This is a genomic window from Paenibacillus sp. 05T425, from assembly GCF_056396205.1.
The window spans coordinates 57,672-115,342 of sequence record NZ_JBFTLA010000002.1; the positions used below are offsets into that span (position 1 = coordinate 57,672).

Here is a 57,671-nt window from a genome sequence, read left to right on the forward strand (position 1 = left end):
GATTGTGCGCGACCGCGAGGGCGAGCGGCTTCTGGCGCAGCTGAAGCCGGACGCGCATGTCGTCGCGCTTGCCCTTGATGGCGAGCTGTGGTCGAGCGAGGATCTCGCGACGCAGCTCGACAAGTTGGCCACATACGGGCGGAGCCATGTGGCCTTTGTTATTGGCGGGAGCAACGGGCTCGCTCCCGCTGTTCTTCAGCGCGCCCAGCAGAAGCTCAGCTTCGGGCGCATGACGCTGCCGCACCAGCTTATGCGGCTGGTGCTGGTGGAGCAGATTTATCGGGCGGTGAAGATAAATCGGGGGGAACCGTATCACAAATAGGGCGAAATTCAGACAAGAACTTGCAGGGGTTTAATGACCAATGCCTGTCCAGAAAATCATACCGAGATGAGTAAAAGGCACCTGAACGGTGCCTTTCGATTTCGCTCATAGATGTTACCATCCGCACTGCGGCGGGCGAAAATTCAATTATTTGCAACAGGTTCGAATATTATTTTGGATCTTGACGGAGAGATAGGAGATGCCCTTTGCGGCGAGCAAAAATCAGCATAGGGATGGCGATCAACAGACTGATTATTACGGGTATTATCGAAGCTTCAAGACCGAATTTGCCTCCAGTGAGAAGGGCCGGGCCCGTAACTTCGACCGTGAAAAGACCTGGGGAGGTATGGCCTGATACGGGAATGCCTAAGAGTCCCTCTATTGCATTCCAAAAGAAATGGAGGCCTATGATAAACCAAACATTGCGCCGCCAAAGGAAGGCTGCACCCAGCAATACACCAGCTTCAATGGCAATAGAGAGGGCTCCCCAAGCCGTAGCTCCGGGGTTGCCTAGGTGAGCGACCCCAAAGAAGAGGGATGTTAGGGTCAGTGCAAGCAGGCTTCCACCCATTTTTTCAATTGCTTGAAAGGCAAGCCCCCGGAAGATTAATTCTTCTATGAAGGCACCGCCGAGTTGTGTGATGATGATAGGCCAAACGATAGAGCCGATGTTTTCGTTTGCCCACTTGAATGAATACCCATTAAATAGGACGATGAGGGCTGTTGAAACGATGATAAAGATAAGACCGACGACAGCACCGACAATAACTTCCGATATCGCACGCCGTTGGAACAGAAGCTCGGGAACCGGACGCCGCGCCAGATACTTCATCACAAGCCAATAGATAACGATTGCAACGGCACATCMGACAAGTGTCAGTATGACGGACCCTGGTGCTTTTAAATCTTTGGTTAACAAGTTGAATGCCACATTGGCGAGAATGATCCCAATCGCTCCCACGAGCATCCAGATGAGGGGGGATTGAAAGAACGCAACAAACGTAGACCTTCTCTTACCACTAAGCGCTTCATTGTTAGGTGTATTCGTTTTTCTCATTATCAGTGATCGCTCCTTTTCCTCTGACAGGATATCTATTTATGTTCCAATATACGTTAAAAAAGTCATGCGTCAGCAGTGCCGTTTCGTCATATCTTGGTCATATGACTTTAGCCAAATAAAAGCCGACATCCATTACGGTGTCGGCTGTGAGCAGATCTATTGTATGATCTCATTCTTCTTAATGGCGTGTTCTTTAAGGATCTATAATCCCTGTTTCCTTAGCCTTATAGGCAGCTTCTCTTCTTCCTTTCACATTCAATTTCGAATAAATATTCGAGATGTAATTTTTAACCGTACCTTCACTAAGATATAATGCCTTAGCGATATCCTGATTGCGCAAACCTAACGCCAGCTTGTGAAGAACTTCGACTTCGCGGACGCTAAGTCCGAATTCATTGTTTTTCTCAAGCAATCCGGGTTCCAAGGCCCTTGTATCCATAGTCGATGAAATACCACTTTTCAGCATGCTTTTAATCATTTTGTCTGCCATTTCTGGCGAAATGAGTGTGCCTCCTGTGTGAACCACTCGTATGCCGGCTATAAGGTTTTTGGGATGGATGGCTTTGAGTAGGAAGCCTTCAGCTCCATGACTTAATGCTGCCAGAACATATTCAACTTCTTTGTACGAAGTTAGAATAATAATTTTCGTTAACGGGAATCGGGGTTTGATCTTTTCTGTAGCAACAACGCCATCCATAATAGGCATATTTATATCCATGAGGATGATATCCGGTTGGGATCTTTCACAATAGTTGATAGCTTCTTCACCATTCTTAGCCAATCCCACAATCTCGATATCGTCTTCCATCTCTAGTACGATATTTAGACTTTCAAGGATCAATTCCTGATCATCAACGATGAGTACTTTAATTTTTGGCATACAACTTATCTCCTTTCAGTGGTATTTCGCATCTGACTTCAGCACCAGTGATCGCCAAGGCGGAGATTGAAAAGGTACCTCCCAGCATCTCAATCCGATTCTTCATTGTTGTCAGGCCGAACCCATACTCAAGCTTTTCTGGAGATTTTCCATTATTTCGAATGGAAACACACAAAGTTGATAGAGTAAACTGGAGCACCAACTCAATTTCCGATGCATTTCCATGCTTTAGTGCATTCGTAAAAGACTCTTGTATCACCCGAATTATCGATTGCCGCACATCGAAACTAATTGTCCGTTCTGTTCCCTTCAGCGTGAGGCGAATGACCGTTCCGGTATATTCTCGAAAGTTGTTGATGAGTCCCTGTGCTTGGTTTACTAGACTTATATTCTCTTCCTCCCCCATCTTGTGCACGATGTTCCTCATTTCATCCAAGTTTTGTTCCGTCAGTCCTCTTATACTAATCAATTTCTCCTTGGCTAGATTTGGTTTTTTGTCTAGAAGCGCAATAGCAGCATCGAGACTCATAATAAGGGAAATAAAAGAGTGTCCTAACGTGTCATGCATCTCCTTGGACATACGACTTCGTTCCTCCAGCAGAGTCATCCTTTCGATCTCGGCAGCATATTGGGTTAACAATTTATTTTGTTCGTCAATTTCTTTAGCTAATTTATTTTTCTCGTGATAGGCTGTGGCAATGAAATTGACCCAAATTCCGATAAAAGAGAAAAGAAGGTTATCTGAGCTTGAACCGAGCGCCAGGTCCCATGTAACTTTTCCGAATAACATGCTGGTAAAGGGCATTAACAATAGTACCGGCATGCTCCAGGCCGTCTTTCTGGTCAATAAGTAACCGATTGTAAGACTCGGGATAAGATAATCGACACTTCCCAACTGATCCGCCTGCGTGAACGATTTAATATAATAAGATCCTCCTAGCAATAGTTCAAKTAAGATGAACCATTCCTTGTTCTTCCTTAGCTGCGGAAACCAGAATAAAATAGGAATAGTAAAGGCCGCTAAGAGCCAAACGACGTCTACGAGCAATCGGGGTGAAAATTCACTCTCCATTACAATATGTAATAACAGCAAAATATAATTATAGGAGCGGAGCCCAAAGATACCCCAATCCATGAAATAAAAAACTTTTTTCACAGGTATCCGTCCTTTACCCAAGCATAATGAATGATTTCTTCTCAAATATACATTAAGTTTCAGAACCTCGTAATCACTTTCGTTATATTTTGTGACTCGGTGCAGAATGAAACGGACTAGCGTAATGTTGAGCGCTAGTCCGTTTCTGTTTGTTCATTTTTCGCCTTTTTCAACTGTTTTCGCTCAACATGGGCCAACCCCCATTGATGTAAGGTTTCCAACACCGGAGACAGGCTCATGCCGTATTCCGTGATGGAGTACTCCACTTTCGGCGGGATTTGCGGATAAATGACTCGTTTAACCAACTCTTCCTCCTCCAATTCGCGCAGATGGAGCGTAAGCATCCTTTGAGTAATATCGGGCATTAATCTTCTTAGCTCATTGAACCGCAAAGGTTTACCTTGAAGCAAATGATAAAGGATAATCGGCTTCCATTTGCCGACGATCGAATCCAGCGCCGCAACGAATTGACATTGGACAGGGTTCTTATGCATACGTTGGCCTCCGTTACAGTACCTTTTTTAATACTATACCACATTATTGTGCCTACTTACGATAAGTAAGTATATAGTATATGATCAACCTTGAAAGTGTACTTCATTTGATTATAGAAAGGAAGTTTTGATTATTCATGACTACTGTACTGTACATCACCGCGCATCCCCTTGATCCTCAGGAATCTTTTAGCCTCGCGGTAGGCAAAGCATTTATTGAAGCGTATCGTGAGGCAAATCCAACTGATGAAATTGTTCATTTGGATATGTACAAGGAGAATATTCCACAATTTGATGCCGATGTTTTACACGGTTGGGGAAAGCTTCGATCGGGTTCGTCTTTCGATCAACTGTCTGACGCCGAGAAATCAAAAGTAGCTCGTCTTGAGGCGATTGTTGATCAATACGTGGCTGCCGATAAATACGTGTATGTTTCCCCCATGTGGAATTTCTCGATCCCGCCGGTTTTGAAAGCATACACGGATGTGACTTCAATTCCGGGTAAGACGTTCAAATATACCAAAGATGGTCCTTTAGGTCTGTTGTCCGGCAAGAAAGCCTTACACATTCAAACTAGTGGTTCCGTTTATTCGGAAGGTCCTCTTGCTGCATATGAAATGGGATACAGCTATCTTACTAAGATTTTACAGTTCTATGGGATTCAATCTATTGAGGCAATTTTTGTTGAAGGAACGGCATCATTAGAGCAAGCTCCAGCTATTAAAGAAAAAGCAATTGCTCATGCTACAGATTTTGCCAAACGTTTCTAACTGAGGGGCATCGTTCTCGAGCCTAGGCTACAGCCGATTCACGCGGCCAATCTTCGGATCGCATATGAGAAAGTAACCGCAAGAAGAGTGATTGTTAAACTAGCGGTGGAAGGATTCTAAAACTTTTTGATGCCCGTGTTCCTGTTGGGAAACGGGCTTATTTGTGACAACTATAAGGCGCTCAAAAGGGTATCCCTTTAAATTCGCCGTCAGAGTGATACGGATATGTGGTTAGCGATAGTTCTATCCATCGTGTTTATTGCCGTACTATTAGCAGGTGCTGTGGCCGCTTCAAGACGTATGTGGACTAAATCATAATGAATGGAATTGACTCGAGTAATGCGACTTTACGAACAACTTACACAAATAACGGAAATAACTCCAATCCATCTAAACTGCCGGGGGATCTACAAAAGAAATTGGATACATTCATGGCCAAAAAGGATAACTTCAGCGGTGTCGTTCTCGTTGCCAAAGACGGTAACATTGTAATACAAGGATCACTATTATTGATAGGGGGCAGGATGATTATCTATATACTCTCCAAGTCTCCGGCTAAAGCAAAAACGCGCCTGAACCATTATGGTTTTGCGCGTTTTGCCGGGACGAAATACGTTGTCAGGACGGAATGTTCATAGCGGTCTGAATGTTTTTCAGATCGATCTGAATTTGCTCTGGAATATGGTAGGGATGGTATAGGCCCCGCTGCATCATGTAGATTGTTATCTTCTCATGGGAGTCTATGGCTTCGTCGAGCTGTTTCATCAAAATTTGCTTGATTTCGGGGGTGGCACATTCGGTCACGGCCATGGCGTAGTTTCTGACTCCGCTCTTGGCGTTCATAAAAAAATCCATTGCGATCACGTCATCGGTCAGCGTATTAAGCCCTGTCATGTGTTCTAATATTGTGTTCATGTTTTTATCTCCTATTGGGTCACTTTAGACAGCACTCCACCGAGCTCCTGAAGCTGCTGCTGTGATAATTGAACGTCTTGCTGCAAAATTTGCATGAGTTCTGGGTCGGTTACCAGAGCTTGCATGGTTTTGGATTTGGTCATGCAAACCGTCTTGAACGCAGCCATTTCATGAACCTCCAGCATCTCATGCAAAGCGTAATTGGAATTCATTCGGATTGTCCTCCCATGTATCTATCCATATTCAAGGCTTTAAGACGACTTTGATGCAATCGTCCGTTTTCGTATCGAACACTTCATAGCCGCGTTTGGCCTCGCTGAGCGGAATGACGTGCGTAACAATGTCTCCAGGGTCCACTTTCCCCGACGTAACCAACTCGTACATATACGGCATGTAGTGAATGACCGGAGCTTGTCCGGAACGGATATTCACGTTGCGCTGCATGATGTCGCCGAGCGGGAATCCGTTATAGCGTCCGCCGTATACCCCGGTAACTTGGATGGTCCCGCCTTTGCGGACAGCCTGAGACGCAATGATAAATGCGCTCATGGTGCCACCTTGCAGTTTCAAACCGCTGGCTAGAAATTCGAGATCGCTCATCTTGCCGTCCATTCCTACCGCATCGATCACGACATCGGCGCCGCCTTTGGTCATTTCCTTGAGATTGTTGCCGATATTCATATCCTGTTCGAAGTTTACGATTTCCACATTGTTCGTTCGCTTCGCATGCTGTAAGCGGTAATCGACATAGTCGACGGCTATGACCCGCTTTGCTCCTTTAAGCCAGCAGAATTTCTGGGCCAGAAGTCCGACCGGACCGCAGCCGAGCACGATGACCGTATCTCCATTCTTTACGCCGGCGTTATCTACGCTCCAGAATGCCGTCGTCATGGCATCGGCGATCAAGCTTAGCTTTTCGTCCGGTTGTTCGCAGTTTTCGGGAATCTTGAAGTGGGTAAAATTTGCGAACGGGACTCGTAAGTACTCGGCTTGCCCGCCAGGATATCCGCCGGTCGTTCCGGAGTAGCCGAAATATGCGCCCATATCCCCGTGTTCGTTTGAATTGTCACATTGGCTTTCCAGCTGATTTTTGCAAAAAAAGCATTCTCCGCATGCGATGTTAAACGGGATGATCACACGGTCGCCTTTCTTTACCTTTGTCACGTCGGGGCCTACCTCTTCTACGATCCCCATCGGTTCATGCCCGATGACATAATTCTCCTGAAGGTTAGGGATCATCCCGTGAATAAGGTGAAGGTCGGAACCGCAAATAGCGGTACTGGTGATCTTTACGATCATATCGTCCGGTTTCAGAATCTTCGGATCCGGCACCTCTTTGACCACGACATTTTTAATCCCTTGATAAGTTACCGCCTTCATGCTTTATGTCCTCCAATATGTTCATCTGGGATCCGATCAAACATCCCTTTACGTGACGTATCGCCTGGGAACAAATTCATCTGCCCGATCATCACCGTATTTTTCGCCGAAAGCTGGTCGAGTTGGTACTGTTCGTTCAGCTCGTAAGGGTGGAACCATTTTTTGCGAATCATGAGCTCCGTAATTTCGTGGTGCATTGCAATACCCTGCTTAAGATGATTGCGCAGCAATGCTCTTACATCCGGAGAAGCCGTTTCCGTAAGGGCGATGGACAAATTTCGCACACCCTCCTTGGCACGAAGAAGGAAGTCCATTGCAAAAGTCATATCGGCCATTTCCGGCATATTTAATGAATTAATCGGGTCTAAATAATCGGAATTCATTTGCGTTCCCCTTTAATGTGTTATAGGTGTCGGGCTATTCGGAACAGGCGCTTGGAAAGGAGCTCTTGCGTAGATTGCTTGCAGCTCGGCGATCTGTTGTGTGGATTGAATGACGTCTTTCTGCATTAACGCTTTTAGCTCTTGGTCAAAGACCAAGCCTTGCATAAGTTTTGACTTAGCGAGGCAAAGCGTTTTAAAGTTTAATGCTTCATGCAGTTCCATCGATTCGTGCGGCGCTAGCGTTGGCGTATTCATGGAGAAATTATCACCTCCTTTTTTTTCATCAACGTTAGATTTTCCGACGCATCGGATCTTATACTAAAATGGATTGCCGGAAATGTAGGATCCGAATATTCCCATGCAGTCTCAGGAATATAAATAAAATCTCAACCGCATACTTATTTCTGTTTAAATTAATGATCTTGCTCAAGGGAGGAGAACTCGCTTTGCCCAATGAAAACAAAATTGATCTAGCTACCGAAAATGCAAGAAAACCGGCAGGAGGTACACTTAACTCGAGCGGCAATACGCTGGAGCAGCATTCATCTAACGCGGTTTCTGAGGCACAAACGGCTTTAAATCAGGCGATAAGCTCGATAAGTGAATCTAATGCGGCAACAAATTCACAAGCTTTGGAGACGGCCCGGCAGCAGTTGACCCAAGCAGAGGAATTTTTAGATCAAGCGCAAACTTCGGCAAACGCATTACGTCTGCCGGACCAACAATAGGCCTTGGCGCAGGTATGGTCGTCTGTCTATGTCGAGAAATACGCGTCGGATGATGTTTTCCGAATTTACGCCGATACTCTCCGCATGGGCAAATGACCTACGTTGCCGCACGGAGGAACGTATTTGCCATAGACACGGAGAGTCTCCGTCAGAAAGCTTCGGCTTGCGCCGAAGCTTTTTGTTTCTTACGATGTCTCGGACATTTTCAGAAAAACTTCATACGGAAGTGTGATAAGCCGCCACGTAAAATGCGATTGGCGGCTTATTTATCTCCCTAACAAGTTCAAAACCAGCTCCGCCAAGAATCTGTCGAAATTTCGCCGTTAGCCCCGTTACGGCGAACCTTACCACAAGTAGGGCGAATTCATGATGTGACGAGTCGTTAAGACGTCAATTCTTTACTGATCGTTCTCAATATGCTATATTGATAACTGGAGGGAGATATAAATGGCGAGAAGCAAAGAGTTTGAAGAGAACGCGGTATTGGATAAAGCGATGAGACTCTTCTGGGAACAAGGTTACGAGAAGACGTCCATGACCGATCTGGTCGAGCGCATGGGAATCCATCGAAGAAGCTTGTATGACACATTTGGAGACAAACATATGTTGTTTCTAAAAGCGATGGATCGTTTTGGCGAGAAAATCAATGCCGAGCTTGCATCTGGAATTAAACGTTCCAACACTGCGACGGAAGCTCTTCAGTTTATATTTGGCTTCATGATTGATGGACAAGCAGACTCGCCTTCCGGCTGTTTAATGGTGAATTCCGCAGTAGAATTGGCAGTACGCGATGCCGATGTTGATGCCAAGCTGACTAAGGCGTTTACAATAGCAGAGCAGCAGCTCAAGGAAATTATTGTCTGGGGGCAGCGTGACGGCGAATTCAACACGGATTACGATGCCGGAGAATTGGCAGAATACCTGCATAATGTGTGGGTTGGTTTAAGGGCAATGGCAAGAATGTCGGTTGCCAAAGAAAAACTTCACCGTACCGCACATACATCTATGAAACTTTTAGAGAGGTGATGTTTTTTTAGTTATATTAGAACGATCATTCTCAAAAACGTGCCGAAACTAACAAGGAGGAACAATCAATGTCTAATCAAGCGAAGATGAGAGTTATGGTAATTGACAAATACGGGAAATTTCCGCTCAGATCAACTGACATTCCAATTCCCGCAGTAGGCGAGCACGATTTGCTGGTGGAAATCCATGCGGCCAGCGTGAACCCCCTCGATCTTCTTGTGCGAGATGGTAAAATCAATGTCCTGCTGAAATACGATATGCCCCATGTATTAGGATATGATTTTGCGGGTGTTGTTCTTCAAGCGGGAAGGAGGGTTACAAAATTCAAGGTCGGTGATGAAGTATACGGCCGATCAAGCAAGGGCGGAACCTTCGCTGAATATATCTCCGTGAATGAATACGATATTGCCCTAAAGCCTCGCAACCTTACCTTCGAGGAAGCGGCGTCCATTCCATTGGTTGGGCTTACCTCCTATCAAGTATTGCATGAAAAATTGAAATTAAAGGCCGGACAGAAGGTATTGATTCAAGCGGGTTCCGGCGGAGTCGGTACTTTTGCTATCCAACTTGCCAAAGTGATGGGACTTTATGTCGCAACAACGACGAGCGAAGCTGGAGCCAAATTGGTCGAATCGCTTGGAGCTGATCGCATCATCAATTACAAAACAGAACAATTCGATGTGCTGTTACAAGATTATGATGCCGTCTTCGATACCAAAGGCGGAGAGACTTTAGAGAAGGCTTTTAAAATGGTCAAAAAGCAAGGTCAAATCGTATCCGTCGTAGGACCGCCCAATGCGCGCTTCGGAGAAGAGGAGCGGGCCGGCTTCGTCAAAACGAATCTATTTCGATTGGTTGCCCGGAAGATTACTAAATTAGAGAAAAAATATAAGGTCAAGTACAGCTTCCTGTTTATGAAACCAAACGGCAAACAATTAGAGATCCTCACCAAATGGATCGAAAACGATGAAATAAAGCCCGTTATTGATCGAATTTATCCTTTTGAAGACACCCAGAAAGCGATTGAGCACTCCGAATCAGGCAGAGCAAAAGGGAAGATCATCGTAAAAATCAGGTAACCTCCGCTTTAAAACAAACCATGCTAAGGAGCGAATAATTATGAAAATTTCTGAACAAGTTGCCTTTGTTACAGGCGCGAACCGAGGTTTTGGCCGCCATCTGGCTATTGAGCTTGTATCCAGAGGAGCTAAGGTGTATGCCGCGGCTAGAAATCTGGAGTCCATTGACATCCCAGGCGTAATTCCAGTTAAATTGGATATCACTAACCCACAAGAAGTAGCTGAAGCTGCTGCTACCGCGAAAGATGTAACGATTCTGATCAACAATGCAGGCGTATCTACAGGCGCTTCCTTGCTTGACGGCGATCTCGATCACATCCATCTAGAATTCAATACGCACTTTTTCGGCACCCTGTCCATGATTCGTTCTTTCGCACCTATCCTTGCGAATAACGGGGGAGGGTCCATACTGAATATTCTCTCCGCCTTATCTTGGTTAAGCACGGGAAGCATAGGAGCATATTCGGCTGCGAAGGCGGCAGAGTGGGCACTGACGAACGATCTGCGCATCAGTCTGTATCCTCAAAAAATTCGAATAGCCGGCCTGCATGTTGGATACATGGAGACAGATATGACCTCAGGCGTTAATGCTCCTAAGTCAAACCCTGCGGAGATCGCAAAAATCGCTATTGATGGAATCGAATCCGGAAGCTTTGAGATTCTTGCCGATGATTTAAGCCGCATGATCCAAAGCGCGTTGGCCGGCGGTGTAGCTGCGATTTATCCGAATTTGGCATAACACAACACCATGCACATGCGTCTACGGGGCATATTCTGCACGGCCTAAGCACAGGAATTTATGACTTGAATGTCGAAGTTACTCCTAATTACTCATTTTCTGTATTATGGGGGGCTTTCGATGATTGCCGCAACGAAGATACACATCCCTTATGAACGGCATACCTTGCTTGCCCGTGCCGATCTGCTTCGTCTGCTTGACGAGGGCATGGACGCGAAGCTGACGCTCTTATTTGCTCCATCTGGTTATGGGAAAACGACGGCTCTAAGCGAATGGGCTAAACAAAGCGGCAAGCTTGTCGCTTGGGTGTCACTGAGCAAGCAGGACGATGATTGGATCACCTTCTGGAACATGGTCATCGTTTCGATCCAGAATCATGTCGACGCCTTTGGCCTGACCGTGTTGCCTCTGCTGGCGGAGGGGCCTTCTGCATCTTCCGCATCGATGGAGCCGGCGATGACTGCGCTGATCAACGAGTTGAACCAATTGCCGGACGAGCTGGTCGTCATGTTCGACGATTATCATCTGGCGACAATGCCGGCAATCCAGAAGTCGATGAGCTACTTGCTGGAACACCTCCCAAACCATATTCATTTATATATTGCAAGCCGCAACGACCTCCCCTTCCCGACAGCAAGATTATTTGCGAAAGGCGAGATGCGGAGGATTACGATCGAGCAGCTGCGGTTCCGACTAGAAGAAGCCAACGATTTCTTCCGAGAGACGACGGAGTTGCGACTGTCGGCTGAGCAGCTCCATATGCTGTATGACCAAACCGAGGGTTGGATTTGCGGCTTGCGGCTTGCGGCCATTTCACTGAAACGAAGCGGAAATATGACGGAATCCATCCGTCAATTCAGCGGCCATCAGCAGCACATATCCGATTACTTGCTGGAGGAAGTCATTCGCGATCTGCCGGAGGCGATGCGCGATTTTTTGCTGCAAACTTCCGTGTTAAGCCAGATGAATTATGCATTGTGCGAGGCGGTAACCGGTCAAGCGAGAGGTCAGCAGCAGTTGGAACAGCTGGAGCAGCTTCAGCTATTCATCATTCCTCTGGACGATGGGCGCAACTGGTATCGTTATCACCATCTGTTGTCTGATTTCCTGCAGTCGATGCTTGCTCGAAAACAACCCGAGCTATGGGTTCAGTCGAATACGCGTGCTGCGCAATGGCTCGAACATAACGGGTATATTGTAGAAGCGGCGGAACATTTTTTGGTGGGACGGCAATATGAGGATGTCGCTCGCCTAATCGAATTGCATCTGTACGAGCTTCTTGGAGGCAAGAACACCGTCGTTGCTCGTTGGGTGATGCAAGTGCCTGAGCAATATATAGCGAGTAGACCGCTTGTTGAGCTTTTTTATTTGTTCGTGATGGTCGGCGTTCGGCAGTTTCATCACATTCCGGATCGAGCGGAACGGCTTCGTATTCGTTTCGAAGCTTTGAAGGATCAAATGGATGCTGACGTATGGCGTAAGACCATGGGGGACATCTATTATGTCTGCGGTACGGCTGCCTATGTGAAAAAAGATCTTCAGAGCACGGCTGACTATTTTATCCGTGGAGATACGTTTGCGCCCGCACATGAACAAAGCTTGTTTATTCAAGGCGGAAACAATAAGCATTATTCGGTTGAAGAGTTTGAAGACCATCTGAGTTACATTAACGATTACCAGGGTGCGGCACAATTTTTCATAAGAATGATCGAGTATTGGCGGGAACACGTTAACCATCCGTATGCGACGCCGATGTATGCTTCCTATGCCAAGGTATTGTACGAGTGGAATCGGCTGAAGGAAGCGGAGGAATGGCTGAGCCGCGTTATGCATGCASACGGATTCGATCCGGTTCCCCGCAATCGGTATCAGCTCGTTGTGGCTGCTTCTAGAATTCAGCATGCAAAGGGGAACTCACTAGAGGCAGCGGCGCTGCTAGAACAACTGAAGCTGAAGATTGATTCACCCGACTATGAAATCTTCATACGCAAAATCGAAGCGGAGCAGGTGAGCTTGGCGGTGCGTGAAGGCGATATCACGTCTGCTCAGCTATGGTTGAAGCAATGCGGGATGTCGCACTCGGACGAAGCAACGCTGGACCAAGTTTCTGAACAATTGGCGCTTGTTCGCGTGCTGGCTGCATGCGAACAATTCGAATCGGCGTTATCTCTCGCAGAGCGAATCTATCATCTGTTAAAGAAGGAAGACCGTCTGAGGGACCGCATTCACATTCTGATCGTACAAAGCATGACGTACTATCGCGACAACCAGCTGGAGTCGGCGCTTGCGAAGCTGGGTGCGGCTTTGCGTCTGGCCAAACCTCAAGGGTTCATTCGCAGCTTCGTAGAAGAGGGTTCCGCTATGGCAGAGCTGTTGTCTATTTATGTGCAGTCGTATGGAGACAAAGATGCGGGATCGATGGATGCATCAAGTTATGCGAGTCTCTTGCTGCAAGCGTTCCATGTTCATAAAGCACATCCGCGAATGAAAATCCGATGCTTCGGGCGTCTGCGCGTGGAGACAGAGAACGGCACTGCGATCAAATGGCGAACGTCCAAAACCGAGGAATTGATGGCATTTCTCATTCACCATCGCGGCGAGGTGGTGAGCAGAGACCAAATTCTCGATCGTTTGTGGGGAGAGGTAGAGGTAGATCGGGCAGGGGCGCAGTTTAATACAACGACTCACTATTTGCGCAAAGCTTTAAGTCAAATCGGGCTTGAAGGTATCGTTCAGCACGTGGAAGGCGGTTACCGAATCGATATGAGCCAATTGCACTGTGATCTTAATGAGTGGGATCGTATGCTGGCCACGCATGCGCAAATTGACGACCTAAAGCTGCGTGACTATGCCGCTGAGCTCGTTCAATTATACGGAGAGGGCTATATGGCAAGCACTTCGTACGAATGGGCAGAGCCGACGCGAGTTCGCCTGGAAAGCGAGTATGTCGCGAGCTTGCTACGCCTTCATGAACGTGAGGAGAAGAAGGGGCAATATGCTGCGGCTGCGGATCTGCTGAGGAAGGCGCTTGTCCATGATCCGCTGAATGAGTCCATTCATGAACGGCTCATTCGCGTGCTGGTTTTGTCGGATGACCGCATTGCGGCGATCAAGCAATATGAGGCGTTAAGGATGCTGCTGCTGACGGAGTTCGGGATTGAGCCGAAAGAAACGGCCAGGAGATTGCTGGAAACGAATTGAATCGTTTTGCTCCATATAGGGAGTATCCCAAAGTTATGAAAAATAACGGAGGGATACTCCTTTTCACTAGCACTTGTTTAGGATTTGTTTAGACTGGCTGTGATATGGTGTAGCAGAAATCGACAATATTTTTGCCGAAAAGATTAGAAACAGTCAGAATATTTCTGGATTGTGTGAACATCAGAAGGGATGAATCCGATGAAAAAAAGAATTTTGAGTTTCTCGATAGCGGCTCTACTGGGATTAAATGTTGCCTTTGGCTTTCCCGCTAACGCGGCAACCAAGACTTCTGCCGACTTTACCGATCTAAAGGATCTGGATGCGGCAACGAAAGCGAAGTTCGATGCCATGATCAGCGCTGGGATTTTCGATGGCGTCAGCGATACGACGTTCGGGCTCAAAGAGGAGATGAACCGCGCACAGTTCGCAAAGGTTGCGGCATTGATTACGGGCATTGAAGTCAATAAAGATCTGAAGACGTCCAGTTTCAGCGACGTCAAGGCAGATGATGCCAACGGTTATGCGTTGCCTTACATTGAAGCGCTCAAAACGGCCGGCATTACGGCTGGTTATGGCGAAGGCACATACAATCCGGCCGGAAAAGTAACCAAAGAGCAGTTGGCCGCGTTCTTGGTCCGAGTGTTAGGCAAGGACGCGGAAGCAAAAGCGAAGACTGGCGACGATAGTACGGTATCCGACTGGGCGCAGGGTTATGTCGCCGAGGCGTTGCAACTAAAACTATTGCCAAATGGCACAGACGGAACGTTCGGCGGCCAAGCCAACGCAACGCGCGATCTGCTCCTTACAGGCGCATACGAAGCCAAGCAACAGTACGTTGCACCTGGGAAAGTGAGCCTCACGGGAGCGAAAGCGGTCGGAGCAAAGAAGATCAACGTGACCTTCAATAAGCCTGTCGACACACAAAAGGCGAAGCTCACTGTCTCGAAGGGGAGTGCCTCGGTCACGTGGTCGGATGATAAGAAGAGTGCTACCTTGACCTTTGAGGACAGTTTGGTGGCAGGGGAGTATACCGTTACTTTGTCTGGTCTTGATGCTGCGGATGTGGACAAGGTTACCGCAAGTTTGACAGTAGAAGCCGAGACAGTCACCAAGATTGAATTTGCCTCTGCGTCCGACACGCTTGCCAACTCCAAAGCGGTCGCTATTCCGTTTAAGGCTATCAATCAGTATGGCGAAACGGTTCAAGCTCCCAAACTAGATCTATATACTAATGTCACTGCCAAGATTGATCTCGATCGTATGGCAGTCATAGCGGATACCACGGAACCGGGGATCGAGCGGGGTTCGGTTGTACCTATAACTTTAATTGCTACAGACAACCAGGTTACTGTCACTAAAAACTTTAAAGTTGGGGATGCGCAACTTATTACAAAATTGGAATTGAGAGGCTCGCTTCGTGACTTGAACGGTCAAGAAGTAACGCAAGCTGAATGGTCTCGTAATTATCATGTGAACTTCGATGCGTTTGATCAATATGGTTATTTAATATTGCTGCCATCGTCTAACTTGTTGTCTGGGGTTAACGCCGCAGTCGTCCCGAATCTTCCAGCTTCCATTGGAACGATAAATACGGCGCCCACTGGTGAACCAGGCACCTTCTCGGTACCTTTCACAATGCCGAGAAAGGGTAAAGTCGGGGAATACGCCATTAATCTTTACGGAGGCTTTTCGTCTGTCACACTGAAATTCCATGTTGTGACTGAGCCGCCACAACCAACACCGGCACCAACTTCAACACCAAGACCGACACCAACACCAACACCAACACCAACACCAACACCAACACCTCCGGCTTCGGAGCCAGCACCATTGTTGAATATTAGTAACATCTCTTTTGGATCTAATGGGCCAGGCTTCGGAAATATTGCGGGAGTCATTACGTTGCCAGCGGGGGCTACCCAGTTGATGATTAGCACGAGCAGTTCGCCATTTGCGACTCCAACGGTCGGTGAGGTCATGTCCGGATACACGTCTTGTACCATGTCAGGAAACGTGCTACAAGGATATTGTAACTATAGCTATAGCAGTGAAACGTATTATGTTGCATTCGCAGCAACGGATGCTTCTGGTCAAGTGGTAGCATTCGCAACGACGCCGCCAATGAGCGGCACGCTACAGCAACCTGAACCTCAGCCGGAAGATGCAAATGTGACATTTACGCCGGTGCAAGCTGGACCTGTAACGTCACTATCATTAACATTTAATTCACCTGAACTGAGTCAAACAACACTTCAGAATATATCGACTCTTATTAGTTTAGTGGCTGTAGATAGTGGCAGCTCAAGTACAACGCTAACGGTTACTCAAGTTCAATGGAATACATTAATGCCAGGTATGCCGCAGCTCATCATTACACTGAATAATCCATCAACTTTCCTTCAACCCGGTGATACGATAAAGGTTACGTTCGCTCCAGGGGCCTTGATAGATTCGAATAATGTCCCTCTAACGACAACGGTATTCGAGACAACCGTTACCGCATTCTGATTTTAGCTTACATTTGAGCCAAGCTAAAGAAGGTATTGTTGCTCAATTCTATTGAGAGCAATACCTTCTTTGTTGTATAAATGGGTTCTCCTATCTAAAATTTCTCCATTATGATTTGGTGGTTGTAAAATAGGATTCCCCTAGAAGTTCCTTCGCTTGATAACTGCTTGGTGAAAGCTCTCTTTCCATAAAAGCTTTGATTTCCGACTTTTCAATATCATACATAACCTCAATTTCTTTAGAAAATAACAGCTTTTCTTTTTCAAGCAAGTTAGAAAGGGATGGCTGTTTTTTTGGTAGTATTTCTTCCGTATTTAGAATTTGCTTTAAGCCCTCAACATAGGACTCTAACGGACGGCTGCCCGTGATTTTCATTCCTTTATTTTCCTCGTTCATTATAATAATCGTCGGGAAACCTCTAACTCCAAGGCTTCTAGCGAGACTAAAATCTTTATTCAATAATTGTTGGCCGGTCTGTTGTTCGGCATCTTGAACAATAGCTTCTCCATCAAGTCCAAGCTGATTTAAGATGTCTATCATGATGGTTTCATCGGCAATGTTTCGATTAAATGCGAATAGAGCTTCTCGCGATCGTCTTAAGTAATCATAGGCTAATTCATCGTTATAAATTTTTTGAATCACTTTAAATACACGAGAAGGCGGGAAGGAGGATTGAACCGGATTGTCGAGCATCAGAGAACCGTCAATCGGCATGCGCGAATATTCTCCAACCTCTCTCCAGTGGCCGAAGACGTCAGCAGGTCCCGATATACCGTTACGTGGGTCGACAGGCTCATCACTCCATTTTTCCAGCAATCCACCCATAACCGTATGAAAGTTGAAATAATGCCCATATTGCTCTTTAAAACGACGAAGAACAGGCTCAAGCGCCCAGCAGTGAGAGCAAATGGGATCCGTTACATAATAAACTTCAATGGATTTTTGAGGGTGATTAAAATCGATAATCTCCAACTCTTCCTCCCCGGCTGTTCCGCATATACCTGTTTCTAAATCACAAATCATAGGATTATCATTTATCATTCGTTTATCCCCATTTCCCATCATTGCTGCCTCCCTAAAGTGTCATAAACAATCGTTGTTAGTAACATCTCTTTGTTTTACAATCATATTCTAGCTATTAAAAATGTATCGGAACACCAATAGATCATTCCATTTGTCGTTTATGCAACACATGGATACAATTGTTTAAATAGTTGGAGGGACATGATATGACACAATCAAAGACAGATCCCCGAGTTTTACGAACTCGCAAGTTAATTATGGACTCTTTTATTGAACTTTCAGGGAAAAAAGAATTCAAGGATATTACCGTTAAGGATATTACAACAGAGGCTAAGATTAATCGTGCAACGTTCTATTACCACTTTGAAGATATATATGACTTGTTGAACAAGGTATTGTCGGAAGTTTTATTGATTAATTTGAATGCCATAGACTTTGAGAAAAGCGAATTAAATGAAACATCAATTATTGATATCTTTGTGGCCGTAACGGATTTTCAGAAATCGTTATCTAGTCGGTGTCATAGAGGATACGATGAGACCATAGCCCGTATTATTAGGGAACAGCTTGAAATCATTTTCTACGGAATGTTGCAAAAGCAACATTCCGTAGAAGAGGATAAATCTCAGAGAATTACTGCTATCATTTTAAGTTGGGGCGTTTATGGTGCTTCTGTCGAGTGGAGGAGAAATAGTAAGGAATTACTGCCGGAGGAATTTATTAAGCCGGCCATTCCTTTTCTGATGTCTGGGATCAAACACGTATGAGACCTTGAAGCCTGGGGATGAAATGCAGCGATGGCATTCAACTATTCCTCAAAACATCCATCCTCTCCTGCAAACCTTCCAAAACCTTTTTTGGCACCTCCCTAACCTTGATATCTTCACCTAGAAAAAGCATCCAATTTGTTATTTCAGTCAATTCCTCCGCATGATGAACATTTACGAAAGTTTTTAGAATAGCCGTCGTTTGATAAGGATTCGTATAGGAAATGGAAATTTTTAAAGGATGGTACTTTTTAAACTGGGCAATCGCCTTTGGACCAAGTTCGAGGATGAGGTTAATCGTTTCTTCCTGCTTGCTTAGTTGTTCTACAATCTTTTTCTTGCTTATTCTTTTTTTCACGGGGTATGGTTTGACATCGGTGAGGTTGTCGACTGGAATAATCCGCCTCTTTTCATCCACTAGATCGAAGCCTTCAATTTGCCAAGAGTTTTTTTCACGATATAGGCGCATGAGATAGATAGGATAAGATTTTATTTCCCTACCTTCTTCAACGGCAACCACTAAGTAGCAGTCAGTAAGAAGGTTTTGGATGAGTTGTTCCAGCATGGGATGGGGCAGATCCGATAGATCAAGCAGGTCAGGATTGTGGGGGTTGGTACCTTCGAAGAGCAAGATTTGATTTAACAGAACAAGATCATCTTGCTGGTTCTGAGAGATGAGACCGAGCAATTTTTCAGCTAAAGAGTGGCGACTCTTGAGATACGGGAGTTGCAGATTTCGTGTGGCCATGAAGGCGATAAAAAGAGCCTTAATCTCATTGTCGGTAAAGCGGACAGTGGGCAGCACGGAGTTTTTCATCACAAAATATCCCCCGTCCCTCCCGACTTCGGCGACTAGAGGCATTCCCATTGCTTCAATTTCCCTAATATCTCTAATTGCCGTCGAACGGGAGATATTAAACTCATGCATGATTTCCGAGATGGTAAAATGGGCGCGGTTGTTGATGTACCGCATGATGATGTTAATCCGTTCTACTTTTTTCATCGCGACCTCTAAACAGTATCATATTTTGACATGGTTTATCGTTATTATAAACCCATCAAGTAAAAAAACAAATCACTTGGAGGAATGAAAATGAGTACGATCATTGGTAATGAAAAAATGGCGAAGGTTGAATCACGCACTATTGGAAGGACGGCAGCCTATTGGACCGTCACGATCATTCTCGCATTCTCTATTGCATTAAGCGGGATCGGACAATTGATGCGATATGGCGGCAATGTCGATTTAGTGACCGATATTGGTTTCCCGTTATATATCACGAACATTCTCGGAGCTTGGAAATTGCTTGGCGTCATTGCGATCGTCATGCCAGGTTTTCCCCGCCTTAAGGAATGGGCTTATAGCGGTATCTTTTTTCTAATGACGGGTGCGGCCTTATCTCACGCGTTCGCTCATGATTACGGTGATGGTGGATTCCACGTTATTCTTCCGCTTTTCTATGCTGCGCTTGGCATCGCCTCCTGGGCGCTGCGTCCAAAAAGCCGCAAACTTTAATGGGCAGCGATTTTTTCAAAGAATCTAATAAACAGTATCACATTTTGACATGATTTATAGTTATTATAGATTTATCAAGTGAAAAACAAATCGATGAATCAATTCAAAAAAAGGAGTGTTTGATTATGGCAGCGTATACCCTTGAGGAAAAAGACAGTTTTATCGTTCTAGGAATCGGCACGGAGCTGAAGAGCGATTACACGGATTATGCCGGTATGAACAAGGAGAAGGAAAACTTTTGGCAGGCAGTGGAGCAGGATGGAAGGCTTGGCGCTTTGAAGGCCATTGCCACGAATGACTACATTTTTGCCGTGAATGAAGCTGTAAATCACAAGATGATGTATTATGCCGGCGTCATGACAGAAGGATCGGTACCGGAAGAACACAGAGTTATTCAATTCCCGAAGGGTCAATATCTAGTCGTTAAAGGCGAAGGAAATACGGCCGAAGAGATGAGCAATAAGCTTACCGGCATTGCCTTTGGCCAAGCCTTACCGGAAGCCCAGAATTTCGCCTATGTTGGCGGACCCAATGCAACGGTTGAGATGGGACAGCGAGACGGCATCGTATATGGGGAAATGTGGATTCCCGTTGTTAAAAAGTAAACGAGATGTAAAGCTCACAAAAATTTTAGGAGGGATGAGAATGTCCTATATCGTTGACTTTAAAAATGTGTCTACGGTTGGTCTGGAATCTTCACCGGTAGCAGAAGCGCTTGCGGGACTGCGTGCGAATGAAGGCCGTTACTTTATGAACAAATATAAGCATGAATTTACGGTTGTACCAGCCAGCGAGAGCCAGGAGACGCTTGAATACGTACATCGAATTTTGAAAGAAGAACGTGATATCGAGTTTGCGGCTAAACCTTTAGAGACGTCGCAGCTTCAAGTGGAAAATATTAAATGGACCTTCGTCTTTTATGAGGATGGTCTAGCGGTTAACGTCTTGTATACGGTTGATGACCCTAAGAAACGGGCAGTTGGCTTTAAGCTATCCGAGGGGATGGAAGTGCCTAAGGAGTTGGAAGAGAAGAAGTTTAAATTTGCTAGACAGAAGTCCAAGCTGGCTGGGACAATTCGAGGTTCGTTTTTTGTCATCAAAAGAGAATACTGAAGCAAGCAACACTTAGAATGAAGCGACCACTTCTGTGCGTTCGATATAGCCCTTGCTCCATGAGCAGGGGCTTATTGAAATATATGAAAGTATAAGATAGGACTCAGGTTGAACGGATTACTTCAAATGCGTTTTTTTACTAACGGATCAACAAGTAGCATTAACTATTAGAGTCTTGCTGCTTGTTCAAGAGGCGATCGCTTACTTGGGTTAGAAATGTTGACCACCTAGCTTGAAAATCGTGATCGGTCGCATCGCATCCGGTAATGAACTTGGTGATATTGCTGAATATAATGGGATAAATAGTTAAAGAGGTTATTGCCAGCGTCAAAAGTTCAGGTTCGATCTCCGACGGAACAATCCCTTTTTCCTTTTGAACTTTCCAGTACTCGACGTAAGATTGAAGGGCAAGTTCCCCTCCTTTATTCCAAGACGTTGGCTCTGCCCAAGATTMAAGTGCTTCCCAAGCAGCGAACCTAATAAAGTCTGCTCTCGCCTGGCTGTTGACCCTGTAACGATGCTCGGCAATATTAACGGGGTTATCAGGGATTTGCGAAACCCACTCTGGCTCGCTAGTTGCAGAGTTAGCCAGAACGGCTTCAAGCAATTCTGCTTTTCCCTTGAAGTAATGATAGATCAATTGTTTCTTTACCCCAGCGTTTTCCGCGATCGACTCGATCCGCGCCCCCTTAAACCCCTTGGCGAAAAACTCTTTTTGTGCAGCTTCAAGAATATTTTTTTGCGTGCGTTCCGCATTACGTACTTCTCCCATACGGCTGAGCCTCCATACCTGATCTATTAAAGTTAAAGCCATCGTAGTCCATTATTGAAAGGGCGTCAAGTTATAACTTTACAGATATCAAATTATAACTTGACATATGTAAAGTTATAACTTACCATTTGGTCAGTAGTTATTAAAGGGAGGTAATTCATATGACCATATTTTCGATCGTGATTCAAAGCATGTTAATTTTGTACTATGTCTTTTCGGGTTCTGCTAAGATTGCTGGGGCCAAGTACTGGGTTGATATATTCAACAATCTGAGAATTCCACAATGGTTTCGCGTTGTCACGGGAATCGTTCAGTTAGTCGGAGCTGTAGTACTTGTTTGGGGCTATTGGGCTGAAGATGTAATCGCTTGGGGAGCTATTTGGCTTGGAATTACGATGATCGGGGCACTTCTCGCGCACCTAAGGGTCAAAGATTCGATTGGCAAAACAATGCCTCCGGTTGTGTTTCTTCTGTTAATCATTGTTTTAACCATCATGAATGCGGAGAATGGCTGACTGAGTAGTATATCTAACCCGTATCCGATTCTCCGCTGATCGTACCGATCGGGCGTCATTATGTGTATGCTTAAGCCGCCGAGGCAATCCGGCGGTTTTTTTATGAATGATGACCAGCGACTTACGAACAATTTATTCTCTAGGCGTATTCATTCCGCAACAAGGGCGAACAATAGACTTGGAAAATTCACCATGAGATGCGATGGGAATACGAAAGGAATAGGTTGTCTATGTGGAGTCAAATGAGGGATTGGGTCAATAAGCGTTCGCCTGCCCAAGTGATTACTGGGTATTATTTAGGGGCAGTTATCGTATCGATTCTATTGTTCAGTATCCCGGCTGTTCGTAAACCTGGCGTTACCGTTACTTTTTTCGACACCGTCTTTACGGCCGTCAGTATTGTAAGCGACACAGGGCTCGGCGTATTTAATGTTGCGGAAACCTACAGCGTATTCGGATATTTCGTCATTATACTTGTATTGCAATTCGGGGGTATCGGCATTATGGCGATGAGCACGTTTTTTTGGCTCCTGTTTGGTAGGAAAATCGGATTGCGCGAGCGCCGTCTGATCATGGTGGATAATAATCAGTTCGCTATATCGGGATCCCCTAATTCCGTAGGCGGCGGTATCCGGACGACCACTTTCGCTTTGAACATATTGTTTATTTATCACTTTGCAAAAGGAAACCGCTCCATCAGAGTATTTAACCGTGAGCTTCATCCGGACGATATATTGAAGTCGCTAGCGATCTCGTTACTCGCGATTGTCTTATGTTGCTTATCGGTTATCTCGATTTGCATTACCGACAGGCAGCATCCGCTTATTGCTATTGTGCTCGAGGTTTGCTCCGCCTTCGGCACGGTTGGCTTGTCTACGGGGATTACTCCGGACCTTAGCATTATTGCGCAATGTATACTCATGATTCTGATGTTTCTCGGAAGAATCGGCTTAACGACCTGCTTATATTTCATTGGCGGCGGCTTAAACGATGCAAAATTCCACTATCCTGTAGAGAGGGTAATGACGGGTTAAAGAAAAGGCCATCCCCCAAAGGATGGCCTTAAGCTTGTCGTTACAGACTTATGCGGTAGGATGGGGTACGCAGACGTCTCTTATGGCGTTCATTAATAATAACGTTGCCTTCCCCAAAAGGTTTTTATCTTTATAAACGATGCCTACGCCGAGGACGGGGTTCAGGTCGACGAAGGGTCTGATGACCGAGGAGCCCTCGAGCTCCAGACCGCTGTAAATCGGAACAATGCCTACACCAAACTCTGCTTTAACCATTTGTTGAATCACAAAGAAACTTCCAACCTCGATGCACGGGAAAACGTTCTGACCGGTTGGACAAAACGCCCTTTCCCAAAGCTCTCGATAGACACAAGTCGGTTCTTTGACCAGAACGGTTAGCCCCGCGAGGTCGCTCGCTGTGATGCTATCTCGTTCGGCTAGGGGATGATTCACATGTAACATAACACCTAATCGTTCCTCGATCAGAGGCTCAAACTCCAGCATGAGATTGGCGGGCGGAGCCGAGCATATGCCGAAGTCCAGCTCGCCGGCTCGAACCCTGTCCATGATCGATTTGCTGCCGCCCACTTCCATGGTTAAGTCCACTTTCGGACGTGTCTTGCAAAAGTCGGCTATAACGGTCGCCAGCTTCTGGCTTGCGATAGGCTCGATGGCGGCGAAACGAACGGATCCGTCATCACCGGCCGCGATATCGGAGACGGTCTGTCTCATGGATCCGACCGACTTCAGTAAAGCCGAGGCCTCATGATGGAGCCATCGGCCTGCTTCAGTCACGCTCACGCGCTTGCCGTCGCGCACGAATAATGAAACGCCCAGATCAGCCTCGAGGCGCTGAATCTGGAGAGTTACCGTAGAAGGAGCATATTGGAGTTCCTCGGCAGCTTTCTGAAAATGGCCAAGACGCACGCAAGCTTCGAAGGTTTTTAAAGCTCGAAGATCCATTTTCATCACCTTTGGTTTAATAATTATGAATAATTCATTCATATAATTCAATTTTACAAAACATTCCCTCAAATGTACACTTGGGACAACAAGTTATTTGTTGAGAGAATGGAGCAATGGGGATGAGGTCGGCATTCAACTGGATTACTTTGTGGGCATCACTTTTATTTGTCGTCATTCTTGGTTTTTCTCGACTCTCCTATGGCATGTTTTTGCCGGGGATTCAGAGGGAGATCGGAGGAAGCTACAGTCAACTGGGTATATTAGGCACGGTCAACTTTATTGGTTATTTGATCGGAACAATAGGTCTATCGCCTTTGATCTCGCGGTTCCCGCATCGAAAGCATGTCATTAATCGGGTGACTTGTTACCTGCTCGGATTGGCCATGATTGGCTCGGCATTTAGTGATCATTTCGCTCAGCTCGGGCTATGGCGGTTCGTTATTGGCTTATTATCGGCTATCGCCACAGTGTTAGTCCTGTCTATTGCAATGGAAACCGTTCGACCGGAGGAAAGAGGAGTGGCGTCGGGTCTAATATGGCTGGGCGGTTCCGCCGGCATTCTAGCGACGGGCTTATGCGCCCCCTTCACCATAGACCCTTCACACTTGGAGGGCTGGAGGTATGCTTGGATGGCCATGGGCGTGTTTGGCGTCATTGCCGCATTCGGTTTTGAGTTCGTTACAGGGAAGCGGGGATACGCATCAATACGCTCGAGTGCGGAATCGGATCCGCAAGACCAAGAACGCGTGAATGTGTACCGTCTCTTGTTGAATCCGAAGAAGCATTTGTTCTTAATCGGTTCTTATTTCTTCTTTGGCGCTGGATACATCATCTATTTCACGTATTTGATTCCCTACTTGGTGAGCAAAGGCATTCCGTCTCTCTATGCCGGATTGATCTGGTCTGGTATAGGCTTTGCGGGCTTATTTAACGGATGGATCGGAGGGAAGGCCATCGACCGCTGGCCGAGTGGATATACGCTTGCTGCGGGATTAACATTGGGGACGATCGGTGTGATTGGCGTAACCACCAACAATATGGTTTTTACGGCATTGGGCGCTGTTACGATCGGGCTGGTCTCCTTTATTACCCCTCCGCTGATGACGACCGCGCTTCTTCGGCGTCATGTCCCTCAACACGCTTATGCGGCATGCCTCAGCTTAGCCACTGCCTTTTTTGCTTCCGGTCAGATTATGGGTCCCATCGTTGGCGGTGTTGCGGTTGGAAGGTACGGCTTGCAAATCGGCGTCGCATCCAGTGCGATCTTTATGGCGATAGCCGCAGCGCTGGCTGGTGTATATGGATATCGACAACGAAAGCTTAATAGCCAAGGTGTTACTCGGGAGATTAAAGTTGAACAAAGAGGAGAGACGACAAAATGGTGAATTCTAGTCAAAACGGCTCGGCAATAAGGAAATTTTTTTACTCCGATCATATTCGGCTGTCTTATCTAGATTTTGGCGGGGATAGCGAGCGAGTGCTCGTGATGTTGCATGGGTATATGGCTAATGCAAGATCATTCTCGGAGCTGGCTGTGCGCTTTAAAGATTGGCGGGTTATTGCTATGGATCAACGAGGACACGGTTGGAGCGACCATCCTCCTGGGAAGGAATACGCAAGAGAGGATTACGTGGATGACATTCTGAATCTGATTCAGTCAGAGCTTGGAGGGCAGCCGGTCACGATTCTGGGGCACTCCTTGGGCGGGTTGAATGGTTATCAGTTCGCGGCTCGTTATCCGGAATTGGTCAAAGCCGTTATCGTGGAGGATATCGGAGCGGAGATTAATGCCAACTTTTCCTTTGCCGACAAGCTTCCCTTCCGCTGCGCTTCCTTAAAGGAGCTGAGAGAATCGCTTGCAAGCGTAGGGCTCAGGGCGATCGACTATTTCGCCGAAAGCGTGTTGGAGGATGAACACGGTTGGGGATTCCGAACGGATCTGAAGGGACTGCAAGTATCCGTTCCTCAGTCCAACGGGGTGTGGTGGGATGATTGGCTCGGCTCGAGATGCCCAATCATGCTTATTCATGGCGGTAAGAGCTTCATTCTGGATACCGAGCAAGCAAGACGAATGGAAGAGCGAAGACCTGGCACTAAGCTTATCGTGTTCGAACAATGCGGACACGGTGTCCACTCCGAGGATTTGAACGGTTATTATCACGCAGTGAACGATTTTCTAATGGAATTAAAATAAGGGAGGATATGGTCCTTCCAAGGAGGGGGAGGTCACCCTTTGGAGTGACGCCCCTGCTTGGAACAACTACTATTCCACTTCGATGGCTTTTACCGTTTCGCCCTCGATTAATACGGGCTGGTAGTAGGTGGTGGTGGGCAAGTCCTTTTTGCCTTGTAAATTTTTAATGACCCAGTCCGCTGCGTCACGTCCCATTTGTTCTTGGGGGTGCGTTAACGTCGTGAGCTGGATATTTGCGTTTTTGGCGATATAGGAATTGTCTTGGCCAATGATGGATAGCTCGTCCGGAATGGAAATGCCCAGTTTTCTGCAGACATGTACGACTTCCAAGCCTACTTCGTCGTTGTAACACACAAGCGCAGTCAATTCCTCCCGATTGTCGTTCAGATACACTTCCAAGTTAGCGGACAAGTCCGGCTTCGTCTCCGTATCGAAAGAAAGCACATGCTCTTGCTGGAACCGTAATTTGGCTTCTCCAAGAGCTTTAATAAATCCCTTCATTCTAAACTTCCCTTGCAAATCATCCATTTTCGCAATGATGCCGATCTGGGTATGTCCTTTGGCAATCAGCTCCCGGGTTGCGAGATAGCTGGACTGCACGTCATCCAGGCAGAAGAAAGGAACTTCCAATTCTTCATAATAGGCATTGATCATTGTGAAAGGAACCTCTTGTTCCTTAAAAGACAGGTAGTATGCGATATTAGGGTTATATACATTGCTTCTGGTAGGTTCAATAATCAGTCCATCCACGCCGTAGGACAACATCATTTCCAACGCTTTTTTTTCTTGGGTGATATTATTATTCGTACTGGCTAACAGCAAGGAATAGTTATCTTCATTTAATCGGCTTTCAATGCCGCGGATAATGGAGGGAAAGATGTAATCCGAGATATAAGTCGTGATGACGCCGATCGTTTTATTTGTGGCCTTCGCACCGGTTCTAGAACGGTACTGGCTGCTGACGTACGTGCCGGAACCCCTCTCGCTTCGCAGAAAACCCTCGTTTTGCAACTCCAGTAAAGCTTTTCGAACCGTCTGCCGGCTAACGTTATAGCTCTCCTGCAAAGCAAGCTCCGAAGGGATTTTCTCCCCTGCTTTGTACGTTCCAGAGAGGATATCACTTTTGATATCTTCAATAATGAGCTGGTACTTTGGCTTCATCTATTTCACTTCTTTCATTATTGGCTGAAAAAGTTGTACGTACATATTCTAGCATGAATTGCCTAGAATGCAAATATACTGGCCTCAATTGCGATTTTAATGGTACAAGTTCCGTGCTTGATCTTAGGAATCGACGATGATTAGGCGAGTAAAGACGGGACAGTGACTCATGTTAGTATAACTATTAGACTATATTGACAAATGTACGTACAGAAAATATACTAAGGCTGTCAGCGAGAGAAAGCGCCTTCTTCCGGTCGAAGATAGCGATAGGAGCGGGTTCATATCATGCAAACCGCGAACAGAGAGGGGATATATGTGATCATGAATCATGTAGACTTGAAAGAAGCGATAACCAAGGGTGAAACTTCGCTCGGTATCGAATTCGGATCTACGCGGATTAAAGCGGTTCTAATCGATCGTCGTTTCGAGACGATCGCATCGGGAAGCTTTGAGTGGGAAAATCGTTTGAAAGACGGATATTGGACATACAATCAGGAGGATATTATTACAGGCCTCCAAACCGCATATCGCGAAATGAAGCAGGAAGTACAACAAAAATACGGAGTTACCCTTCAAACCGTCGGATCAATCGGGTTTTCCGCTATGATGCACGGCTATATGGCCTTCGATAGCACAGGTGAACTGCTGGTACCATTCCGGACTTGGCGCAATGCAACGACCGGCGCGGCAGCAAGAGAACTAACGGAGTTGTTCCAATTCAATGTTCCCGAGCGATGGAGTATCGCCCATTTGTATCAAGCGATATTAAACCAAGAGGAGCATGTGCCTCGCATTGATTTCGTAACGACGCTGGCTGGTTATATCCACTGGCTGCTGACTGGCAATAAAGTAATTGGCATTGGAGATGCTTCCGGCGTCTTCCCTATAGATGAGTCAACCCATAATTACCATCCAACGATGGTTAAGCAATTCGATGAGTTAATCGCGGCGAAAGGTTATCCGTGGCAGCTTAACGACCTTCTTCCGAAAGTGAATCTATCCGGCGAGCAAGCTGGCGAGCTCACGGCGGCGGGAGCTGCCATTCTGGACCCGGCCGGGGATCTGCAGTCCGGCATTCCGTTCTGTCCTCCTGAAGGCGATGCCGGTACAGGCATGGTAGCGACGAATAGCGTCAAGAAGCGTACGGGCAACATTTCCGTGGGAACTTCGGTTTTTGCAATGATCGTACTCGAGAAAGAATTGTCCAAGGTGTATCCGGAGATCGATATGGTCACGACGCCGGACGGCAGTCCGGTCGGCATGGTGCATGCGAACAACTGCTCCAGTGATCTGAACGCTTGGATGGGACTGTTCCGTGAATTCTCAGAAGCGATGGGTTTCAATGTGGATTCGGGCAAATTGTTCAGCGTGCTGTTGGGCAAATCTCTCGAAGCCGATCCGGACGGCGGCGGTTTGCTTAGCTACGGCTATCTCTCTGGCGAAAATATTACGGGATTGGATAAAGGCCGCCCGTTGTTCGTTCGTTCGCCTGAAAGCAACTTTAATCTAGCCAACTTCATGAGAACGCATCTATTCACGGCTTTCGGAGCGCTCAAGCTGGGCATGGATATTTTGACGGAAAACGAACAGGTGGCTATCGACAGCATCTTGGCTCACGGCGGACTCTTCAAAACTCCAGTCGTTGGACAAAAAGCGTTGGCCGCTGCGCTGAACGTTCCGATCTCGGTTATGTCCACGGCCGGAGAAGGCGGGGCATGGGGCATGGCGCTTCTAGCTTCGTACATGACGGGCAAGGATCAAGGAGAGAGCTTGTCGGACTTCCTCGAGCAGAAAGTGTTCAAAGATGCCGAAGGACAGGAGATAGCTCCTGACGCCACCGATGTACAAGGTTTCCAAACCTTTATCAAACGATATCAAGCAGGCCTTGCCATTGAACAAGCCGCTGTAGACCATCTGCTAGAGAACGGGAGGGACTAACGTTGTTAGAACAACTGAAAGAAGAGGTATACCAAGCGAATCTTGACTTGCCGAAGCACGGACTCGTGAAATTCACTTGGGGCAATGCGAGCGCCGTCGATCGGGATAGCGGCCTGTTCGTCATCAAACCGAGCGGAGTCAGCTATGAAAAGATGAAGCCGAGCGACATGGTCGTTGTAGATCTAGACGGCAAGGTGGTCGAGGGTGATATGAGACCTTCCTCCGATACTGCGACTCACGCCGTGTTGTATAAGCATTATCCGCAAATTGGCGGTATCGTGCATACCCACTCGACTTGGGCAACCATCTGGGCGCAAGCGGGACTCGATGTACCCGTCATGGGAACGACGCATGCGGACACCTTCTATGGCGCTGTGCCATGCGCACGCTTCTTGAACCAAGAGGAAGTTGACCGTGGATACGAAGCGGAGACGGGTCACGTTATTATCGAAACGTTCGAGAAGCGCGGATTGGATGTCATGGCGATTCCGGCTGTTCTGCTGCAAGGTCATGCGCCTTTCACTTGGGGAAAAGACGTGAAGTCGGCGGTCGTGAACAGCGTCGTGCTGGAGGAAGTGTGCAAAATGAATCTGTACGCGCGGCAATTGAACCATTTTGCCAAAGAGCTTCCGCAAGGCATTCTGGATAAGCACTACCTTCGCAAACACGGAAAAGATGCCTACTACGGGCAGAAGTAATAGCACTAGCCATTATAAAATACAGAAAAGAGGATGATTAAGATGTCAGTAACAGCAGCTAAACAATTTTGGTTCGTCGTAGGTTCGCAGCATCTGTACGGAGAAGAAGCGCTCGCTGAAGTAAAAGCTCATGCGCAGACGATGACGGATGCCTTGAATAATAGCGGGGTGCTCCCTTATCCGCTTGTCTTGCAAGATCTGGCGGTAAGCGCGGATAAAATTACAAGCATTATGAAAGAGGTCAACTATCGCGACGAAGTGGCGGGTGTCATCACGTGGATGCATACGTTCTCGCCTGCGAAAATGTGGATTCGCGGTACGAAATTGCTGCAGAAGCCTCTGCTTCACTTGGCAACCCAGTTCAATGAAAGCATTCCTTGGGCAACGATCGACATGGACTTCATGAACCTGAACCAAGCCGCTCACGGCGACCGCGAATACGGCTTCATCAATGCCCGTCTGAAGAAACAAAACAAAATCGTTGTAGGCTACTGGGAACGTGCGGAAGTGCAGCAGCAAATTGCGGATTGGATGGACGTAGCGGTTGCCTATAACGAAAGCTTCAACATCAGAGTAGCCCGTTTCGGCGACAACATGCGCAACGTTGGCGTAACGGAAGGCGACAAGGTCGAAGCTCAAATTCAATTCGGATGGACTGTCGACTACTACGGCATCGGCGACCTCGTACAATACGTGAATGGCGTTACGGAGCAGGAAATCGATGATCTGATGGGCCAATATGCGGAGCTCTACGACTTCGATTACGGCACGAACAGCAAAGAAGCTTGGGAAGCAAGCGTTAGAGTCCAAGCAAGCTATGAAATCGCTCTTAAACGTTTCTTCGAGGAGAAAGGTTATAATGCCTTCACGACAAACTTCGAAGACTTGCACGGCATGAAACAGCTTCCTGGTCTAGCTGTCCAACGTTTGATGGCGCAAGGCTACGGCTTCGCCGGCGAGGGCGACTGGAAGACGGCTGCGCTTGATCGCTTAATGAAAGTGATGAGCCGCAATCAAAACACGGGCTTTATGGAGGATTACACGTACGAGATGGCAGCAGGTCAAGAAGCTATCCTGCAGTCCCACATGCTCGAGGTAGATCCGTGTCTGGCAAGCAACAAGCCGAAAATCATCGTTTCCCCGCTCGGAATCGGCGATCGCGAAGATCCGGCACGTCTGGTGTTCGACGGCAAAGCCGGCGAAGGCGTCGTTGTATCCATGGCTGACTTCGGCACTCATTATAAATTATTGATCAACGAGGTTTCCGCATTCGAGCCGACGGTTCCGGCTCCTAACCTTCCTGTCGCTCGCGTCCTGTGGACGGTGAAGCCGAACTTCCAGGATGGCGTAAGAGCTTGGATCGAGAATGGCGGCGGCCACCATACCGTCGTTTCCTTGAACCTCACGACAGACCAAATCGTGACTTACGCCAAGCTGGTTAACTTGGAATACGTCGTCATTAAGTAATCTATAAATAAAGGTTGAAAAACCGTTTCTTTCGTAAATGGGCGATTGTATGCCTATTTGCAAAGAAACGGTTTTTTTTAGAATATTCTCATATGCAAGAAGGGTATTCGGATTATTCTTACTTGTATTTCACCAGTAAAAATTTTCTATTTGAATCGTATTTGTTATATTATTTGTAGATAAGTGGATTAATTTGAAGCTGGAGGATGGAAATGTCCTATATCGTTGATTTTAAAAATGTGTCTACGGTTGGTTTAGAGTCTTCGCCTGTTGTAGAAGCGCTTGCTGGTTTACGTGCCAATGAAGCCCGTTACTTTATGACCAAATACAAGCATGAATTTACGGTAGTACCGGCTAGCGAAAGTCAGGATAGCCTTGACTATGTGAACCGAGTTTTGAAGGAACGTAATATTACGTTTGCGGCCAAGCCTTTAGAAACGTCGCGTTTTCAAGTGGAAAATATCCAATTTACCTACGTCTTTTATGAGGACGGGCTTTCGGTCAATGTCATGTATACGGTGGATGACCCTAAGAAGCGGGCGATTGGTTTTAAGCTTTCTGAAGGCATGGAGGTACCGCAGGAGTTGGAAGGGAAGTTTAAGTTTGCAAGGCAGAAGTCTAAATTAGCCGGAACGATTCGGGGCTCGTTTTTTGTAATTAAAGGGGAGTATTAGATAGCCGCCTTCTTTCAATGCTTTCACTGCCAACCGTTTTTTGTGCTTGCACCTTACGTTACGTCATGTTTTACAATGGAACTACCGGGACTTAGCTAGCGCCAAAGAGTGGAGATGGTTCATGAAGAGAAATTGGAAGGTCGGAGATCTCGCCAAGTTGACGGGTCTTACCGTACGAACCTTGCGGTTTTATGATCAAATCGGGCTGTTCTCTCCGTCCGGGCAAACGGAATCCGGCCACAGACTGTACAATGAACGGGACTTGTCGCGCCTGCACCAGATCTTATCATTGAAGGAGCTGGGCCTGTCGCTCGAGGAGATTAAGTCGGTTTTGGTTGGCGGGCAGTACAGTCCGCTTGAGATCGTGGGCCTGCAGATCAACCAAATCAACGAACAAATCAAACAGCAGCAAAAACTTTTGGAGCAGCTCAGACATGTATCCAAGCTGATGCAGGGCAAGGCGGAATTAACGGTTGAAGATTTCACCGGCCTTCTGCAAGCGATGAAGACGGGATTTGACAAACCGATCATAGAACGGCAAACGAGTTGGACACGGCATTTGGATCTATTGGGAGATTTTCTAGTTCAGGAAAGCGGAATTCCGAAACATGAGGAGGAAAATCAATGAACGAACGATTCGTCAAGCATGGCACTTTCGTCGTCGAGCGAACTTATGCCGCTTCGCCGGAGAAGGTTTATCAGGCCTGGGCCGATCCGATTGCCAAAGCCAAGTGGTTCTCGAAGCCGGATATCTTCGATTTCCGGGTTGGCGGGCGCGAGTACAGCAGCGGAGGGCCGCCCGAAGGGCCGATCTTTACCTTCGACGCCTACTACCAGGAGATTGTTCCCGAGCAGCGCATTGTTTACACATACAGCTTGGATTCGGGGGACACGCGTATCTCCGTCTCGATTACAACGGTCGAGCTTATTAAGGTGGAGAGCGGTACGAAGCTGATTTTCACGGAGCAAGGGGCGTTCTTTGACGGACACGATACGGCGGAAGTGCGGGAGCACGGTACAAATATCATGTTGGACGCACTGGGTAAAGCAGTGGCCTGATTATAAACATACGTGAGTGGAACGCAAAAAGCCTTAACCCTTCTTATGCAGCAGGGTTAAGGCTTTCGTTATTCATTAAGCTAGTCTTGTCTTAAAGTCATCATAGCCAAACTCGCGAACGACGCGGCAATTGCCGTCTTTGTCCTGCACGGCGATGGCTGGCAGCGGCATGCCGTTGAAGGTGTTGGTCTTGACCATGGAGTAAATCGCCATATCTCCAAACACGAGTCTGTCGCCGTTCTTTAGAGGCTGATCGAAGGAATAGTCTCCAATGACATCGCCCGTCAGGCAGGTTGGACCGCCAAGTCGATAAGTGTAAGGCTTCTCGCCTGCTTCGCCCGAACCGAAGAGCGGCGGACGGTACGGCATTTCCAGAACATCCGGCATGTGACATGTCGCCGATGTGTCCACGATAGCGATCTCAATGCCGTTCTTATGGATATCCAGAACGGAGGTGACCATATAACCCGCGTTAAGCGCGATGGCTTCTCCGGGTTCAAGGTAGACCTTTAAGCCGTACTTATCTTGCATTCGCCGAATGCAAGCCTCGAGTCGCGGGATATCGTAGTCTTCTCTTGTAATATGGTGACCGCCGCCAAAGTTGATCCATTCCATCTGCGGCAACCATTGCCCGAATTTTTCTTCGACCGCATTCAGCGTAGTCTCCAAAGCATCCGAGTTTTGTTGGCAGAGGGTATGGAAGTGCAGTCCCGATACGCCTTCCAGCAGTTCTGGCCGGAAATTCTCAAGATTCACGCCGAATCTGGATCCTGGCGAGCAAGGGTCATACATTTCATGTCCTTCTTGAGTCGAGCACTCCGGATTGATGCGAAGGCCCACTTTTCTGCCGGCTGCAAGAGCTTTGGCTTTATACTTCTCCAGCTGCGAGAAGGAGTTGAAAATAATATGGTCGCAAATGGCTATAATTTCGTCGATCTCGTCTTCACGATAGGCAGGGGCAAAGACGTGATTTTCTTTGCCCATTTCCTCGTGACCAAGCCGCGCTTCGTATAATCCGCTCGCGGTCGTGCCGCATAAATATCGTCCGATTAGGGGATACATCGCGGTCATTGAAAAAGCTTTTTGCGCCAGTATGATCTTAGCTCCCGTACGCTGCATGACGCCGTTCAAAATGGTTAGATTCTTCTCGATGAGCGCTTCATCGACTACGAAACAGGGTGTMGGTAATTCCTCGAACCGCATATTAACGAACGAGCTCCGGTTTTTTTGTATCTTCAGGCAATGCGTCAACTAGCACCGGGTTAAAGTCTTCTACCCATGGAAGTCCCCATTTGTTCAGCTCTTCCATGAATGGATCCGGATTGAACTCTTCAACATTGTATACGCCTGGTTTATTCCATTTGCCAGTCAAGACCATCGCCGCGCCGATCATGGCAGGTACGCCAGTTGTATAGGAGATAGCTTGGGAGCCCACTTCTCTATAGCACTCTTGGTGATCGCAAATATTGTAGACATAATAAGTTTTGTCTTGGCCGTCTTTTTTGCCTTTGAAGATGCAGCCGATGTTCGTTTTGCCAACCGTACGTGGTCCCAGGGAAGCTGGGTCCGGCAGGATAGCCTTAAGGAATTGAAGCGGAATGATTTGTTTTCCTTCGTATTCGATCGGCTCGATGGAAGTCATTCCTACGTTCTCAAGCGCCTTCAAGTGCATGAGATAGCTTTGGCCGAATGTCATGAAGAAACGGATACGTTTCAGTCCAGGCATGTTTTGCGCAAGAGATTCAAGCTCTTCATGGTAAAGCAAATACATATCTTTCTCGCCGACTTCAGCAAAGTTATAGCTGCGTTTGATTTCCATCGGTTTCGTTTCGATCCATTCTCCGTTTTCCCAATAACGTCCGTTAGCGGATACTTCACGGATGTTGATCTCCGGGTTGAAGTTCGTCGCGAACGGATAGCCGTGGTCGCCGCCGTTGCAATCTAGAATATCGATATATTCGATTTCGTCAAAATAGTGCTTCAGCGCATAAGCGGAGAATACGCCAGTTACGCCTGGGTCGAAGCCGCTGCCGAGCAGAGCTGTGATTCCAGCTTGTTCAAAGCGCTCGCGGTAATCCCATTGCCATTTATATTCGAACTTCGCCGTATCTTCCGGCTCATAGTTAGCTGTATCCATATAGTGAGTCTTAGTAGCCAGGCAAGCATCCATGATCGTCAAATCTTGGTAAGGCAGAGCTAAGTTCATGACGATATCCGGTTTGACTTCGTTAATCAGAGCGATCAACTCGTCTACGTTGTTTGCATCGACCTGTGCTGTCGTAATTTTGGTTTTGCCGCCGTCCAATTTCGCCTTCAGTTCATCGCATTTGGACTTCGTACGGCTGGCAATACAAATTTCTTCGAATACTTCGCTGTTTTGAACGCATTTATGAATTGCTACTGCTGCTACGCCGCCGGCGCCAATGACTAGTGCTTTTCCCATTTCTCGATCTCCTGACCCAAGTGAATTTTTTAATTCAAAATAAACCAACAAAAAAAAGCAAGCGAAACACGCACCCATGCGCATCACACTTGCTTTGATATCGTCAAATAGTAAAAGTCATTTCCAATAAGCATGACCGGACAAAGCTCTTGCGCGCTCGTCAGTCAGCCATAAAACGTATCGTTTCATGGAAAGGCCCTTCATATTCAAATATATCATGTAGGATCAGAGTCTATATAGCAAATAATTACTTTTACCACTCTTATTGACCGTTTCACAAGTTGATGTGCATATGCACTTGGTTGTAAAGTAACCAACTTATAAAATTTGAGCTTTTAACTCAATCAATAAAGCAACGAAAGTTGCCAATCGGCATTTGACCCGGCTGTCCGTATGGCCTTAACTTCTTGGTGGAAGTGGTCAAAGATTATCTGCTTGGAAAGATCCTAGATACATTGAATATTAGCTTTCCAAAAATCATGCTCCTTCATAATAGCAGGATAGTGTTTCTGGAGCAATATAAATTTTTAGGAATCGCATATTTTTTTTGCGGCGTCGAAATCTAGTGCTGAAGTTAATGTATGAAGCCGATCTAATTCGGTTCGTGCGGGAAGGGAAGGACAAGAACATTTTTTTGCGTAAGGAGCAGATTGATCTCTTAGAATAGACATTGGAAAAACCGCGGGTTATTCCGATAATAGTTCTAGGGGTGCATTTTTTATGGCCACTTCAATAAAAATTAAAGAGGGAATATCATGGAATGGAACGCAGGACCTATATATAGCGCAATTGTAATCGCATTGATTATACTTATTTATTCTAGAGAATACGGCGGTATACGAACCATTCAGAATCAGATGTTTCGAATTACCTTGATGACTACGATTGTTTCTATGATTAGCATATTAATTTCGGTAGCATTAAATATGGAGATGACCCACTTCCCGCTATTCCTAGTCGAGTTTTTCAATGTGATGAGCAGAGTTTCAATGACGGTTATTGCGCCGCTCTTCTTTTATTACACGATTTCGATTATTTGGAAGACTAAAGAAGTGTTTTTCAGGTGGATACGATTCACCGCTTGGGTTTATCTTATTTTTGCGCTGATGATTATGAGTTCGCCATTTTCGGGAATTATTTATACCATTTCGGTTGACCATACCATTGTAAGAGGGCCGTTGTATAACTTGATGTACGCTGCGCCTGCTTTCTATATTGTGCTGCTTCTTGTCTTATTATTCTTTACGCGTCATAGACTTTCACGAAGTTTGAATCTTGTTATTTTGTCATTTCCTGTGCTGTGCCTCGTCTTCGTAACGATTGAATTTATTTATCCTTATTTGCTCATTTCGAGTACTGCAGCAACTGCATCGTTGGTGATTTCTTATTTGTACATTCAAAACAAAAAAATTCTGGAAGATGATTTAACAGGGACGATGAATCGGCGTGCATTCGTCAAAGTAGTAAGCATGCGTTTAGAGGATAAGAGTCCGTTTAAGATTATTGTTGTAAGCATAGACGAATTTAGAAGCATCAATAATCACTATGGCGAGCAGATCGGGGATCGCCTTCTGCAGGAAGTGGCTCTTTATTTAATGAATGTGCAGCCCAATGCGCAAGTGTTCCGCCTCTCGGGTGATGAGTTTGCGCTATTAACAATGGTTACCGACCAGCGGCAGCTTATTCGGACGATTAGTAACCGGTTGTCTCAGCAGTGGGTCATAGAAGGAATGAATCTTTCTATTCGTGCTACGATTGCCGAGCTCAATATTCCGGAAGTGACGGATACGCTCGAGGATACGGTTCATGTGTTGGAATACAGTATTCGCGAGGAAAAATCTCTTCACAAGAATAGTACGGTTACGATTAATAGCGACGCATTGGACCGCATGCATCGCAAAAATAAAGTATATGAGTATTTAAAACAAACGATCGAAGGGCGAGAACTGGAGATTGTGTATCAGCCTATTTATCACGTTGAAACCGATAGTTATCCTGTGTTCGAAGCATTGGCAAGACTCACTTGCCCGGAACTTGGACCGATTTCTCCACTGGAATTCATTGCAATCGCAGAAGAGAAAGGACTTATTAACCAATTAGGTGAGGTTTTGCTGGAGCAAGTATGTAGAACGATCAGAAAGCTAGAGAGCAGTGGTACTCCGTTTCAGCATATTAATATTAATTTCTCGCCCATACAAATGGTGAATGACAATATCGTTTCGGAAGTAGAACAGGTGATTCGGAGAGAACAAGTAGATCCGTCGCGTATTCATCTGGAAATTACAGAAAGTGTAGTAATCGATAACTTTGACAAGATTAGCAACATTATGAATAGCTTCAATCGTCACGGTATACATTTTAGCCTTGATGATTATGGAACGGGTTATTCTAACTTGTCCAACATTATTCATTTACCTTTCAAGGGGATCAAGATCGATAAATCCTTGTTGTATCGGGCTTCGGAAAGCCAGTCTACTTTCGTCATCATTCAAGCTTTATCTCGCTCTTTCCAACAAATCAATAAACATATTGTGATTGAAGGCGTTGAGACGGAGGATCATATTAAGCTTGCTCGTGCGATTGGTTGCGACTACTTGCAAGGTTATTATTTCGCTAAGCCTATGATGACTGAGAATCTGATTGTTTTTTTGAAGGGTAAGGCTTCACACTTATAAACGACAATCAACCCCCCGTAGGCCCTGCGCTGCGAGGGGTTGATTTGTTTTGCGTGGGATTACGGGTTAGTGCTTGTTCAGATGCTTGTCAAGCAGCTTCAGCTCTTTTGCTTGCATAATTGCTTTCGTTCGGCGGTTTACCTTGAGTTTGGCGAATATATGCTTCACATGCACTTTGACCGTGCCGGCCGCAATGACGAGCCGCTCGGCTATTTCTTTGTTGGAGAGCCCTGCAGCAAGCAGCGCCAGCACCTCTAGCTCGCGCTCGGTCAATGGCTCCTCTATCGCTTCAGCTTGCTCCGACGTTACTTCTACATCGCTATTCACGGCGGAAGCTTCCTCTTCCGATGATTGACGCAACACGCACATCATCAGCGCTTGCGAGGCCATTGCGAGCAGCACGCCGGTTTGTGCCGCATCGAGTACGCCGGTCGCGAGGCGATTCTCAAGGAAGAGCACGCCGAGCAGCGTACCGTGAATCTTGACGGGCAAGCAAAGCATGGACTGCGGGCGATGCAGCGCCATGTATGGGTTGCGAGTGACCCAACTGTCTGGCTCGCCGTTATACGTAACGGTCTCTTGCGTCCGGTAGACGTAGCGGACAATGCCCTCAGGCAGCAGCGGGCTGCCTTGCAGCTCGCGTTCGGCAGCGACAGCAGCTTCATTCGGCTCAGCGTAGACTTGGATACGCAAATCGCCGTCGTTCGTTGACAGCAAAGCACCTGTGCCGGCGCCGGCATAGGTCATAATGACCGTTAGCAGCTCGGCAAGCATAGCATCGGCGCTATCGCGTCCGGTAATGACGCGAGTTGCTCGAAGGATGGCGGCTAGTTCGGCTTCAAGATCGGAGGCGGGACGTTCCGGCTTATTGGCAGCCGCCGCTTCGACGGGCGTTAATTGTGCGTCTCGCAGACTGTCATGGCCGGCTTGCAGCTTCTGCTCTTCCCGATTCCCGCTCCGTTTATTGGTGAGCTGTGCAATCTTCCTAGGCAGCTCCCATTCCGAATAACCTTCAAGCGCTATCCGATCGTAATGGCGAGCGGACGCGTCCCGTCCGCTACGCTCGTAAAACCTTCCGGCCAGCTCGCCGCCGAGCGCCTTAACGCGCAGATCGCCGTATTCGTAGGCTTCCCGAAGTGCCGTGTCGTATAGCCGTTCAGCGTCTTTAATTCGTCCTCGCGCTTCGGCATAGGTGGCATGCAGCAGTGTGCAACGCGCCCGGAAGTTGGTCTCGCTGCCGTCCGCGAATCGGCGGAATCGTCGCAGCAGCTTTTGGATGCGGGCAGCTTTGACGCGCTGCGGCGCTCGTCCGTCAGCTGTGCAGGAGCCAATCATGGAAAGCGCTTCGTAGAAGCAGCATTCCACCATATGGGGAAGATGGGTCGCATACGGCTCGTGTGGCCTCGCTTTGGCGCTCCATGCCTCGGCTTCCTCGTAGCGCCCTTCTAGGTAGAACAATTGCGCTTTGTAAGTGCTGTACTGGTAAAGCGTCGTTGCAGCTGTTTCTTCTTGTCCGATGCGGGCGAGAAACGCCTCTTCCGAAAACTGGCCATCGTTGAAGGAAACCGGCGATTCCGTTCTTCCCTGCAGCGCGGCGATCCATTGCTCATATAAAAAGAAGTTTTGCTGCACGAACTCGTCTTTTGTTGTCTCCAGCACGGTCAAGTACTCGGCGATGACGCGCGCCATTTCGCTAAGCGAGCTGCGCGTATACAGGGAATTGACGTGGCCGCCCATTGCGTAGCTGGCAAAAATATAATTACCGGCGTTCATGCCGTGACGCATCGCCTGCGGCAAGTAGTAGTCGGTTTCGCGGGCGTCTCCGGCAAAAATGCTGCTGACCGCGCTGTACATGGTGAACGCCATGCTGCTGACCGAAGCCATGCCGCTGCTTTCGGCGAGTTGGATGCCCAGCCCCCCGAGTCTCCTGGCTTGTTCATGATTGCGCCAGGCGGTTTCCGCAAGCATCCCGTAAGCAGAGAAGACGACCGCTGTGAGCGGCGATTGGCCTCCGCGCAGCGACAACCTTAGCGCTCGGCTCGTCAACATAAAGAAAATGCTTTTGTCCGTAAAAAAGCTGGATGGCACAATAGCCGCGATTTGTCCTAATGCAGCGGATAGCTGCGGATCGGTCATCTCAGGCAGTAGATGCGACCGTTTCCGTGAGCGCAACAGCAGCCAGTTTGTTTTCCACTTCTCGGTTAGAAGCCGCAGCGGTCCCGGGTCAGAAGACAGGCGAATACCCAATTCAGCTAAGCTATGCAGCCCAAGCGCCGTTCCTTCGGCATATTTACCTTGATTAATCAATTGCATAATGCGAATCATTCGAACGCGGCTGCGTTCAATCGGGTTGCGAGCCCGAGTAAGCAAACGTTCAATCCGTTGCAGCGAATCTTCCGACTGGCCGCACAAATAAGCGCATTCTGCCAAACGGGCGTGCAGCTCAAAGCATAATTCAAAGCGGTTGTTCCAATGCTGCTCCTTCAGTAACGAGCTTCCGTGAAAGAAATATCCGAGCGCGGCGTCATAGGCCGAAGAAGCCAATGCGTGATTACCAGCCTTTAAATTCAGTACCGCGAGCGACAGCCTCTCTTCGTCGCCGCGCAGCAGTTCCGCGCCGCGATTCATATGCAGCACCTGTTCGAACAGAAGGTCATTTCCGTCGCCTTCGTCTGCGCTGCTAGCGGAGAGAGCTCGTCCAATCGCTAAATGGAGCTCCTGACGCTTCGATTCATCAATACGGCCGTAAATCAACTTTTGGATGCTGTCATGGGCAAAGCGGGCGCTTCCATCGGACTGTGCTACAACCAGTCCTTCGACTTCCACCGCATGCCAAGCTGTCAAGCGGTCTTCTGCGGAGAGTCCGCATACTCGAGCGGCAAGCTCGTCAGTAAATATGAAGCCAATGCAGGATGCCGCCTCCGCCAGTGATAAGGCAGTTTGCGGAAGCAGTCTAAGGCGATACTCCAGAAGACCGCCGATCTCGAATTCCGCTTCATCAACAGGGATGGAGTCGAGCTGCCATTGCCACATATTTTTATCCAGCTGAAACTGTAACCGCCGTTCATCGCGCAACCGGAGCAGCAGTTGCTTGAAGTGAAACGGATTACCGCCGGTATGCGTGACAATCGCTGTGCTAAGGGGCTGCGTCTGTTGCTCATTCGCGCCGAGGGTATCTGCCGCCAGCCGGTTCAATGTTGCCATAGGCAGCGGGGAAAGACGGATTTGCTTTACGGCGGTTTGCTCCGATGCGCTTCCCTGATCGCTCAAGCCTGGGAGCTTAATCGAGGGGTCAAGATCGGGGCGATAGGAACCGACGAGCAGCAAGTATTGGCATTCCGGGTCGCGAATTAACGCATCGAGCAGCTGCAGAGAGGAGGCGTCCGCCCATTGCAGATCGTCAATAAACAGCACAAGGGGATGCTCTTTGGCTGCAAGCGCCTGCGCAAAGCGGCGGAACGCATAGAGAAACCGTTTGCGTGCCTCCGCCGTCGGCAGTTCCTCTTCGCTTCCTGCGACGGTTCCAAGCAACAGGCGAGCTTCGGGGATAAGGGCGGTAATGACGCCGGCAACACTGCCGATCGTAAGCGTCAGCTTAACGCGCAAAGCCTCAACGAAGGCTTCCGATTCGCCAAGCAGTCGGCGTATAAGACCGCGGAACGCTTTGACGATTGGCTCATAAGGAACGCCAGCCGCAAGCTGCTCGAATTTGCCCGAAATGAAATAGTAGGAATCGGCCAGCTTGCCGTCACGGAACGTTTCCTCAATGAGCCGTGTTTTTCCAATGCCAGCCTCTCCGCATACATACACCGCCTCGGACGAACCGAGGCAAACGGAACGGAACGCTTGCTCGAGCTGAACGGCTTCGGATTCCCGGCCGTAAAATCCGGGTGCTCCGTGCTGAGCGGGATTCGCCTGTTCACAACCTTCAAGCGCCACTAGCAGGCTTTCCGCTGAAACAAACCGGTTGTCAGGATTCTTATCCAGCAGCTTCAGCACCAGCTGATCCAGCGCCACCGGCAGCTCTGGAATACGACCGCGCAGGGAAAGAGGGCTTTGAGCCAGATGCATATACATCCACTCCAGCGGATCATCCGCAGTAAAAGGCGGCTCACCGGCAAGCATTTCATAGAAAATAACGCCTAACGAATACAGGGTGCTGCGCTCATCCTCCTGCCGCCTCATGCGGCCGGTTCGCTCAGGGGAGCAGTAAGGCCAGTCGGCTTCGCTCAGCGGACCGCTGCGTTCAGGCTGCAGAAGCCGGACTTCGCCGCTAGCGGCAATTGCAATCGTATTTGGCCGCAAATTGGGCAGCGGATAGCCTTGCTCGCTGCTTGCGGCAATCGCGGCAGCTATTGCACGCGCAAGCGGCAGAAACTGGTCCGGCGGCATCTTAGGACGTGTGATTAACCGTTCACTTAGCGTAATAAAAGGCGGATGAATGGGTGGGTTTGATCTGTTATGAGAAATAGGGGCATTCGACATCTATAAAACCATCCTTCGAGCAATCTAGGCCTATATTCGAAAAATGAGGGTTTGTGTTTGTGGGGTATGACTGAATATTCCTCATAAACTAGTTTATCGTCAGTGGTTAACTATGTAAATTGTCGATTTAAGGCGAGAGAATCGGGTCTAATGAAGGAGAAAATAATAGAACGCCAGCGTCAAGGACAAATCCCTGGCGTTGGCGTTCTATTATTTTCAATAAGAGCTTACTCACCGATGCTTAAGACGAAGGTGACAATCGTGACGATGATGGTCGCGAATAGCATGATAATAAAATACCATTTTGAAAACTTTCGTGTGAAGGTTGTTCCTTGCAGCCATGACCCTACGTAAACAACAATGGTGAAAATAATCATGGAGACCAAAGCAATTAATGCATTTTCCATCCGGTCGTCATTTCCTTCCTTCGCAGTGTCTTTGTTTTCCTATATTAAAGAAGAAAAGCACGCAGCTCTATACCTCCTTTGAGGTATATTTGCGCGAAAAATGCGGATTAAACGAAAAAATACCCCAAATGGGTAATAGTTTTCTACAGAGCGGTGCATTAATCTTGTTGAATTAGAAGCTATTGCAAGTGCAATGATTTTACAAACGAAAGGAATAATCGTATGCCAAAAAGAAGCCTATCATCCACTCTGGCAGCCGTTACGCTGCTGTTGCCGCTAATCGGTTCGCTTGCGACAGCCGCTATGGTAAATCCGGTTAGTGCCGCAGCTGCTGTTACAGGAGAAGTCATGACCGGCTTCCAGAATGAGACCAACGATGTTTATGACGGCTACGTCACTGAGTACACGTTCAGCTCGGGCGGTGTCGTACAGCAAAGCGCTGCTCCTCCGTCCGATGCCGATTGGATTACGCCTTCCAATATTAATGATATGGGTTGGGGCAATAGCTGGGACGAAGTGTTTACTTATAGCGATTTTGGCGAAATCGATGAGACAACCGACCCGATGAGTATTCCGCCAACGGCGGCTTGGGTAACGATTTCATCCTTTCAAGTCGCATCGGTACCTATTGGCGATACGGTCTATCATTATTCGGTTAACGGAACCGAAGTTCTAACCGCTACGAATGCGTTGGACATTCCGTCCAACGCGCTGTGGGCAACGATTGTTTCTTTTACCGACGGCTGGAATCAAATTAAAAACGAAACGTATACGACATACACGCTTGCGCGTACGATTCCGTCCGTTACTTTGTTGGGGCTCACATCCGCTAACGGCCAAGACGGTTATGTGAAGAACGGCAATACAGTGATTCTTACGCTGCATACGGATATTCCGATTGCGAGACCTGTTCTGGAGATGGCCGGCAATGATATGTTGGTAGCGGGAAGCGGCACGAGTTGGAACGCCGTCCTTACTATAACCACATCACAAGTTCCTGATGGAAATTTGTCAGTATCCGCTGCGTTTTATTCGGAGGAGGGGGTCCCGGGACAGGTTCAGTACGGAACGACGGACGGTTCATCCTTCATAGTTGACCAAACGGCGCCATCCCTTTCCCATTCGCTGTCTCCCGCGGATGCGACAAACGAGGATGTGATAGTGCAGGTTACAGCAAGCGATGCGGGAAGCGGTTTCGGTCTGATGAAGTGGGCACCTGGCACGCAAACGGGTTATTATGTCCTAACAGAAGGTACGGCGTTTACGGAAAGCTTTACAGCGACAGCTAACGGATCCTATACGGTATATGGGCAGGATAAGCTTGGCAACCCGGCTATCCTTTTTATAACCGTCTCAAACATTGACCGTACAAATCCGACCGTATCGCTTACGGCGAGTGCGACCGCACCGACGAACGCCGATATTGCAGTGACGGCGACGGCTGCCGATGATGTTGCCATAAACAAGCAGCTATGGGCTGCCTGCTTGCGGGATGCATCGTATTTTCAATCGGGGAACGGAACCTCGTTTACCGGTCAATTTTTTGCAACCGCTAGAGGCACTTATTCGGTGTATGTGGAAGATACGGCTGGCAATTATGCGCTAACGACCATTACCGTGTCGAATCTATTCAAGACGGAGCCTGAACTAACGCTGACGGCTTACCCGGAGAGGCCGACGAATGATACGGTATTGGTAGAAATTGAAGCACAGGCAGATGGGGAGGATGAAGGCAACGCGCTTGTTGCGCTCCTCTGGGCCGAGGGCGACCAGGAGATCGCGTATTTTACTGACGGCGGCGGTCAGGACGTTCTTGCCGATCGAGCATTCGAAGCGAGCGAGAATGGACAATATACGGTTTATGCACGAGATACGGTTGGCAATGAGAAGATATCTATTATAAATATAACCAATATCGACCTTACAGCGCCTTCGCTGACGCTGACGGCGGACGTTACCGCTSCGACTAACGATTACGTGACGATCAAAGTGACTGCCGAGGATTCTGACAGCGGCCTCCGTTATGTGCGATGGTCTGCAACGGAACCAGATTTTGATAGTCCGTGGCCTTCCAGCGAGGTCGAGGACGGCGAGTTTACCGTGGAATCGAATGGAACATACACGGTTATTGCTTTCGACAATGCACGCAATGAAACGCTTCGTCAGATTAGCGTAACGAACATAATGAACGACGTTCCTACGGTGCTGCTGCGTCCCGAGACGACCGCGCCTGTTGGCGATAAAGTTTCCGTAGCAGTGGAAGCCGCCGCCTTGGGCGCGGGCAATGCGATTGACGTTATTTTGTGGGCAGCGGGAGATCGGCCGACCGGCTTTTTCCGTGAAGGGTTAAGCGATGATATTACGGAAGAGATGCAGTTCGATGTGACGAAAAACGGAATATACACGGTTTACGTTCGCGATATTGCCGGCAACGAAGCTGTAGAGAAGATACGAATTGATAATATTCGGAGTGCGAATACAGCACCTGGAAGCGTGATTAATAATGTGTTTATTGCGGAATTGAACGGCAAGCTGACGACGGGACTGAATGAAACGGTTACAAGCAGCCCCGATGGTTGGATTAGGTATGATTTGAAGCTGGACGATGCAGCGGCAATCGCCGCTCTTGCACAGGCAAACGGTGAGAACGAGCTGCGCATTAAACCAAATGATTCTGCTCCACAGATCGATGCGGTTACTCTTACGTTGTCAGTAAAGGCGCAGTCCCAGCTCAAGGAGCGAGGTATTAGGCTTACTTTGGATACTGGCGACGCTATTTATGAAATGCCAGCCGGATTTTCGGCTAACGGGGGCGGTGAGCTAGTCGTGCAGCAAAAGGCGCTGCGCCAGCCAACCGATGCCAAACAGCTGCTTGCCGATGCAACCGTAATTCGCTCAATGGAGTGGCAGCTTAAGCAAGTGGGTGTACCTTTATCTTTTACAACTAACGCAGCAGGTACTGCTGCCAAGGATGTATTGGTTATTCCTTTGCCGGAAGGACTAGACGCCATAGCGTTGCGTAAGCTCGCCGTCTACTTGGAAAGCGGCAGCGATTCCAAAACAATCTCAGCGGGCACAATCCGTTACGATTCGCAAGGACGCGCAACAGGTATCGCGATTGACGCCAGCGCTTCAAGCCGCGTGATGGTGCTGCAAGCCGAGCCTGTAGCTGTCGCGCATGAACGCTACATTAACGGCTATGCCGACGGCAGCTTTGCTCCTTCGCGTGCTATAACGCGAGCGGAGTTAGCGGCTCTTCTCATGAAGCTGTCTACGACAGAAGCCGTTACTAAAAGCGGTGAAGATGCTATTGTGTACAGCGATGTGCCGCAATCGCACTGGGCGGCCGAGGCTATCGACTATGTGACTGCTGCCGGTTGGATGGGCGGGGGATCGGACGGCCTGTTCCGTCCGGGCGATCAGCTGACGCGTGCGGAACTGGCTAGCGTGCTTGTAAGGTGGCGCAAGGTGCAGCCGATCGGGGGCACCGACTTTGCAGACGCGGATTCCCACTGGGCTTCCGAGGCCATTGCTTCAGCCGAGCGGGAAGGGTGGTTAGTCGGTTATCCGGACGGCAGCTTCCGTCCTAATGCTAGCGTGACGCGTGCCGAGGCGGTTAAGGTACTGAACGGTGTGCTCGGTCGTCCATCGCTCGTGGAAGATGGTCTGGCTTGGTCCGACGTACCGGCCTCTCACTGGGCGGCTGACGCCATCCGCTCCGCTTCGCAATCGTTCGAGGCGCTACACTATCTCAGCGGCGAGACCCGGCTGATCATCGTCAAGTAAGAGTCGATTTAACTCTAAATAAACAAAAGAAACCGTTTCTCCGTAGAATGGAAGCTTAGCTTACCATTGACGAAAGGAACGGTTTCTTTGTATATAGACGTGTATGACTAATTTAACTCCACGATCTTGTTGATGTCCGTACCTTCCGTATTTTTGCCCATCAGCCTGCGGAACAGGAATTTCGCCATCTTGAACTTGTTGCCGGAATCCCAATATTCGGCTGTTTCTGCCTTCACTTTAATGAGAACGAGATTAGGATCGTCATAGGACGTTTCCAACAGCTCTTCGTACATCGGATTCCAGAACTGCTTCAGTTTTTCGGTGCTGTCCACCAACTCGGCTTCCCCGCGAATAGAAACAAAGGATTTGCCTGCATAAGCAACGTTGACTTGCCGTTTCTGGAGCAATTCGTGGAACTTCCCGCTGTCTTTCTTAGTCAGGAACCACAGGTCGCCGTCGAATTCGACGTCTTGGGTCTTCATGGGGCGCGAAACGAGTCCATCTTCCGATATCGTTGTCAGCATCGCAATTTTAATATCTTTGATTAGTTCGCGGACCTTTTCAATCGCTTCTTGGCTATCAGTCGTTACATTCGTCAATCCAATCACACTCTTTCTATTTTTTTCAATAGTATTCCACCTCTTTCTCCATTGCATGTATAAGAAGCTCAGGTCATGACTTTTATTACACGGGCAAATCCGAAATTTTCATAAACATTACTTGGCGATAAAGCAGCGATAATGATTGCGTGCTACTTTGGGGATAGAACCAAATATAGGTCTGAAAAAGGGAGTGAATGGATGAGGATTGCTGTTTTCTCAGACACGTTTGTCCCCCAGGTCAATGGCGTCGCGCTTACTTTAAAGCGCTGGACCGACTACCTGTCCATGCAGAGTGCCGATTGCAAGCTGTTCGTACCTACGGAGCCAGAGCCTGTCTATGAGGAGCTGGTGTGCCGGCTGGCCAGTATCCCTTTCTGGGCTTATCCGGAGCATCGATTCGTTATTCCCAATTTGCTGCGTATACGCAATGAACTTGCTGAGTTCAAACCGGACATTGTTCATATTGCCACCCCATTTAATGTAGGTCTGGCCGGAATGTATGCCGCTCAGAAGCTTCATATCCCCATCGTTGCCTCGTATCATACCCATTTCGACCAGTATCTAGAGTCTTATTGGTTTCCGTTCGCGAATTCCTGGTATTGGTCGTATATGAAATGGTTTCATCGTAATTGCCGCGCAATCTTCGCTCCTTCGCATGAGACGATTCATCTATTGCAATCCAAGGGACTGAATGAAGCCCAGTTATGGTCGCGGGGCGTTGACTGCGACAGATTCACGCCGGTGAAGCGTTCCGACCGTGTTCGTGAGCTTTACGGGATCGAGGAGCGATATCTCCTGCTATTCGTTGGGCGACTAGCTCCTGAGAAAGATTTGGATGTTTTGTTTCAATTAATGCATCGGCTACCGGACCGAATTCGTGGTCAAGTGCATTGGCTTATTGTTGGCGAGGGCCCAATGATGGAACAAGGTCGAAAGGAAGCTCCGCAGAATGTCACCTTTACCGGCTACCTGCGCGGGGAAGAACTTGCCGAATCTTATGCATCCTCCGATTTATTTGTATTTCCCTCTGCCACGGAAACCTTTGGCAACGTCGTATTGGAGGCAGCGGCCTCTGGTCTCCCTGCTATAGTAGCCGACAAGGGAGGCGTAACTGAAATTGTCCAGCATGGCAGGACCGGGTTACACGCTCAAGCGGGAGATGTAGAGAGCTTTCTTGCGGCATTGACCGACTGGTTCGACGAACCAGACAAATGGCAATCGTTTCGTGCGGAGGCGAGGGAGCTTGCTCAATCCCGCACTTGGGAGAAAGCAATGGAGTCGATATACACTCGCTGTCAGCAGATTGTGGAAGCGGAGCAGAATTCGGAGGAAGCCGGAAGCAGGCGCATACAGGGAGAGGGTGAATCGGCTTGAGAATAACAGTCATGGGTACAGGTTATGTCGGGTTGGTCACCGGGGCAGTCTTGGCTCGACTTGGACATCAAGTGGTGTGCGTAGATGTTAATAAAGATAAAATTAGGCTGCTCAAATCCGGCGGTATGCCGATCTGGGAGCCGGGGCTTGAGGACATGATCCGCGATGCGGAACTTGAGGGACTGCTGGATTATTCGATTGATGCAGCGGCCGCCGTATCTTGCAGCGATGTTGTCTTTGTGACCATCGGCACCCCTTCATCCGAGTCTGGTGAAGCGGATCTTTCCGCTTTATGGTCCGCTGTGTATGCAATAACACCGATGTTGCCCGATGACGGACTTTTAATCATCAAAAGTACGGTCCCTACAGGAACATGCGAACAAATCGAAGCTTATCTCCGCAAACGACTTCCCTCTTCCTCCCACATTGCTGTTGCCCATAATCCCGAGTTTTTACGACAAGGATCTGCTGTCCGGGATTTTCTTGCTCCGGATCGAATGGTTTTCGGCGCTTCCAGTCCAGAAACGCATACCCGGCTGGAAGAGATCTTTGCGCCAATTCAATCGCCTAAGATAAGATGCGGGTTAAGGGAAGCAGAGTTGATGAAGTGTGCTTCCAATGCTTTCTTGGCCATGAAAATATCGTATGCCAACATGATGTMTGATTTATGCGATGCGCTTGGCGTTTCTATAGATGCTGTTGCGGAAGGGATAGGTCTAGACCGCCGCATTGGTTCCGAGTTTCTGCGCGCCGGCGCCGGATATGGCGGTTCTTGCTTCCCCAAGGATCTTCGCGCGCTAATGGCGCTAGCTGCGCGAGAGCATTTGGATATGGAATTGCTGAAAGCAACCGAAGCAATCAACAGGCAGCGTGTTCAGGTCATTCGCAAAAAGCTGGAAAGCGTCTTTGGCGGAAATTTGAACGATAAGCATTTTACGATATACGGATTGGCCTTTAAGCCGAATACCGATGATACTCGTGAATCGCCCGTTCTTAAGATTTGTTCGATGCTGCAAGAAGCAGGTGGGCGTATAACAGCATATGACCCGGTTGTTAAGCGCTTGCCGGACCTGCAGGTTGATCTTGTCACGGATATGTATGCGGCAGCAGCCGGAAGCGATTGCGTGGTGATTGTAACCGATTGGGATCAGTTCCGCGACTTGGACTGGGGCAGATTGAGGCAGATGATGAGGTCGCCTTACATCTTGGACGCTAGAAATATGTTGGACACTATGGTCATGGCCGCAAATTGTGAGCGATATGGCATGCACTATATGTCTCTCGGACGTCCTTCGATAACACCGGATGTTCCATTAACGATAGGACTTAGCAGATCATATTGAAACCAATATGGGTGAAGAGGTGATTGATATGGACACCGCAAGCCATCTTCTTCTCGGCGTCACTTTAGGCGGATTGGCAATGGTTTTATCCGGTCCTGCAGTCGGTGATCATTCATCCGTTGCGTACGGATTATTCGCGGCAGCTATCATTGGCTCGAATGCTCCCGATTTCGACATTGCCATTCGTATACGCGGGTATGAATCCTATTTACAGCATCATCGGGGATTCAGCCACTCATTGCCGATGCTAGCGGGTTGGCCGATTATACTTACTCCTTTAATTGCGTATCTTTTTCATGCTTGGGATTATATGATACCGCTGTTCCTCTGGACAATGGCCGGTGTCGTGCTTCATGTTTTTCTCGATTTCTTCAATGCGTATGGCGTGCAATGTTTCCGACCGATCTCAAGGAAATGGTTTCACGGCGATGCCATCCCCATTTTTGACCCTGTCCTATTCGGACTTCATTTAGCAGGTTTGTTGTTATGGCTGTTTGGCGATATTTCAGCACAGTTTGTATTCCCTCTTTTATACGTTATCACCTTTCTCTTCATCGGATACCGCATTTCGATTCATCGTTTGATGCTGCATATTGTTCGAAGGCGCTATGGAGTCGAAGGGGATTCCTTCTTAATTCCCAAATGGTTGCCCCATAATTGGGGATACGTTCACGAAACGGAGCAGACCTATATTGCTGGATCGATCCGTGGCACTTTTCTAAGGGAAGAAACGATATTCCAAAAGGGAGAGCAGAACGATATCGTTCAAGCGGTTATGGGCAGTGACGGCGTCCGTAGCTTTCTTGCCTTTGCGCATCGCGTGCACATTTCTTGGCAAAAGGTTCAGAACGGTTACATGGTAGAGCTTCGGGACGTCCGTTTTCGGCATGGAGAGAAGCTTCCCTTTGGAGTGGATATTACGCTGGATGACCATTTGCAGGTGACCGGCAATACCTTTGGATGGAAAAAGAAGCTGTGGGAACCTCCATGTTCCTAAAGGTTCAATTTGCAATAAATCAGGGACACTCTACGGAGTGCCCCTGATTTATTGAGTCTTGAATGAATTAGAAACGACCGATCGCAACGATTACGGCTAAAGTAAAGAAAACGAAGTTCACGCCGATTTCACGATATTCCTTACGTGTAACATGGAGCAGGGCGCCAAAAAGAACGACTGCGGCAAGTGCGGTTGCGGCAATTGGCGTCCATACAGGTGCGATATTCAACGCTTGAGGCAGAATAATACCAATTGCTCCTATCAACTCCGCTAACCCGATAAACACGACGACCCCTTTGGATACGTCTTTTACCCAACCCCATGACGCTTTGGCTTTTTCATATTGAAACGCCTTCAACCATCCTGAGTAAATAAACGCTAATGCTGCAAGTCCTGAAACGATCCATAACGCGATATTCATGAATTTTGCCAACCTCCCGACTACTTATTCGCTATCCGTTAAAGGTATAATAGCGCTAGTCATCTATTCGAGGAAGTAGGCACTTTATCTAAACCTGGTATATAAAAAGTTACCTTAACCGAGCAAAGGGGAGTGAGGGAGTTCAATGAAAGAGTATTGTAAATTCGAATCGGCGCTGGATATTTTAATAGGAAAATGGAAGCCTGTCATTCTGCTTCAGCTTATTTCAAACGGTATAATGAGATTCAGCGAGCTTCAAAGAGCCATACCGGATATAAACAAAAAGATGCTTACCCAACAATTAAGAGAACTTGAGTACAACGATATCGTACATCGCGAGGTGTACAAGCAAATCCCTCCGAAAGTAGAATACTCGATATCGCAATACGGCAAAGGATTAAGCACGGTATTACAGGCGTTGAACGATTGGGGAGCCGCCCATATGGAGCATATGGATGGACTATACGGAGTAGACCGTACAGGGAATGAATCTGAGGAAAAATAGGATAAAACTAACGCTGCGACTTGTGTCGTCAAAAAAGTTCCATGCCATCACAAGGTCGCTAGGAAGCCACTACGTTCATGACTCGGCAGACGAACAGTCATTTCCCTTCCTAGCCGATAGGTGCGGTTATCGTGCCCGCTTTTTTCCACAGGCACAATCTCTAAATCCCTCCACTGGGGAAATTGATTATTTATTAATCGGCGTAACAGGTCGGTTGTAATCTCAATCATTTCCTTTCCTTCCTTCTGCATAGGGTCGGTAAATATAAGCCGAGGGATGGTGATCTCTATCCCATTATTTCGACTCTTGATGCACGCTTCCTGCTGTAGAAACGAACGCTGAACTGAAATCAGGGTAATGGCACCAGATTAAATGCCCTTTTTCATTTGGAATGTATAAAGCAGATCTGATTTCGACAAAATGAGGAAGGTGAATTCTTTCAAAATAGTTGATCGATTTCCCAACAATAGGTACAATTAACTAGGGTGGAAGATATGACGCTTTTGCCCTCATGTAAGGATGATCGATGTTGGAACAAGAGAAATCCATCCAATCCGAACTGGCCAACCACGTCGGTAAACTGCTTCGCGAGTCGTTCGGGAAGGGGCCGCAGGCGATCAATGTGAGCATTCGCAAGCCTTTTGTCGTATTCTACTTGCGGGGCTTATTATCGCCAACGGAAAAAATTCTTCTTGAGCAGGACCAAGTATATTCCATTCAGCATACAAGAGACCTGCTTATGAAGACGCTTATTCCTGAAATTAAAGCCTATACGTCATTGCTTACCGGCATCCATTTTCAGGAGTTTTATTACGATTGGGGATTACATAATTTATCGGGCGTATTCGTAGGCATTGAGTCGGATGAAGACAACATAGAAGCCATCAAACAAGAAGAGTATACCGGGAAGAAAGAGCTAGAGCTGGAAATCGATCAAATTAGCCATATGGTGCAAAAAACTCCGGAAAAAACGTATTCCTGCCTGCTTAATGACCGTACGCTGCTCGTGATCCGCAACGGTATTCTGATCAGCATCGAGAAAGAGCTGATCCGTCTCGGCAATGAGGGTCATTTAAAGCTGGCGAAGCGAAATTTGGAGAAAAGGCATTTGCATAACAGCATTCGCCTTGAGCCTATGCTAAATCGGAAAATAAACGATGTGTTTGTAGACTGGGACTTCCATTTGGATAAGAGCGTCATCGTTTTTGCGCTTAGTCCCATTTCATAAAGGGTATTAATGAGCCAGAGACAGCGCTGGACATAAGCCTAGATAGAAGCTTGCTTACGGGGGCTTTTATTTAGGTTTTTTTATTTCAATAACTAAGGGAGGTACAATAATTGTCCGAGTCAAATGAAACGAATGGCATAAGCGAGTCCGATCTTAGACTGGACCGGCTGGCTTCCGTCGGCCAAATCGCCGCAGGCATTGCCCATGAAGTGAAGAACCCGCTGACCGCGGTAAAAGGATTCCTCCAGCTGCTTAAGCATGAATCGCCGCATAAGTATTTGGATTTCGCCTATGTGGAGCTCGAGAATGCCATCTCCACCATGGAAAATTTATTGCATGTCTCCAAGCCGGATTTGGAGAACGAACCATACGACACTATTAATCTATGTTCCGAATTGGAGTCCCTCCTTTATCTTTTTCAAGAAAGATCGTACCAAATCGCTATACATAAGCAGTTTTTGGACACGGATGCGAGGGTTTACGGGAAAAGGAATCAGTTGAAAAAAGCGTTATTTAATTTGTTGAAAAATGCTTTCGAAGCGATTTCCGGCACAGGCACAATTACCGTCAAACATTATAAAGTTTCCGAGAACCATCTAATGATAACGGTTTCAGATACGGGCGTCGGAATCCCAAAGGAAAAAATAAGTTTGCTGGGAACCCCATTCTATACGTCCAAAGTGGAAGGCACCGGCATGGGATTAACTCAGGTGTTCACGACGATCTATGAGCATGGCGGGATCATTCGAGTCAAAAGCGAGGTTGGTGCGGGAACGGAATTTTCGATACAAATTCCGATACAGAATACGGCGATGCAACCAGGAGTGATTCCTTTGAATTTGAATTATGAAAATAATCAGAATTTTTCGGACTTTTATATGGCCAATCAAGACGATTTTTTCGAAATGCTTAAGCTCTTGGGTAAAGAACTGTTTGAAATGATTAAATCATCGGCAATCGATTCCGAATTTATCCTTGAGTCGGCGAACAGGATCGTGCTCCTGCTCAATGACCGGAATGAGCACGGCCTGATCGCGCATGCCAGGGAGCATGGGAGGAATTGGGCCAGACATCAACTGGATTTAATCATAAAGCTGGAATGGATCCAAATGCTGCGCGCGACCTACTGGAGTTTTCTCTTTCATTACTACGAGAACGTCGAATTAAGCCAGCGACAGTTTTTTGAATTGGAGCGGCAAATCAATTTTAATTTGGACACCTATCTGAAGCACTTCGCATCCAGCTATTCCATGTATAAAAACGAGGTTCTTCAGTCCCAGCGCGAGGTCATCGAGGAGCTGTCCGTTCCGGTTATCCCCTTGTTCGACCATATAGCGATACTTCCGATTGTCGGCAACATGGATTTGTTTCGCGCCAAAAAAATACAGGAACACGTATTCAACCGGATCTATCAGCTGAAGCTGAAACTAATTATTATCGACTTATCCGGTGTGGCCTATATGGATGCCGCGATTATGTCCCATCTAATCAATATCGTGAATGGAACTGCCATCCAGGGATGCAAAGCCATCATTACCGGCATACGTCCTGAAATCACGAATACGATGGTCGAATTAGGCATTGTGCTGCACGATAAGGTGGAAACAAGGGGATCCATGCAACAAGCCCTTGAGGAATATGCCAAATCTCACAGTCTTTAACCTTGCTAAATGGTCGTAATATTATTAAAATAGGTGTGGGTAACAGATATGACGCTCTTACCTTTATCCCTTCCAATACAATATCCAATAACCGTAATTACGATCAAAATTGGCCGTAATGAGCCAGAGTTAGCGCTGGACATAAGCCTGAATAAAAGTTGCCTAGCAACATTTATTTAGGCTTTTTTTGTTGCCGATAGATTTCGGGGTATAGACCCACGGTGAAACGTACGATCCTAATAATTAGGGTGAAGCTATGATGTGTTTACCTGGAGCAAGGATGAATGGAATTATTATGAATGAAAAATATTTTCAAAATGAAATAGCAAGCCATATGGGGAAAATGCTCCGGGATGCTTTTGGAAAAGGACCGCAAGCCATTTATGTGAGCGTTGAGCATCCATTTATTATCATTTATTTACGGAACTTCCTGACCCCAACGGAAAAAATACTTTTGAGCCAAGGACAAATTCATGTCATTGAGCATACAAGAGATGTTGTCATGGCGTCGCTTATTCCGGAAATAAAGGCTTATTTGCTGCTGCTGACCGGAATGGACAATTTGGAGTTCTATTATGATTGGGAATTACATAATCACTCGGGTATTTTGGTCGGATATCGATTTGACGGTTCTTCGTTTAAATTCGGATCACAGGGGAATTATGACGGGAAAGAGGAATTGCATAGCGAGATCGGTTGGATGAGTCATCGGATTCAAAAAAAACCGGATCAAATCGATTCCATCATCATCAATAAAAGAACGATTGTCGTTGTCCGCTCGGGTATTCTGATCGATCTTAGCAAAGAATTGATACGTCTTCGAGATGAGGAGCTTTTGAAGCAGGCGATCAAGAAACTCGAAAAAAAGTATTTGAGGGACAACAAGCATATGGAGCAAATACTAAATGTGAAAATTGTTGACGTGTTTGTCGACTGGGATTTAGAGCGGGATAGAAGCGTTATCGTGTTTATATTAAACCCGAGGGCATAATATCCCAAGCGTCTCGCACCGTAGTATAATCAATAAGGAAATATAGAATGGAGAGGAGCTGCTTACAATGGCGCATTCATTAAAGGGTAAAGTAGCAATTGTAACCGGTGCGGCAAGAGGTATCGGCAAAGCAACGGCGATTGCATTGGCACAAGAAGGAGTAAACGTCGGTCTAATTGCAAGAAATGAAACGGCTCTACAACAAGTTGCCGCTGAATTGGAAGGACTAGGCGTCAAAGCAGCCTATGCAACTGCTGATGTTTCATCGAAAGAACAAGTAGAAGCAGCGGTTGAAGGCATAAAAAATAATTTAGGTTACGCAGACATTTTGATCAATAATGCGGGAATTGCGACATTTGGTACGGTATTGGAGATGGACCCGGAAGAATGGAGACGTATAATTGATACGAATTTGCTCGGCACCTACTATGTAACGCGTGCGGTGCTGCCGCAATTAATCGAAAAAAATGGCGGAGATATTATCAATATTTCCTCAACTAGCGGATTAAGCGGAGCAGCCACTTCAAGCGCCTACAGCGCATCGAAGTTCGCGGTGATTGGTTTTACGGAATCGCTCGCGCAAGAAGTTCGTCGCAACAATATTCGCGTATCCGCTCTAAACCCAAGTACGGTTGCAACAGATCTGGCGCTGGACTTGAACCTGATTAAAGAAAACAATGATTCAAAGTTTATGCAGCCGGAAGATATTGCTGAATTCATCGTTAATCAGTTGAGGCTCAATCCGCGCATTTACGTGAAAACGGCAAGCTTTATCGCGACGAATCCGTATTAAGTATGTAGCATTATAGTAAAAATAGTCCCCGACCGGTGAGAAGGTCGGGGACTATTCTTTGTTGGATATTTACTCCGGAGTCCCTTGCGTTACCCCATGGACATACGTCTGCCAAGCTGTATCCAGTGCCCCTTGCCCCGGATTATACGTGAAGAAGTACTCGACGGTATCTCCGTATTGCAGGTTATTTACAGGGTAAGTATAGTTGCCGTTCCCTGTAGTGGTCATAGCTACGTTCAGCTGGCCGCCGTTATTCACTTTATAGTGCAAATCGGCAAAGGTCGCGCCATTCACATAGAACAGAAGGTTATTGCCTGTTTTCTTCAGACCGCGCACGGCATCGCCGATAACGATAACGGTGGTCGGCGGCGAAACGACCGTGATGGTTGAAGTGGCAGTTTTGTTGCCGTCTGCCGTCGTAACTGTAACGGTTGCTGTGC

Annotated in this window: 52 protein-coding genes (2 of these 52 cut by a window edge); 32 read left to right on the forward strand and 20 right to left on the reverse strand. The window is 47.4% G+C overall.

What is annotated here, in order from left to right:
* Positions 1-322: the 3' portion of a 23S rRNA (pseudouridine(1915)-N(3))-methyltransferase RlmH gene (rlmH, locus tag AC1DF0_RS04120; protein ID WP_337103875.1), read on the forward strand. 158 nt of this gene lie to the left of the window's left edge; the window shows 322 of its 480 coding nt (coding positions 159-480); the start codon falls outside the window, past its left edge; its stop codon occupies positions 320-322.
* 169 nt (positions 323-491) lie between these two features.
* Here the strand turns inward: rlmH and AC1DF0_RS04125 are convergent, their stop codons facing one another.
* The 4 genes from AC1DF0_RS04125 to AC1DF0_RS04140 form a co-directional block, all read right to left on the reverse strand.
* Entirely contained in the window at positions 492-1,379 is an 888-nt protein-coding gene (locus AC1DF0_RS04125; RefSeq protein WP_477573148.1) for a CPBP family intramembrane glutamic endopeptidase, read from the reverse strand.
* Between the two features lie 196 nt (positions 1,380-1,575).
* Positions 1,576-2,262 carry a response regulator transcription factor gene (locus AC1DF0_RS04130; RefSeq protein WP_477573149.1) on the reverse strand — a complete coding sequence of 229 codons (687 nt, stop codon included), beginning with the start codon at positions 2,260-2,262 and terminating at the stop codon, positions 1,576-1,578.
* Complete coding sequence (locus AC1DF0_RS04135) at positions 2,249-3,418, reverse strand: sensor histidine kinase (protein WP_477573150.1); 1,170 nt, start codon at positions 3,416-3,418, stop codon at positions 2,249-2,251. Before AC1DF0_RS04135 ends, AC1DF0_RS04130 begins: the two co-directional genes overlap by 14 nt.
* A gap of 134 nt (positions 3,419-3,552) precedes the next feature.
* Complete coding sequence (locus tag AC1DF0_RS04140; RefSeq protein ID WP_442049820.1) at positions 3,553-3,912, reverse strand: winged helix-turn-helix transcriptional regulator; 360 nt, start codon at positions 3,910-3,912, stop codon at positions 3,553-3,555.
* Positions 3,913-4,049: 137 nt separating this feature from the next.
* Here AC1DF0_RS04140 and AC1DF0_RS04145 point away from each other — a divergent pair, with 137 nt between their 5' ends.
* Positions 4,050-4,682 (forward strand): NAD(P)H-dependent oxidoreductase, encoded by a 633-nt coding sequence (locus AC1DF0_RS04145; protein WP_477573151.1) that lies wholly within the window; start codon positions 4,050-4,052, stop codon positions 4,680-4,682.
* A 618-nt stretch (positions 4,683-5,300) separates the two neighbouring features.
* Here the strand turns inward: AC1DF0_RS04145 and AC1DF0_RS04150 are convergent.
* The 5 genes from AC1DF0_RS04150 to AC1DF0_RS04170 are packed head-to-tail and all read right to left on the reverse strand — an operon-like array spanning position 5,301 to position 7,615.
* Positions 5,301-5,597, reverse strand: a complete 297-nt coding sequence (locus AC1DF0_RS04150) for a spore coat protein (protein WP_442049818.1) — start codon at positions 5,595-5,597, stop codon at positions 5,301-5,303.
* 11 nt (positions 5,598-5,608) lie between these two features.
* Positions 5,609-5,809, reverse strand: coding sequence for a hypothetical protein (locus AC1DF0_RS04155; RefSeq protein WP_442049817.1), 201 nt, complete (start codon positions 5,807-5,809; stop codon positions 5,609-5,611).
* A 31-nt stretch (positions 5,810-5,840) separates the two neighbouring features.
* Positions 5,841-6,977: a zinc-dependent alcohol dehydrogenase gene (locus AC1DF0_RS04160; RefSeq protein WP_442049816.1), complete on the reverse strand. Its 1,137-nt coding sequence runs from the start codon at positions 6,975-6,977 to the stop codon at positions 5,841-5,843.
* Positions 6,974-7,360 (reverse strand): spore coat protein, encoded by a 387-nt coding sequence (locus AC1DF0_RS04165; RefSeq protein WP_442049815.1) that lies wholly within the window; start codon positions 7,358-7,360, stop codon positions 6,974-6,976. The genes AC1DF0_RS04160 and AC1DF0_RS04165 overlap by 4 nt, the downstream gene beginning before the upstream one ends.
* Positions 7,361-7,372: 12 nt before the next feature.
* Positions 7,373-7,615, reverse strand: a complete 243-nt coding sequence (locus AC1DF0_RS04170; protein ID WP_171644152.1) for a spore gernimation protein GerQ — start codon at positions 7,613-7,615, stop codon at positions 7,373-7,375.
* A 191-nt stretch (positions 7,616-7,806) separates the two neighbouring features.
* Here AC1DF0_RS04170 and AC1DF0_RS04175 point away from each other — a divergent pair, with 191 nt between their 5' ends.
* The 6 genes from AC1DF0_RS04175 (at position 7,807) to AC1DF0_RS04200 (ending at position 16,641) form a co-directional block, all read left to right on the forward strand.
* The gene (locus AC1DF0_RS04175; protein ID WP_477573152.1) at positions 7,807-8,088 is read left to right on the forward strand and encodes a hypothetical protein; all 282 of its coding nucleotides are present in this window, start codon (positions 7,807-7,809) and stop codon (positions 8,086-8,088) included.
* 447 nt (positions 8,089-8,535) lie between these two features.
* Entirely contained in the window at positions 8,536-9,114 is a 579-nt protein-coding gene (locus tag AC1DF0_RS04180) for a TetR/AcrR family transcriptional regulator (RefSeq protein WP_442049813.1), read from the forward strand.
* Between the two features lie 86 nt (positions 9,115-9,200).
* A complete protein-coding gene (locus AC1DF0_RS04185) occupies positions 9,201-10,193 on the forward strand; it encodes an NADP-dependent oxidoreductase (RefSeq protein ID WP_442049873.1) in 993 nt (330 codons plus the stop codon).
* 40 nt (positions 10,194-10,233) lie between these two features.
* Entirely contained in the window at positions 10,234-10,932 is a 699-nt protein-coding gene (locus AC1DF0_RS04190; protein WP_442049812.1) for an SDR family oxidoreductase, read from the forward strand.
* A gap of 120 nt (positions 10,933-11,052) precedes the next feature.
* On the forward strand, positions 11,053-14,133 hold the full coding sequence (locus AC1DF0_RS04195) for a winged helix-turn-helix domain-containing protein (protein ID WP_477573153.1): 3,081 nt from the start codon (positions 11,053-11,055) through the stop codon (positions 14,131-14,133).
* 198 nt (positions 14,134-14,331) lie between these two features.
* On the forward strand, positions 14,332-16,641 hold the full coding sequence (locus AC1DF0_RS04200; protein WP_477573154.1) for an S-layer homology domain-containing protein: 2,310 nt from the start codon (positions 14,332-14,334) through the stop codon (positions 16,639-16,641).
* 108 nt (positions 16,642-16,749) lie between these two features.
* Here AC1DF0_RS04200 and AC1DF0_RS04205 read toward each other — a convergent pair whose 3' ends face one another.
* Complete coding sequence (locus tag AC1DF0_RS04205; RefSeq protein WP_442049872.1) at positions 16,750-17,703, reverse strand: DsbA family protein; 954 nt, start codon at positions 17,701-17,703, stop codon at positions 16,750-16,752.
* A 167-nt stretch (positions 17,704-17,870) separates the two neighbouring features.
* Here AC1DF0_RS04205 and AC1DF0_RS04210 point away from each other — a divergent pair, with 167 nt between their 5' ends.
* Positions 17,871-18,431: a TetR/AcrR family transcriptional regulator gene (locus tag AC1DF0_RS04210; RefSeq protein WP_442049809.1), complete on the forward strand. Its 561-nt coding sequence runs from the start codon at positions 17,871-17,873 to the stop codon at positions 18,429-18,431.
* A 37-nt stretch (positions 18,432-18,468) separates the two neighbouring features.
* On the opposite strand, the gene AC1DF0_RS04215 is transcribed toward AC1DF0_RS04210, so the two are convergent.
* Positions 18,469-19,434 carry a helix-turn-helix transcriptional regulator gene (locus AC1DF0_RS04215; RefSeq protein WP_442049808.1) on the reverse strand — a complete coding sequence of 322 codons (966 nt, stop codon included), beginning with the start codon at positions 19,432-19,434 and terminating at the stop codon, positions 18,469-18,471.
* 90 nt (positions 19,435-19,524) lie between these two features.
* Here AC1DF0_RS04215 and AC1DF0_RS04220 point away from each other — a divergent pair, with 90 nt between their 5' ends.
* From AC1DF0_RS04220 to AC1DF0_RS04230, 3 genes are all read left to right on the forward strand, one after another.
* A complete protein-coding gene (locus tag AC1DF0_RS04220; protein WP_442049807.1) occupies positions 19,525-19,947 on the forward strand; it encodes a DoxX family protein in 423 nt (140 codons plus the stop codon).
* 125 nt (positions 19,948-20,072) lie between these two features.
* Positions 20,073-20,552 carry a GyrI-like domain-containing protein gene (locus tag AC1DF0_RS04225; RefSeq protein WP_442049806.1) on the forward strand — a complete coding sequence of 160 codons (480 nt, stop codon included), beginning with the start codon at positions 20,073-20,075 and terminating at the stop codon, positions 20,550-20,552.
* A gap of 40 nt (positions 20,553-20,592) precedes the next feature.
* The gene (locus AC1DF0_RS04230) at positions 20,593-21,060 is read left to right on the forward strand and encodes a phage tail protein (RefSeq protein WP_477573155.1); all 468 of its coding nucleotides are present in this window, start codon (positions 20,593-20,595) and stop codon (positions 21,058-21,060) included.
* Between the two features lie 160 nt (positions 21,061-21,220).
* On the opposite strand, the gene AC1DF0_RS04235 is transcribed toward AC1DF0_RS04230, so the two are convergent.
* Entirely contained in the window at positions 21,221-21,832 is a 612-nt protein-coding gene (locus tag AC1DF0_RS04235) for a TetR/AcrR family transcriptional regulator (protein ID WP_477573156.1), read from the reverse strand.
* Between the two features lie 161 nt (positions 21,833-21,993).
* Here AC1DF0_RS04235 and AC1DF0_RS04240 point away from each other — a divergent pair, with 161 nt between their 5' ends.
* Both AC1DF0_RS04240 and AC1DF0_RS04245 read left to right on the forward strand, forming a co-directional pair.
* Complete coding sequence (locus tag AC1DF0_RS04240; protein ID WP_442049803.1) at positions 21,994-22,347, forward strand: DoxX family protein; 354 nt, start codon at positions 21,994-21,996, stop codon at positions 22,345-22,347.
* Between the two features lie 230 nt (positions 22,348-22,577).
* Entirely contained in the window at positions 22,578-23,381 is an 804-nt protein-coding gene (locus AC1DF0_RS04245) for a potassium transporter TrkG (protein ID WP_477573157.1), read from the forward strand.
* A 48-nt stretch (positions 23,382-23,429) separates the two neighbouring features.
* On the opposite strand, the gene AC1DF0_RS04250 is transcribed toward AC1DF0_RS04245, so the two are convergent.
* Positions 23,430-24,365: a LysR family transcriptional regulator gene (locus AC1DF0_RS04250; protein WP_442049801.1), complete on the reverse strand. Its 936-nt coding sequence runs from the start codon at positions 24,363-24,365 to the stop codon at positions 23,430-23,432.
* A gap of 80 nt (positions 24,366-24,445) precedes the next feature.
* Here AC1DF0_RS04250 and AC1DF0_RS04255 point away from each other — a divergent pair, with 80 nt between their 5' ends.
* Positions 24,446-25,711 (forward strand): YbfB/YjiJ family MFS transporter, encoded by a 1,266-nt coding sequence (locus AC1DF0_RS04255; RefSeq protein WP_442049800.1) that lies wholly within the window; start codon positions 24,446-24,448, stop codon positions 25,709-25,711.
* On the forward strand, positions 25,705-26,520 hold the full coding sequence (locus AC1DF0_RS04260) for an alpha/beta fold hydrolase (RefSeq protein ID WP_442049799.1): 816 nt from the start codon (positions 25,705-25,707) through the stop codon (positions 26,518-26,520). Before AC1DF0_RS04255 ends, AC1DF0_RS04260 begins: the two co-directional genes overlap by 7 nt.
* A gap of 69 nt (positions 26,521-26,589) precedes the next feature.
* Here the strand turns inward: AC1DF0_RS04260 and AC1DF0_RS04265 are convergent, their stop codons facing one another.
* The gene (locus AC1DF0_RS04265; RefSeq protein ID WP_442049798.1) at positions 26,590-27,681 is read right to left on the reverse strand and encodes a GntR family transcriptional regulator; all 1,092 of its coding nucleotides are present in this window, start codon (positions 27,679-27,681) and stop codon (positions 26,590-26,592) included.
* A gap of 324 nt (positions 27,682-28,005) precedes the next feature.
* On the opposite strand from AC1DF0_RS04265, the gene AC1DF0_RS04270 reads away from it, so the two are divergent.
* The 6 genes from AC1DF0_RS04270 (at position 28,006) to AC1DF0_RS04295 (ending at position 33,520) form a co-directional block, all read left to right on the forward strand.
* Complete coding sequence (locus AC1DF0_RS04270) at positions 28,006-29,622, forward strand: xylulokinase (RefSeq protein ID WP_442049797.1); 1,617 nt, start codon at positions 28,006-28,008, stop codon at positions 29,620-29,622.
* Between the two features lie 2 nt (positions 29,623-29,624).
* Positions 29,625-30,320 carry an L-ribulose-5-phosphate 4-epimerase gene (locus AC1DF0_RS04275; protein ID WP_477573158.1) on the forward strand — a complete coding sequence of 232 codons (696 nt, stop codon included), beginning with the start codon at positions 29,625-29,627 and terminating at the stop codon, positions 30,318-30,320.
* A gap of 42 nt (positions 30,321-30,362) precedes the next feature.
* The gene (gene araA, locus AC1DF0_RS04280; RefSeq protein WP_477573159.1) at positions 30,363-31,787 is read left to right on the forward strand and encodes an L-arabinose isomerase; all 1,425 of its coding nucleotides are present in this window, start codon (positions 30,363-30,365) and stop codon (positions 31,785-31,787) included.
* 212 nt (positions 31,788-31,999) lie between these two features.
* The gene (locus AC1DF0_RS04285; protein WP_442049794.1) at positions 32,000-32,461 is read left to right on the forward strand and encodes a phage tail protein; all 462 of its coding nucleotides are present in this window, start codon (positions 32,000-32,002) and stop codon (positions 32,459-32,461) included.
* 121 nt (positions 32,462-32,582) lie between these two features.
* Positions 32,583-33,089, forward strand: coding sequence for a MerR family transcriptional regulator (locus AC1DF0_RS04290; protein WP_442049793.1), 507 nt, complete (start codon positions 32,583-32,585; stop codon positions 33,087-33,089).
* The gene (locus AC1DF0_RS04295) at positions 33,086-33,520 is read left to right on the forward strand and encodes an SRPBCC family protein (RefSeq protein WP_442049792.1); all 435 of its coding nucleotides are present in this window, start codon (positions 33,086-33,088) and stop codon (positions 33,518-33,520) included. The genes AC1DF0_RS04290 and AC1DF0_RS04295 overlap by 4 nt, the downstream gene beginning before the upstream one ends.
* Positions 33,521-33,595: 75 nt before the next feature.
* Here the strand turns inward: AC1DF0_RS04295 and nspC are convergent, their stop codons facing one another.
* On the reverse strand, positions 33,596-34,723 hold the full coding sequence (gene nspC, locus AC1DF0_RS04300; RefSeq protein ID WP_442049791.1) for a carboxynorspermidine decarboxylase: 1,128 nt from the start codon (positions 34,721-34,723) through the stop codon (positions 33,596-33,598).
* A 1-nt stretch (position 34,724) separates the two neighbouring features.
* Positions 34,725-35,963 (reverse strand): saccharopine dehydrogenase family protein, encoded by a 1,239-nt coding sequence (locus AC1DF0_RS04305; protein ID WP_442049790.1) that lies wholly within the window; start codon positions 35,961-35,963, stop codon positions 34,725-34,727.
* A gap of 755 nt (positions 35,964-36,718) precedes the next feature.
* On the opposite strand from AC1DF0_RS04305, the gene AC1DF0_RS04310 reads away from it, so the two are divergent.
* Positions 36,719-38,638: a putative bifunctional diguanylate cyclase/phosphodiesterase gene (locus AC1DF0_RS04310; protein WP_477573160.1), complete on the forward strand. Its 1,920-nt coding sequence runs from the start codon at positions 36,719-36,721 to the stop codon at positions 38,636-38,638.
* Positions 38,639-38,704: 66 nt separating this feature from the next.
* Here the strand turns inward: AC1DF0_RS04310 and AC1DF0_RS04315 are convergent, their stop codons facing one another.
* The gene (locus AC1DF0_RS04315) at positions 38,705-43,123 is read right to left on the reverse strand and encodes a helix-turn-helix transcriptional regulator (RefSeq protein WP_477573161.1); all 4,419 of its coding nucleotides are present in this window, start codon (positions 43,121-43,123) and stop codon (positions 38,705-38,707) included.
* Positions 43,124-43,752: 629 nt separating this feature from the next.
* Here AC1DF0_RS04315 and AC1DF0_RS04320 point away from each other — a divergent pair.
* Positions 43,753-47,316, forward strand: coding sequence for an S-layer homology domain-containing protein (locus AC1DF0_RS04320; RefSeq protein ID WP_477573162.1), 3,564 nt, complete (start codon positions 43,753-43,755; stop codon positions 47,314-47,316).
* A 107-nt stretch (positions 47,317-47,423) separates the two neighbouring features.
* Here AC1DF0_RS04320 and AC1DF0_RS04325 read toward each other — a convergent pair whose 3' ends face one another.
* Entirely contained in the window at positions 47,424-47,915 is a 492-nt protein-coding gene (locus AC1DF0_RS04325; protein ID WP_477573163.1) for a pyridoxamine 5'-phosphate oxidase family protein, read from the reverse strand.
* Positions 47,916-48,116: 201 nt separating this feature from the next.
* Here AC1DF0_RS04325 and AC1DF0_RS04330 point away from each other — a divergent pair, with 201 nt between their 5' ends.
* Genes AC1DF0_RS04330 through AC1DF0_RS04340 form a run of 3 tightly spaced genes read left to right on the forward strand, consistent with a single transcriptional unit; the run spans position 48,117 to position 51,632 of the window.
* Positions 48,117-49,292 (forward strand): glycosyltransferase family 4 protein, encoded by a 1,176-nt coding sequence (locus AC1DF0_RS04330; protein ID WP_477573164.1) that lies wholly within the window; start codon positions 48,117-48,119, stop codon positions 49,290-49,292.
* Positions 49,289-50,635 (forward strand): UDP-glucose dehydrogenase family protein, encoded by a 1,347-nt coding sequence (locus tag AC1DF0_RS04335; RefSeq protein ID WP_477573165.1) that lies wholly within the window; start codon positions 49,289-49,291, stop codon positions 50,633-50,635. The genes AC1DF0_RS04330 and AC1DF0_RS04335 overlap by 4 nt, the downstream gene beginning before the upstream one ends.
* 28 nt (positions 50,636-50,663) lie before the next feature.
* Positions 50,664-51,632, forward strand: a complete 969-nt coding sequence (locus AC1DF0_RS04340) for a metal-dependent hydrolase (RefSeq protein ID WP_477573166.1) — start codon at positions 50,664-50,666, stop codon at positions 51,630-51,632.
* 67 nt (positions 51,633-51,699) lie between these two features.
* Here the strand turns inward: AC1DF0_RS04340 and AC1DF0_RS04345 are convergent, their stop codons facing one another.
* Positions 51,700-52,053, reverse strand: a complete 354-nt coding sequence (locus AC1DF0_RS04345; protein ID WP_477573167.1) for a DoxX family protein — start codon at positions 52,051-52,053, stop codon at positions 51,700-51,702.
* A gap of 145 nt (positions 52,054-52,198) precedes the next feature.
* Here AC1DF0_RS04345 and AC1DF0_RS04350 point away from each other — a divergent pair, with 145 nt between their 5' ends.
* From AC1DF0_RS04350 to AC1DF0_RS04370, 5 genes are all read left to right on the forward strand, one after another.
* Positions 52,199-52,558, forward strand: coding sequence for a winged helix-turn-helix transcriptional regulator (locus tag AC1DF0_RS04350; RefSeq protein WP_477573168.1), 360 nt, complete (start codon positions 52,199-52,201; stop codon positions 52,556-52,558).
* A gap of 526 nt (positions 52,559-53,084) precedes the next feature.
* Entirely contained in the window at positions 53,085-53,786 is a 702-nt protein-coding gene (locus AC1DF0_RS04355; RefSeq protein ID WP_477573169.1) for a Na-translocating system protein MpsC family protein, read from the forward strand.
* Positions 53,787-53,896: 110 nt separating this feature from the next.
* Entirely contained in the window at positions 53,897-55,447 is a 1,551-nt protein-coding gene (locus AC1DF0_RS04360) for an ATP-binding protein (protein ID WP_477573170.1), read from the forward strand.
* Positions 55,448-55,742: 295 nt separating this feature from the next.
* A complete protein-coding gene (locus AC1DF0_RS04365) occupies positions 55,743-56,438 on the forward strand; it encodes a Na-translocating system protein MpsC family protein (RefSeq protein WP_477573171.1) in 696 nt (231 codons plus the stop codon).
* A 67-nt stretch (positions 56,439-56,505) separates the two neighbouring features.
* Positions 56,506-57,231, forward strand: coding sequence for a 3-ketoacyl-ACP reductase (locus tag AC1DF0_RS04370; RefSeq protein ID WP_477573172.1), 726 nt, complete (start codon positions 56,506-56,508; stop codon positions 57,229-57,231).
* A gap of 69 nt (positions 57,232-57,300) precedes the next feature.
* Here AC1DF0_RS04370 and AC1DF0_RS04375 read toward each other — a convergent pair whose 3' ends face one another.
* Positions 57,301-57,671 carry the final stretch of a family 16 glycosylhydrolase gene (locus AC1DF0_RS04375; protein WP_477573173.1) on the reverse strand. The gene runs 2,257 nt beyond the window's last position, so only the last 371 of its 2,628 coding nucleotides appear in the window; its start codon lies beyond the right edge, outside the window; it ends in the stop codon at positions 57,301-57,303.

Coding starts and splice junctions, on each gene's coding strand:
- AC1DF0_RS04290 (WP_442049793.1), top strand. CDS start 32,583: ATGAAGAGAAATTGGAAGGTCGGAGATCTCGCCAAGTTGACGGGTCTT.
- AC1DF0_RS04150 (WP_442049818.1), bottom strand. CDS start 5,597: ATGAACACAATATTAGAACACATGACAGGGCTTAATACGCTGACCGAT.
- AC1DF0_RS04365 (WP_477573171.1), top strand. CDS start 55,743: ATGAATGAAAAATATTTTCAAAATGAAATAGCAAGCCATATGGGGAAA.
- araA (WP_477573159.1), top strand. CDS start 30,363: ATGTCAGTAACAGCAGCTAAACAATTTTGGTTCGTCGTAGGTTCGCAG.
- AC1DF0_RS04165 (WP_442049815.1), bottom strand. CDS start 7,360: ATGAATTCCGATTATTTAGACCCGATTAATTCATTAAATATGCCGGAA.
- AC1DF0_RS04185 (WP_442049873.1), top strand. CDS start 9,201: ATGAGAGTTATGGTAATTGACAAATACGGGAAATTTCCGCTCAGATCA.
- AC1DF0_RS04340 (WP_477573166.1), top strand. CDS start 50,664: ATGGACACCGCAAGCCATCTTCTTCTCGGCGTCACTTTAGGCGGATTG.
- AC1DF0_RS04180 (WP_442049813.1), top strand. CDS start 8,536: ATGGCGAGAAGCAAAGAGTTTGAAGAGAACGCGGTATTGGATAAAGCG.
- AC1DF0_RS04370 (WP_477573172.1), top strand. CDS start 56,506: ATGGCGCATTCATTAAAGGGTAAAGTAGCAATTGTAACCGGTGCGGCA.
- AC1DF0_RS04260 (WP_442049799.1), top strand. CDS start 25,705: ATGGTGAATTCTAGTCAAAACGGCTCGGCAATAAGGAAATTTTTTTAC.
- AC1DF0_RS04270 (WP_442049797.1), top strand. CDS start 28,006: ATGAATCATGTAGACTTGAAAGAAGCGATAACCAAGGGTGAAACTTCG.
- AC1DF0_RS04285 (WP_442049794.1), top strand. CDS start 32,000: ATGTCCTATATCGTTGATTTTAAAAATGTGTCTACGGTTGGTTTAGAG.
- AC1DF0_RS04310 (WP_477573160.1), top strand. CDS start 36,719: ATGGAATGGAACGCAGGACCTATATATAGCGCAATTGTAATCGCATTG.
- AC1DF0_RS04240 (WP_442049803.1), top strand. CDS start 21,994: ATGACCATATTTTCGATCGTGATTCAAAGCATGTTAATTTTGTACTAT.
- AC1DF0_RS04145 (WP_477573151.1), top strand. CDS start 4,050: ATGACTACTGTACTGTACATCACCGCGCATCCCCTTGATCCTCAGGAA.
- AC1DF0_RS04220 (WP_442049807.1), top strand. CDS start 19,525: ATGAGTACGATCATTGGTAATGAAAAAATGGCGAAGGTTGAATCACGC.
- AC1DF0_RS04130 (WP_477573149.1), bottom strand. CDS start 2,262: ATGCCAAAAATTAAAGTACTCATCGTTGATGATCAGGAATTGATCCTT.
- AC1DF0_RS04230 (WP_477573155.1), top strand. CDS start 20,593: ATGTCCTATATCGTTGACTTTAAAAATGTGTCTACGGTTGGTCTGGAA.
- AC1DF0_RS04265 (WP_442049798.1), bottom strand. CDS start 27,681: ATGAAGCCAAAGTACCAGCTCATTATTGAAGATATCAAAAGTGATATC.
- AC1DF0_RS04140 (WP_442049820.1), bottom strand. CDS start 3,912: ATGCATAAGAACCCTGTCCAATGTCAATTCGTTGCGGCGCTGGATTCG.
- AC1DF0_RS04250 (WP_442049801.1), bottom strand. CDS start 24,365: ATGAATGAATTATTCATAATTATTAAACCAAAGGTGATGAAAATGGAT.
- AC1DF0_RS04315 (WP_477573161.1), bottom strand. CDS start 43,123: ATGTCGAATGCCCCTATTTCTCATAACAGATCAAACCCACCCATTCAT.
- AC1DF0_RS04295 (WP_442049792.1), top strand. CDS start 33,086: ATGAACGAACGATTCGTCAAGCATGGCACTTTCGTCGTCGAGCGAACT.
- AC1DF0_RS04350 (WP_477573168.1), top strand. CDS start 52,199: ATGAAAGAGTATTGTAAATTCGAATCGGCGCTGGATATTTTAATAGGA.
- AC1DF0_RS04345 (WP_477573167.1), bottom strand. CDS start 52,053: ATGAATATCGCGTTATGGATCGTTTCAGGACTTGCAGCATTAGCGTTT.
- AC1DF0_RS04215 (WP_442049808.1), bottom strand. CDS start 19,434: ATGAAAAAAGTAGAACGGATTAACATCATCATGCGGTACATCAACAAC.
- AC1DF0_RS04245 (WP_477573157.1), top strand. CDS start 22,578: ATGTGGAGTCAAATGAGGGATTGGGTCAATAAGCGTTCGCCTGCCCAA.
- AC1DF0_RS04355 (WP_477573169.1), top strand. CDS start 53,085: ATGTTGGAACAAGAGAAATCCATCCAATCCGAACTGGCCAACCACGTC.
- AC1DF0_RS04255 (WP_442049800.1), top strand. CDS start 24,446: ATGAGGTCGGCATTCAACTGGATTACTTTGTGGGCATCACTTTTATTT.
- AC1DF0_RS04155 (WP_442049817.1), bottom strand. CDS start 5,809: ATGAATTCCAATTACGCTTTGCATGAGATGCTGGAGGTTCATGAAATG.
- AC1DF0_RS04200 (WP_477573154.1), top strand. CDS start 14,332: ATGAAAAAAAGAATTTTGAGTTTCTCGATAGCGGCTCTACTGGGATTA.
- AC1DF0_RS04190 (WP_442049812.1), top strand. CDS start 10,234: ATGAAAATTTCTGAACAAGTTGCCTTTGTTACAGGCGCGAACCGAGGT.
- AC1DF0_RS04225 (WP_442049806.1), top strand. CDS start 20,073: ATGGCAGCGTATACCCTTGAGGAAAAAGACAGTTTTATCGTTCTAGGA.
- AC1DF0_RS04205 (WP_442049872.1), bottom strand. CDS start 17,703: ATGGGAAATGGGGATAAACGAATGATAAATGATAATCCTATGATTTGT.
- AC1DF0_RS04170 (WP_171644152.1), bottom strand. CDS start 7,615: ATGAATACGCCAACGCTAGCGCCGCACGAATCGATGGAACTGCATGAA.
- AC1DF0_RS04210 (WP_442049809.1), top strand. CDS start 17,871: ATGACACAATCAAAGACAGATCCCCGAGTTTTACGAACTCGCAAGTTA.
- AC1DF0_RS04330 (WP_477573164.1), top strand. CDS start 48,117: ATGAGGATTGCTGTTTTCTCAGACACGTTTGTCCCCCAGGTCAATGGC.
- AC1DF0_RS04305 (WP_442049790.1), bottom strand. CDS start 35,963: ATGGGAAAAGCACTAGTCATTGGCGCCGGCGGCGTAGCAGCAGTAGCA.
- AC1DF0_RS04160 (WP_442049816.1), bottom strand. CDS start 6,977: ATGAAGGCGGTAACTTATCAAGGGATTAAAAATGTCGTGGTCAAAGAG.